General features: G+C 65.1%; 43 protein-coding genes and 3 pseudogenes. 15 read left to right on the top strand and 31 right to left on the bottom strand.

Annotated elements, in window-relative coordinates:
* Nucleotides 1–61: 61 nt before the first annotated feature.
* The 7 genes and pseudogenes from V0R59_RS24925 to V0R59_RS24895 form a co-directional block, all read right to left on the bottom strand.
* The gene (locus tag V0R59_RS24925; protein WP_330077276.1) at nt 62–2404 is read right to left on the bottom strand and encodes a DUF1989 domain-containing protein; all 2343 of its coding nucleotides are present in this window, start codon (nt 2402–2404) and stop codon (nt 62–64) included.
* Nucleotides 2405–2414: 10 nt separating this feature from the next.
* Entirely contained in the window at nt 2415–3785 is a 1371-nt protein-coding gene (locus tag V0R59_RS24920; RefSeq protein ID WP_330077277.1) for an NAD(P)/FAD-dependent oxidoreductase, read from the bottom strand.
* Between the two features lie 142 nt (nt 3786–3927).
* Nucleotides 3928–4781: pseudogene (gene purU / locus V0R59_RS24915) on the bottom strand (formyltetrahydrofolate deformylase).
* Nucleotides 4782–4816: 35 nt separating this feature from the next.
* Nucleotides 4817–5947, bottom strand: coding sequence for an aminomethyltransferase family protein (locus tag V0R59_RS24910; RefSeq protein ID WP_330077278.1), 1131 nt, complete (start codon nt 5945–5947; stop codon nt 4817–4819).
* Nucleotides 5948–5974: 27 nt separating this feature from the next.
* The gene (locus V0R59_RS24905) at nt 5975–6991 is read right to left on the bottom strand and encodes a heme-dependent oxidative N-demethylase family protein (protein ID WP_330077279.1); all 1017 of its coding nucleotides are present in this window, start codon (nt 6989–6991) and stop codon (nt 5975–5977) included.
* Between the two features lie 12 nt (nt 6992–7003).
* The gene (locus V0R59_RS24900) at nt 7004–7924 is read right to left on the bottom strand and encodes a PDR/VanB family oxidoreductase (protein WP_330077280.1); all 921 of its coding nucleotides are present in this window, start codon (nt 7922–7924) and stop codon (nt 7004–7006) included.
* Nucleotides 7921–8397 carry a dimethylamine monooxygenase subunit DmmA family protein gene (locus V0R59_RS24895; RefSeq protein WP_330077281.1) on the bottom strand — a complete coding sequence of 159 codons (477 nt, stop codon included), beginning with the start codon at nt 8395–8397 and terminating at the stop codon, nt 7921–7923. Before V0R59_RS24895 ends, V0R59_RS24900 begins: the two co-directional genes overlap by 4 nt.
* A gap of 168 nt (nt 8398–8565) precedes the next feature.
* On the opposite strand from V0R59_RS24895, the gene V0R59_RS24890 reads away from it, so the two are divergent.
* Complete coding sequence (locus V0R59_RS24890) at nt 8566–9189, top strand: LuxR C-terminal-related transcriptional regulator (protein WP_330077282.1); 624 nt, start codon at nt 8566–8568, stop codon at nt 9187–9189.
* 170 nt (nt 9190–9359) lie between these two features.
* On the opposite strand, the gene V0R59_RS24885 is transcribed toward V0R59_RS24890, so the two are convergent.
* From V0R59_RS24885 to V0R59_RS24870, 4 genes are all read right to left on the bottom strand, one after another.
* On the bottom strand, nt 9360–11471 hold the full coding sequence (locus tag V0R59_RS24885; protein WP_330077283.1) for a TonB-dependent siderophore receptor: 2112 nt from the start codon (nt 11469–11471) through the stop codon (nt 9360–9362).
* Between the two features lie 138 nt (nt 11472–11609).
* Complete coding sequence (locus tag V0R59_RS24880; RefSeq protein ID WP_330077284.1) at nt 11610–12785, bottom strand: MFS transporter; 1176 nt, start codon at nt 12783–12785, stop codon at nt 11610–11612.
* A gap of 1 nt (nt 12786) precedes the next feature.
* Nucleotides 12787–14793, bottom strand: a complete 2007-nt coding sequence (locus tag V0R59_RS24875) for a TonB-dependent receptor (protein WP_330077285.1) — start codon at nt 14791–14793, stop codon at nt 12787–12789.
* A 118-nt stretch (nt 14794–14911) separates the two neighbouring features.
* Nucleotides 14912–15811 carry a helix-turn-helix transcriptional regulator gene (locus tag V0R59_RS24870; RefSeq protein WP_330077286.1) on the bottom strand — a complete coding sequence of 300 codons (900 nt, stop codon included), beginning with the start codon at nt 15809–15811 and terminating at the stop codon, nt 14912–14914.
* 139 nt (nt 15812–15950) lie between these two features.
* Here V0R59_RS24870 and V0R59_RS24865 point away from each other — a divergent pair, with 139 nt between their 5' ends.
* The 8 genes from V0R59_RS24865 (at nt 15951) to lipA (ending at nt 27740) form a co-directional block, all read left to right on the top strand.
* Entirely contained in the window at nt 15951–17141 is a 1191-nt protein-coding gene (locus V0R59_RS24865) for an FAD-dependent monooxygenase (protein ID WP_330077287.1), read from the top strand.
* A gap of 416 nt (nt 17142–17557) precedes the next feature.
* Entirely contained in the window at nt 17558–18982 is a 1425-nt protein-coding gene (gene cycA / locus V0R59_RS24860; RefSeq protein ID WP_330077288.1) for a D-serine/D-alanine/glycine transporter, read from the top strand.
* 81 nt (nt 18983–19063) lie between these two features.
* Nucleotides 19064–20593 (top strand): sigma-54-dependent transcriptional regulator, encoded by a 1530-nt coding sequence (locus V0R59_RS24855; protein WP_330077289.1) that lies wholly within the window; start codon nt 19064–19066, stop codon nt 20591–20593.
* Between the two features lie 318 nt (nt 20594–20911).
* On the top strand, nt 20912–21289 hold the full coding sequence (gcvH, locus tag V0R59_RS24850; protein WP_330077290.1) for a glycine cleavage system protein GcvH: 378 nt from the start codon (nt 20912–20914) through the stop codon (nt 21287–21289).
* Between the two features lie 12 nt (nt 21290–21301).
* Nucleotides 21302–24151, top strand: coding sequence for an aminomethyl-transferring glycine dehydrogenase (gene gcvP, locus V0R59_RS24845; RefSeq protein WP_330077291.1), 2850 nt, complete (start codon nt 21302–21304; stop codon nt 24149–24151).
* A gap of 199 nt (nt 24152–24350) precedes the next feature.
* Nucleotides 24351–25604, top strand: coding sequence for a serine hydroxymethyltransferase (glyA, locus tag V0R59_RS24840; protein ID WP_330077292.1), 1254 nt, complete (start codon nt 24351–24353; stop codon nt 25602–25604).
* Between the two features lie 59 nt (nt 25605–25663).
* On the top strand, nt 25664–26788 hold the full coding sequence (gene gcvT, locus V0R59_RS24835) for a glycine cleavage system aminomethyltransferase GcvT (protein ID WP_330077293.1): 1125 nt from the start codon (nt 25664–25666) through the stop codon (nt 26786–26788).
* Between the two features lie 4 nt (nt 26789–26792).
* Nucleotides 26793–27740: a lipoyl synthase gene (lipA, locus tag V0R59_RS24830; RefSeq protein ID WP_330077317.1), complete on the top strand. Its 948-nt coding sequence runs from the start codon at nt 26793–26795 to the stop codon at nt 27738–27740.
* Between the two features lie 53 nt (nt 27741–27793).
* On the opposite strand, the gene V0R59_RS24825 is transcribed toward lipA, so the two are convergent.
* The 4 genes from V0R59_RS24825 to V0R59_RS24810 all read right to left on the bottom strand — a co-directional run bounded on the left by V0R59_RS24825 (nt 27794) and on the right by V0R59_RS24810 (nt 32775).
* The gene (locus V0R59_RS24825; RefSeq protein ID WP_330077294.1) at nt 27794–29062 is read right to left on the bottom strand and encodes a carbohydrate porin; all 1269 of its coding nucleotides are present in this window, start codon (nt 29060–29062) and stop codon (nt 27794–27796) included.
* Nucleotides 29063–29118: 56 nt separating this feature from the next.
* Entirely contained in the window at nt 29119–31536 is a 2418-nt protein-coding gene (locus V0R59_RS24820) for a glucose/quinate/shikimate family membrane-bound PQQ-dependent dehydrogenase (RefSeq protein WP_330077295.1), read from the bottom strand.
* A 261-nt stretch (nt 31537–31797) separates the two neighbouring features.
* Nucleotides 31798–32196 carry a hypothetical protein gene (locus tag V0R59_RS24815; protein WP_330077296.1) on the bottom strand — a complete coding sequence of 133 codons (399 nt, stop codon included), beginning with the start codon at nt 32194–32196 and terminating at the stop codon, nt 31798–31800.
* A gap of 36 nt (nt 32197–32232) precedes the next feature.
* The gene (locus V0R59_RS24810; RefSeq protein ID WP_330077297.1) at nt 32233–32775 is read right to left on the bottom strand and encodes a GNAT family N-acetyltransferase; all 543 of its coding nucleotides are present in this window, start codon (nt 32773–32775) and stop codon (nt 32233–32235) included.
* A gap of 516 nt (nt 32776–33291) precedes the next feature.
* Here V0R59_RS24810 and V0R59_RS24805 point away from each other — a divergent pair.
* Nucleotides 33292–34044: an SGNH/GDSL hydrolase family protein gene (locus V0R59_RS24805; protein WP_330077298.1), complete on the top strand. Its 753-nt coding sequence runs from the start codon at nt 33292–33294 to the stop codon at nt 34042–34044.
* A gap of 21 nt (nt 34045–34065) precedes the next feature.
* On the opposite strand, the gene V0R59_RS24800 is transcribed toward V0R59_RS24805, so the two are convergent.
* The 5 genes and pseudogenes from V0R59_RS24800 to V0R59_RS24780 form a co-directional block, all read right to left on the bottom strand.
* On the bottom strand, nt 34066–34530 hold the full coding sequence (locus V0R59_RS24800) for an HIT family protein (protein WP_330077299.1): 465 nt from the start codon (nt 34528–34530) through the stop codon (nt 34066–34068).
* A 205-nt stretch (nt 34531–34735) separates the two neighbouring features.
* Complete coding sequence (locus tag V0R59_RS24795) at nt 34736–36043, bottom strand: PDDEXK-like family protein (protein ID WP_330077300.1); 1308 nt, start codon at nt 36041–36043, stop codon at nt 34736–34738.
* A gap of 67 nt (nt 36044–36110) precedes the next feature.
* A pseudogene (locus tag V0R59_RS24790) lies at nt 36111–36218 on the bottom strand (GNAT family N-acetyltransferase); the annotation flags it as partial.
* A gap of 97 nt (nt 36219–36315) precedes the next feature.
* Nucleotides 36316–36606 (bottom strand): hypothetical protein, encoded by a 291-nt coding sequence (locus tag V0R59_RS24785; RefSeq protein ID WP_330077301.1) that lies wholly within the window; start codon nt 36604–36606, stop codon nt 36316–36318.
* A 411-nt stretch (nt 36607–37017) separates the two neighbouring features.
* Nucleotides 37018–37383, bottom strand: a complete 366-nt coding sequence (locus V0R59_RS24780) for a hypothetical protein (protein WP_330077302.1) — start codon at nt 37381–37383, stop codon at nt 37018–37020.
* Between the two features lie 199 nt (nt 37384–37582).
* Between V0R59_RS24780 and V0R59_RS24775 the strand changes: the two genes are divergently transcribed.
* Nucleotides 37583–37963: a hypothetical protein gene (locus tag V0R59_RS24775; protein ID WP_330077303.1), complete on the top strand. Its 381-nt coding sequence runs from the start codon at nt 37583–37585 to the stop codon at nt 37961–37963.
* Nucleotides 37964–38105: 142 nt separating this feature from the next.
* Here the strand turns inward: V0R59_RS24775 and V0R59_RS24770 are convergent, their stop codons facing one another.
* Entirely contained in the window at nt 38106–39425 is a 1320-nt protein-coding gene (locus tag V0R59_RS24770) for a serine hydrolase domain-containing protein (protein WP_330077304.1), read from the bottom strand.
* 134 nt (nt 39426–39559) lie between these two features.
* Nucleotides 39560–40021: a hypothetical protein gene (locus tag V0R59_RS24765; RefSeq protein WP_330077305.1), complete on the bottom strand. Its 462-nt coding sequence runs from the start codon at nt 40019–40021 to the stop codon at nt 39560–39562.
* Between the two features lie 111 nt (nt 40022–40132).
* Here V0R59_RS24765 and V0R59_RS24760 point away from each other — a divergent pair, with 111 nt between their 5' ends.
* From V0R59_RS24760 to V0R59_RS24745, 4 genes are all read left to right on the top strand, one after another.
* Nucleotides 40133–40756 carry a glutathione S-transferase family protein gene (locus tag V0R59_RS24760; RefSeq protein ID WP_330077306.1) on the top strand — a complete coding sequence of 208 codons (624 nt, stop codon included), beginning with the start codon at nt 40133–40135 and terminating at the stop codon, nt 40754–40756.
* Nucleotides 40757–40766: 10 nt separating this feature from the next.
* Nucleotides 40767–41129: a hypothetical protein gene (locus tag V0R59_RS24755; RefSeq protein ID WP_330077307.1), complete on the top strand. Its 363-nt coding sequence runs from the start codon at nt 40767–40769 to the stop codon at nt 41127–41129.
* Between the two features lie 45 nt (nt 41130–41174).
* Entirely contained in the window at nt 41175–41678 is a 504-nt protein-coding gene (locus tag V0R59_RS24750; RefSeq protein ID WP_330077308.1) for a GNAT family N-acetyltransferase, read from the top strand.
* Between the two features lie 246 nt (nt 41679–41924).
* Entirely contained in the window at nt 41925–49442 is a 7518-nt protein-coding gene (locus V0R59_RS24745; RefSeq protein ID WP_330077309.1) for a glycosyl hydrolase family 18 protein, read from the top strand.
* Nucleotides 49443–49563: 121 nt separating this feature from the next.
* On the opposite strand, the gene V0R59_RS24740 is transcribed toward V0R59_RS24745, so the two are convergent.
* The 9 genes and pseudogenes from V0R59_RS24740 to V0R59_RS24700 all read right to left on the bottom strand — a co-directional run.
* Nucleotides 49564–51816 carry a tetratricopeptide repeat protein gene (locus V0R59_RS24740; RefSeq protein WP_330077310.1) on the bottom strand — a complete coding sequence of 751 codons (2253 nt, stop codon included), beginning with the start codon at nt 51814–51816 and terminating at the stop codon, nt 49564–49566.
* Nucleotides 51817–51949: 133 nt separating this feature from the next.
* Complete coding sequence (locus V0R59_RS24735; protein WP_330077311.1) at nt 51950–52621, bottom strand: coiled-coil domain-containing protein; 672 nt, start codon at nt 52619–52621, stop codon at nt 51950–51952.
* A 125-nt stretch (nt 52622–52746) separates the two neighbouring features.
* Nucleotides 52747–53640 carry a LysR family transcriptional regulator gene (locus tag V0R59_RS24730; RefSeq protein ID WP_330077312.1) on the bottom strand — a complete coding sequence of 298 codons (894 nt, stop codon included), beginning with the start codon at nt 53638–53640 and terminating at the stop codon, nt 52747–52749.
* 82 nt (nt 53641–53722) lie between these two features.
* The gene (locus V0R59_RS24725; protein WP_330077313.1) at nt 53723–54775 is read right to left on the bottom strand and encodes an alpha/beta hydrolase; all 1053 of its coding nucleotides are present in this window, start codon (nt 54773–54775) and stop codon (nt 53723–53725) included.
* A gap of 66 nt (nt 54776–54841) precedes the next feature.
* On the bottom strand, nt 54842–55615 hold the full coding sequence (locus V0R59_RS24720; protein WP_330077314.1) for a carboxymuconolactone decarboxylase family protein: 774 nt from the start codon (nt 55613–55615) through the stop codon (nt 54842–54844).
* Nucleotides 55616–55638: 23 nt separating this feature from the next.
* Nucleotides 55639–56106 carry a (R)-mandelonitrile lyase gene (locus V0R59_RS24715; protein WP_330077315.1) on the bottom strand — a complete coding sequence of 156 codons (468 nt, stop codon included), beginning with the start codon at nt 56104–56106 and terminating at the stop codon, nt 55639–55641.
* Between the two features lie 99 nt (nt 56107–56205).
* Nucleotides 56206–56320, bottom strand: a pseudogene (locus tag V0R59_RS24710) (flavodoxin); the annotation flags it as partial.
* A complete protein-coding gene (locus V0R59_RS24705) occupies nt 56317–57306 on the bottom strand; it encodes an aldo/keto reductase (RefSeq protein WP_330077316.1) in 990 nt (329 codons plus the stop codon). The gene V0R59_RS24705 and the pseudogene V0R59_RS24710, both read right to left, overlap by 4 nt.
* 200 nt (nt 57307–57506) lie before the next feature.
* Nucleotides 57507–57671 (bottom strand): hypothetical protein (locus V0R59_RS24700; RefSeq protein ID WP_330077318.1); only part of this gene is annotated, 165 nt, incomplete at its 5' end.

Raw genomic sequence — 57671 nt, 5'->3', positions numbered from 1 at the left:
CAGGTTCTCCTTGCGCAAGGGACAATCCCTGTCCCTCTTGCCTGCAATTTCCCATCCAGTTTCACGAACGAACCCGACGTTTTTCCGGGTCGTAGGCGACGGTGCTGGCGGCAACCTTCGCCGCGATGCGTTTCTGCTGGCCATCCAGCTTGCCCACCTCGACCAGCGTCCCCGCCGCGCAATGGGCCACGTCGAGGCGGCACAGGGCGATGTTCTTGCCCAGCACCGGCGAGCGGGTGGCGCTGGTGATCACCCCGACCTGGGCGCGGCCGATGCGCACGCAATCGCCGTGGGCCGCCGCCTCGTTGCCCTCCAGTTCCAGGCCCACCAGGCGCTGTTGCGGTTCGGCGCTGCGCCTTGTCAGGGCAGCCCGGCCGATGAAGTCGGCCTGCTTGCTCTGCAATGGCACGCAAAAACCGATGCCGGCTTCGAAGGGATCGGTCTGGTCGCTGAACTCGTAGCCGGCGAAGACCAGCCCGGCCTCGATGCGCAGCATGTCGAGGGCCTGCAGGCCGACCGGCACCAGGCCCAGCGGGTCGCCCAGTTGCCAGAGGCGGGTCCAGATGGCCATGGCGTCGCGCGGATGGCACCAGATCTCGTAGCCCAGCTCGCCGGTGTAGCCGGTGCGCGAAACCATCAGCGGCACGCCGTTGTAGTCGTCGAGGCGACCGGTGAGGAAGCGGAACCAGCCCAGGTCTTCCAGCGCCGGCTGGGTGCCCGGGGTCCAGATCATCTGCTTGAGCAGCTCCCGGGCCAGCGGGCCCTGCACGGCGATATTGTGGATCTGCTCCGAGGCGCTCTTGACCCAGACTTTCATGCCCAGCCGCGCCGCCTGCTCGCGCAGCCAGTCGCCGGCGTGGTCCTCGCCGCCGATCCAGCGGAAGGCGTCGTGCCCCAGGCGCAGCAGGGTGCCGTCGTCGAGCATGCCGCCGTGCTCGTAGCACAGGGCGCCGTAGACCACCTGACCCACCGCGAGCTTGCGCACGTCGCGGGTCAGGCAATAGTCGAGCAACGCCTCGGCGTCGGGTCCCAGCACCTCGAACTTGCGCAGCGCCGACAGGTCCATCACCGCCACCCGTTCGCGGCAGCCATGGTACTCGGCCAGGGTGCCGTAGCCGTCGTAGGCCTGCGGCGTGCGGAAACCGCGGTATTCGGTGAATTGCCGGGTGAGGGCGCTGGTGCCGGGGTGGAAGCCGCTTTCCCGGGTGAGAACCGGTTCGGCATCGGGGGATTTGCGCGTGGCCATGGCGATACTGAAGCGCTCCTGTGCGCAATAGACGCGGATATGGATGTCGGTGGGCTGCCAGCCGTTGGCCGGGTCGATATCGTCCGGGCATGAGCTGCTGGCGCAGACCAGGTCGGTCAGGGCGCGCAGCAGCACGTAGTCGCCGGGGCGCGACCAGGGTTCGTCGACGGTCAGGTGCTGGTGGGCATCCACCGCGGTGTTGAAGAAGAAGTTGATCGCCGGCCAGCCGGCCCGGGCCGACACGCCGTGGCGGGCGAGGGCGCGGCTGAGGTTGTCGCTGCAGTTGTCGTGGCCGAAGTAGCCCTGGGCCTCGTAGTAGCGCGCAGTGCAGGCGAGGGCGAAGGTGTCGTGGCGGCCGACGGTGTCGCGCACCACCTCCAGCATCGGTTGCAGGTTGCGGTCGTAGTAGCGGCTGAACAGGCCCGGCACCGGCCAGGCGTTGCCGTTGAGGGTGCGGGTCACCGTCGGGTCGAGGTCGATCTGCGCGCCGCTGTCGAGCCCGCGCCGGTCGAAGGCGACGAAGTCGGAACACTGGCGCCCGGCGACGTCGAGGACCTGGATGTACTGGCCGGCGCCCACCAGGTAATCGCGGGCGGTGCCGGGGTTGAGGGTGAACTCGTCGACCAGCTCGCCCAGCGGCGCCGGCAGTGGCGGCGCCAGTGTGGAGCGGGGCCTGGCCCGGCGCACCAGCAGGCGCAGCTCGCTGGCCCGCGCCTGGCTGTCCACCGGGGTCGCTCCGCCAGGGGCGGCGACCAGTACCAGCAGCGCCCTGCTGCAATGGAACACGCGGCTATGCCCGGCGGGCGTCGCCGGCGGCCATAGCCGTGCGGCGTCCGGCAGGTGGCGGCAGTCGATACCGCGCCGGGCCAGGCCTTCGCTGACATGGGCGGCCTCGCGGCTGCCGTCGCGCAGCAGATGGCCGATGCAGGCAGCGCCGGCACTGGGGCGCAGGCCGAGGGCGCCGAGGGCGGCGCGGTTGCCGGCGAACGCCAGTAGCTCGGCGCCCTGGTCGCCCTCGACGTCGATCACTTCCAGGCGATCGTCCGGCTCCAGGCTCACCACCGTCAGCCCACCGGGCGCCACGCGGTGGCGCTCGACGAGGGGATGACGGGCGAACAGCGCCGGCTCCAGCGGACGGGATATCACGGGTGCTTGCATGCCGGATTCCTCAGGACGCGGTCAGCGGGGTGGCGGCAGGCGCATCGGCCAGGTAGGCCGCCAGGGAGTCGTCCAGCGCCTGCAGCCAGGGCGTGTGGTGGGGCGTGGCCAGGGTGCCGGTGATCAGCGAGCGGTGGCACTTGTCGCGGTAGCCCATGATGTTTTCGTACTTGTCCTGCTTCCATTGCAGGAAGGTGCGGTTGACCTCGGCGATGTCGAAGCTGGGGTAGTCGGTGGCGGCGATCAGCTGGCGGATGTATTCGCCCTGGAACTCGAACATCTGCTGGGCGTTGTCGAGGCCCAGTTCTTCCTCGCGCCAGGCCTGGTCCTCGGCGCGGCGCAGGTCTTCCGGGGGCAGGGCGATGCGCCCGAGGATCACGTCGCGGGCATACCAGGCCTGGGCGTCGAACATGTTGAAGCTGTACCACTGGTCCTGCATGCCGAGGTACACCAGCTTCGGGTTGGCTTCCCAGAACACCCCCTTGTACAGCTCCAGCGGCCACAGCCGGTTGTCGGTCTTCAGTCGCAGCGGCTCGGCGAGGAACGGGAAGTGGTGCTTGTAGCCGGTACACAGGATCACCGCGTCGATATGTCGGCTGCTGCCGTCGACGAAGAACGCGGTGCTGCCCTGGACATGGCTGAGCAGCGGCTTTTCTTCCCAGTTGCGCGGCCACTGGTAGCCCATCGGCGCGCTGCGGTAGCAACTGGTGATGGTGCGTGCGCCGTACTTGAAGCATTGCGAGCCGATGTCCTCGGCGGAGTAGCTGCCGCCGACGATCAGCACGTCCTTGTCCTTGAATTCCAGGGCGTCGCGGAAGTCATGGGCATGCAGGATGCGCCCGGCGAAGCGTTCGAAGCCGGGGAAGTCGGGCACGTTGGGGGTGGAGAAATGACCACTGGCGACCACCACGTAGTCGAAGGTCTCGCTGTAGGTGCGGTCTTCGGCGTAGTTGTGCGCGGTGACTTCGAAGGTCTGGCTGCCCTCATCGAAGCGCACGTCGCGCACCGCCGTGCGGAAGCGGATCCAGGGGCGGACCCCGGCTTTTTCCACACGGCCCTTGATGTAGTCCCAGAGCACTTCCCGCGGCGGGTAGGAACCCATGGGCCGGCCGAAATGCTCGTCGAAGCTGTAGTCGGCGAACTCCAGGCACTCCTTCGGCCCGTTGGACCACAGGTAGCGGTACATGCTGCCGTGGACCGGCTCGCCATGCTGGTCCAGGCCGGTGCGCCAGGTGTAGTTCCACATGCCGCCCCAGTCGGCCTGCTTCTCGAAGCAGACCAGCTCGGGAATCTCCGCGCCCTTGGCCCGGGCCGACTGGAAGGCACGCAACTGGGCCAGGCCGCAGGGGCCGGCACCGATGATGGCAACGCGTTGTTTCATGGTGGGGTACTCCGCAGTGGAACGGTTGGCAACCGGAACCTGTGGGAGCGGGTTCACCCGCGATTGCGGTAGTGGATTCACCGGCGTCATCGCGGGTGAACCCGCTCCTACAGGGTCCGTGTCGTGCTTTGCAAATACCTGGCTAGCGGAAGATCACCGTCCGCTCGCCATTGAGGAACACCCGGTGTTCCAGGTGCAGCTTCACCGCCCGGGACAGGGCCACGGTCTCGGTATCCCGGCCGATGCGCACCAGGTCATCGGGCAGCCAGGTGTGATCGACCCGCTGCACTTCCTGCTCGATGATCGGCCCCTCGTCGAGGTCCGAGGTCACGTAGTGGGCGGTGGCGCCGATCAGCTTCACGCCACGGGCCCAGGCCTGGTGATAGGGCTTGGCGCCCTTGAAGCCGGGGAGGAACGAGTGATGGATGTTGATCGCCCGCCCGGACAGCTGGCGGCAAGGTCGTCGGAGAGGATCTGCATGTAGCGGGCGAGCACCACCAGCTCGGTGCCGGTCTCTTCCACCAGTTGCAGCAGCGCGGCTTCCTGCTGGGCCTTGCTGTCCTTGCTTACCGGCAGGTAGACGAAGCGGATGCCCTCGCGCTCGGCCATCGGCCGCAGGTCGAGGTGGTTGGAGACGATGGCGGTGATGCGCATGTCCAGCTCGCCTTTCTGGTGGCGATAGAGCAGGTCGGCGAGGCAGTGGTCGTACTTGCTGACCATCAGCAGCACCGGCATCGGCCGGCAGCCTTCGACCAGCGTCCAGTCCATGGCGAAAGGCACCGCGACATCGACGAAGCCCTGGCGCAGGGCGTCCAGGTCGGGCTTGACGCCGTCGTTGAAGCGGAACACCGCGCGCATGAAGAAGCGTCCGGCCGGTTCGTCGTCGAACTGCGCCAGTTCGCTGATGTAGCACTGGCGCCCGGCCAGGTAGGTGGTCACCGCGGCCACGATGCCGGAGGTGGCCGGGCAGCCGATCTTGAGAATGTAGTGGTTCATGCTGTGGTTCTCTGTGCAGGCAAGGTCGGGAGCGCTCAGCCTTTGGCGGTGCGCTTCTTCTTCTCGGGGTCGTCGAACGGCAGGTCGTGGGCGATGGCCCTGGCGACCAGGCTGCCGCGCACTTCCAGCGCCAGGCCCTGGCGGGCGATGTGCGGCTCGACCCGGGCAATGGCCATCGAGCGCTCGGTCAGGCGCGAGTACATGGCGCAGGTGATCACCCCGACCTGGCGGCCGTCGTGCCACAGGGTGTCGCCGTTCTGCGCGGCGACATGGCCGTCGAGCAGCACGCCGTGGATCCTGAAGCGCTCCTGGCCCTGGCGCCGGTAGTGTTCGCCGGCGCCACGGAAGTCCTGCTTGCCGGGCGAGACCGTGAAGTCGAGGCCGAGCTCCCACAGCGTGTCGCCGGCCTTCTGGTCGGCGAAGGGGTACATCTGCGAATTGTCGTAGGGGTAGAACAGCAGGTAGCTCTCGACCCGCAGCCAGTCCAGGGCGGTGAAGGCGCAGGGAATGATGCCGTGGCCCTGGCCTTGCTCCAGGATGCGGTCCCAGATCGTCGGCGCATCGGCGGCCTTGCAGAAGATCTCGTAGCCGCGTTCGCCGGTGTAGCCGGTGCGTGAGATCATCACCGGGCGGTCGAACAGCCGGGTTTGCAAGTGATGGAAGTAGGGCAGGTCGCGGATGCCCGGCACGTGCTCGGCAAGGAAGTCCACCGCCTTCGGCCCTTGCAGCGACAGGTCGTGCAGGTCGTCGTCGAACAGCACCGCCACCTGCCGGCCCTGGGCCGAGCGGACCAGCATCTCATGGCCGATGCCGGCGCCGTGGACCACCATGAAGGCGTTGGGCCCGGTGCGGTAGACGATGCAGTCGTCGGCGAAGGTGCCGTCTTCATCGAGCAGGCAGGCGTACACCGACTTGCCGGGATAGAGCTTGGCGATGTCCCGCGTGGTCGCGTACTGCAGCAGGCTTTCGGCATGGGGGCCGACGTAGTGCACCTTCTTCAGTCCGGACACGTCCATCAGCCCGGCGCGGGTGCGGATGGCTTCGTGGTGGTCGGCAAGGTCGCTGGCATAGGTCCAGGCGGTGCCCATGCCGTTCCAGTCTTCGAGTTGCGAGCCGAGCGCCAGGTGGCGTTCGCGGAGCGCACTGATGCGCCATGAGTTGCTCATGGGGAAATCCTCTTGTTGTGAATGGGGTCAGGCGGTGGTGTCGAACTGGCTCAGCCACTCGATCAGCGCCGGGCGATAGCGGGTCATGCCCTTGTAGTCGGCGATGGGCTCGGGCAGGTCGCGGATCACCCGGTGCAGGCGGCGCGCCCAGGTCGGGTTGGTGACCAGTTCGTCGAGGCTGATCAGGTAGGTACGGATGCCGAACAGCAAGGCGTTGGAGCGCGGCAGGCGCAGCATCAGTTGCAGTTCCACGCGCAGGTGCACCAGCTCGCCGGCGTTGGCGGCGGTGACCTTGCCGCGATCGTTGCCCCACTGGTGGAAGGTCTCCGGCGAGGTGTCCAGGCGCGGGTTGATAGTCAGGGTCCAGTTGAGCCGGCGCACCGGGCTGCCGACCTGGACGTTGAGCAGGTACTTGAGGGCGCGGTCGAACACGCCCATCTGGTTGGCCATGGGCACCGGCGAGTGCCATTGCTTGAAGCTCATCCCGGCGTCGAAGCGCAGCGACCAGTCGGCCGGGCAGGTGACCATGCCGGCGTCCATGAACAGGTCGTTGTCGCGCTGGTCGAGCAGGGCGAAGTCGCCCTGCATCTGCCGGGTGATGTACTCCAGTGGCTCGCAGGGCAGGCTGGCGGGGTCGCCGAAGGTGAAACACTGGTCGATGCCCAGGGCCAGGTTCTGCCAGTGCCAGGCGTTGCCGTCGCACGTCAGCTTGAAGTGCTCGGGGTAGTCGCGGGACAGGTGTTCCATCAGCACCGCCAGGGTGTCCCAGGCGGCCTGGGCCATGTGCGGCATCACCAGGCAGCGCTGCGGATCCTGCTCCAGCACCCGCGCCCGTTCGGCCATTTCCGCGACGTAGTGCTCGTCGACATCGAAGGTATGCTCGAACACCGAGCCCGGATCGCGCGACACCGCCGGCTCGATGTTCACCGAGTACATGTACTGGTCTTCCGGGAACGGGAAGGGGAAACGGGCGATGGCTTCGGCGCTGTTGCGGAAGCTGAAGTCGTCCCGGTAGGTCTCGTGCGCTTTGAAGGTCAGGGTCATGGTCGGGATCTCTCAGATATCCAGCAGGATCGGGCTGCCGCAGCTGCGGGATACGCAGGGCATCAGCTGGCTGGCGCGTTCGGTGGCGTCGAGGACATGGTCGCGGTGCTCGACGTCGCCCTTGAGGTAGGGGGTCTGGCACTGGCCGCAGACGCCGCCGCGGCACAGGTTGGGAATCTCCACCCCGGCGGCTTCCAGGGCTTCCAGCAGGCTTTGCTCGGCGCCGACCTGGAGCTGGCGGCCGCTGCGCTGCAACTCGACACTGAATGGCTGGCCGGGCGCGGCGGCGGTGAAGGCCTCGCTGTGCAGGCGGCGCGGGCTCCAGCCCTGGGCGGCGGCCTGTTCCGCCACCGCCAGCAGCAACGACTGCGGGCCGCAGCTGTAGACGTGGGTGCCGAGCGGTCGGTCCTTGAGCAGGGCGCGGGCGTCGAAGCGCCGGCTGCCGCTGCGGTACTCGTGCAGGCGCGGGCCGAGCAGGGTGCGCAGTTCGTCCAGATAGGCATCGCTGCTGCCGCTGCGGTAGGCGTAGTGCAGTTCGAAATCCTCGCCGCGGCGCAGCAGTTCGCGGGCATGGGCGAGGAACGGCGTGATGCCGATCCCGGCGGCCACCAGCAGGTGCTGGCGGGCCTTGCTGTACAGCGGGAACAGGTTGGCTGGGGCGCCGATGCGCAGGGTGTCGCCGCTGTGCAACTGCTGATGGAGGAAGCGCGAGCCGCCCCGGGAGTTGTCCTGGTGGCGCACGGCGATGCGGTAGTGACGGGTATCGGCCGGATCGCCGAGCAGCGAATAGGCATTGCGCCGGCCGTCGGGCAGGTGCACCTGGACATGGCTGCCGGCGGAGAACGCGGGCAGCTCGCCGCTCACGGCCTGCAGGCAATACTCGCGGATCACCGGGGTGAGTTCACGGATGCTGGCGACGCGCACCTCGATCATGGCCGGACCTCCCCGTAAGGCTGCTCGGCGTCGGCGCAGACGCCGAGGTAGGCGCCGAGGCGCTGCGAGAAATGCCGACGTACTTCCAGCTGCACGCCGCAGTGGGCGCAGGTCAGCGATGCCGAGCTGCCGGCCGGCTGGCAGCGGGCACAGTGCACGCAGAACACCTGGCGGTTGCCGGGCACGTGGCTGAGGATGATTTCCTCGTCGTCCAGCCCGGCGGCCCGGGCCAGGGCCTGCAAGGGCCAGATGAAGGCTTCGTCGCCGCGCAGTTCCAGGCGCAGGCCGCAGCGGGCCAGTTCCAGGCGGGCCAGCACCGCGCAGTGCAGGGCCTGGGTGTCGGCAAAGTCGGCCAGTGACAGCTGCTTCACAGGGCTGGCGTCCGGGTACTGGGTCACCAGCAGGTCGACGGGCTCGCTGCGCTGGTCGTAGCGCGGAACGCTGAAAGGGTGGGTGGTGGCGCTGTGGCTCATGGACACCTCGGCGGCTGGGTTCGTGTTTCTTCGTGAGGGAAATAATTTCCCCGGAAGAAATTCCGCTCAATCCGCTAGAGGGGGTATGCCAAAAGGAGTAGTGGCTGCCGGAAGGCATGGAAGTTGCTGCCCTGGAAAGCAATTCCCCAGGGTTGCAGGAGGAGAGGGATGGACAATGCCATGCTGTCGGTGCCCGCCCGGGACACCCTGACCGAGCGCGAGGGCCAGACCCTGGCGCTGATCGGCGCTGGCCTGAGCAACAAGCAGATCGCCCGGGAACTGGGGATCAGCGATGGCACCGTGAAGATCTACGTGCGCAATCTGCTGCGCAAGTATCGCCTGGGCTCGCGGCTGGAGCTGGCGACCCGGGTGCCGCGCGGCGCTGCTGCGTTGCACGTTGACTGTGCGCCGGCGGCCGCGTCTGCACCGATACCGTTCGCCCTGGGCCTGCTGAACGAGCTGCCCGGGCTGATCTATCGCGGGCGTAATGACCGCAGTTGGTCGATGGAGTACGTCAGTGCCGGCTGCCTGCCATTGACCGGGTACCCCCCGGAATACCTGACCCGTGATCCCGAGCGCAGCTTCGGTTCGCTGATCCTCGACGAATACGCCGACTACATCTGGTATTGCGTGCAGTGCGCGCTGCTCAAGCACGAGCCGTATCAGCTCAGCTACCGGATCCGCTGCGCCGAGGGGCGGATCAAGGATGTCTGGGAGACCGGGGTGGGGGTCTATTCCGGGGCGGGGGAGGTGCTGGGGATCGAGGGGGCGATATTCGAGCGGTTGGTGTGAGGGGAAGGCAGGGCGCGATCCTGTGGGAGCGGATTCATCCGCGATTGGCCGCGAAGCGGCCATAAAACCTGACTCTTCGGTGGATCAGACAAAACCGGGACTCAGGATTTACGACGGCTTCGCCGCCGATCGCGGATAAATCCGCTCCTACAAGGCGCTTCGATCCTGGATCAGAACGTATAGGCCACGCCCGCCTGCACCGTGCGCGGCGCACCCGGATAGGCGTAGGTGTTGAACGCGCTTTCGTCATAGCCCTTGTTGAAGACGTTCTTCACATCCAGGTTCAGGCGCACATGCTCGTTGACCTTGTAGAAGCTCAGCAGGTCGACCACGGTGTACTGCTCCATGGTGTAGGTCAGCGCTTCGGTCTGGCCGTTGCGGTCGTCCACATGCTTGACCCCGACCCCCAGTCCCAGGCCCTTGGCGAAGCCGTCCTGGAACTCGTAGGTGTTGAGCAGGCTGAAGCTGTTGCGCGGGATGTTGGCCAGGCGCGTGCCGGTGGGCAGGCGGTTGTCCTTGGTCACCTCGGCATCGACGTAGGCGTAGCCACCGATCACGCGCCATTCCGGGGTGATGTTGCCGGCGACGTTGATGTCCAGGCCGCGGCTGCGGACCTGGCCGGCGGCGATGTTGTAGTTGGTGTTGACGGGGTCGCGAGTCAGGACGTTCTCCTTGACGATGTGGTAGATCGCCGCGTCGACGCTCAGCTGGCGCTCCAGCGCTTCCCACTTCACGCCCAGTTCGTAGGACTTGCCTTTTTCCGGGTCGAACCCCGCGCCATTGGCGGGTGTCCCGCTGTTGGGCTTGAACGAACGCGCTGTGTTGGCATAGACCGCCACTGTATCGGTCAGGTCGTAGATCAGGCCGAAGCGCGGAGTGACGCCGTTCTGGCTTTTGTCGAAATCGCGAGTGTCGACCAACCTGTCGTCGTACTTATGCTCGAAGCGCTCGAATCGCACACCGGCCAGTGCCTTGAGGCGTTCGGTCAAGGCGACCTGGTCCTGGATGAAGAACGCCCACGTACGCAGGTTTTCCTTGTCCCAGGTGGTGGGGCGGTCCAGTGCAGGACGTGGCTGGCCGAGGACCGGGTTGTAGATATCGACCGAGTAGGCCGCCGAGGACCGCAGGATGATCGAGTTGTAGTCGTAGTCCTCGTATTCCACGCCGGTCAGCAGGGTATGGGCGAAGACGCCGGTATCGAAGTGACCGGTGAGGTTGAGCTGGAAGTCGCGGTCGGTCCATTCCAGGCGGCGCCAGTTGAAGTTGCGCTGCAGGGTGCGGCCGTCGGCCGGGGCGCCGTTGGCTTCCACGGCATTGCCGTCCAGCGAGCCATCGAGGTACTGGAAGCCGCCGGCCAGGGTCCAGTTGTCGTTGAGCAGGTGCTCGAAGCGCAACTGGGCCATGTCGTTGTCGTTGTGCAGCTTGTTGTCGGTGCCTTTCTCCCAGACGTTGGTGTCGCGGGAGGCGCTGCCGCGCTGGGTGGCGTAGCGGGTCAGGCCGCGGTCCAGCGGATGGTTGTTGCGCATGAAGTCGCCTTCGAACACCAGCCTGGTGGTGTCGTTGACCTGCCAGCTCAGCACCGGGGCCACTTCGTAGCGTTCGCTCTCGACGTCGTCGCGGAAGCTTTCGCCACCTTCGCCAAGCACATTCAGGCGATAGGCCAGGCTGCCATCCTGGTTCAGCGGGCCGCTGGCGTCGAGGGTGCCGCGGTGCATGCCCTGGTCGTCGACCTGGCTGCCGAGGGTGACCTTCGATTCACTCAGTGGCTGCTTGGTGACCGCGTTGAAGGTACCGCCGGGATCGCCACGGCCGTACAGGCTGCTGGCCGGACCGCGCAGCACCTCGATGCGCTCGATGCTGGCGGCATCCGGGGCGTTGGGGTAGCCGCGGTTCATCGGGAAGCCGTTGCGGTAGTACTCGCCGGTGGTGAAGCCGCGCACGGTGACGGTGGTCAGGCCCTGGCCGCCGAAGTTGTTGGCGCGGCCGACGCCGCCGGCGTAGTCCAGGGCATCCTGCAGGCGGGTCGCGCCGCTGTCGTCCAGCACATCCCTGGGTACCACGCTGACCGACTGCGGGGTCTCATGCAGGGCGGTATCGGTGCGAGTCGCGCTGGCCGAACGGTTGGCCTTGTAGCCCTGCACCGGGCCGTCGGCACGCTCGTAGTCGGCGGCCTCGGCGTTGATGTTCACGGCATCGAGCTGGAGGCTGGTGGCGGGTTCGGTTGCCCAGGCCAGTGAAGGGACGGCGTGGAGCAGGCACAGCGAGACGATCGTGCGACGCATCGGCAATAAGACCTTTGTAGGACAAGAAAATGCGCGCGGATCATATCTGCGTGTAATTCGCATTTGCAAATATTTTCGATCTTATGGTATGCCGGAAATCCTGACGGTTTTATCAGGAAAATCAGTCGGATAACGGTTTCAAATACGGTCTGAAAGACGCGAGCGCAAGCGTCGCGCTGGCCACAGGCTGACCACCGCCACCAGCGCCAGACCCACCAGCAATGTCCGGTAGCCGGCCGCATGGGCCACCTGCAGCGCCGCCAGCGAGGCGAGCATCGCCACCGCGGCATCGACCGACTGGAACAGCGCATAGTCCGACGCCGGCTGGTGTGGCCGTACCTGGCCCATCAGCAGGTTGTACAGGGTGACGAAGCCGATCGCCGCGGCGACGTTGACCAGCGCGAACAGCGTCAGCCAGGCGTCGAGGGCGAAGCGCTGCGCGCCAGTGGCCGCGACCACCGCGAGCACGGCATGCAGCGCCATGCACGGCATCAGGCAGCGCCAGGCGCCCAGGCGCCGCGCCAGCCATCCGCCGAGGACAATGCCCAGGCCACTGGCGACGGTGCCGTACAGAGTGATGACCAGCCCCAGCCGCTCGAACGGCAGCCCCTTGTCGAGCAGCAGCACCGTCTGCACCGCCATCAAGCCGCGCATCGCCAGGTAATAGATCGCCACCAGGCACAGCACCGGCCACAACGCCCGCAGGCCGGAGAGGTCCAGGCGTGGTACCTCGGCCCGGGGCGCCAGCTCGTTGCTCGCCGGCAGCCAGCGCAAGGGCAGCAGCAGGGCGAGGGACAACCCCGCCATGCCCATGAACCCGGCGCGCCACCCCCAGCGCTCGGCCAGCCAGAGAAACGCCAGGCTGCCGAAGACCACGCCCAGGTAGCTGCCGCCGACCTGCGCCGCATTGGCCAGGGGCCGCTGGCGGCTGTCGGTGGTGGTGATGGTGATCGCGTCGGCATACACATCGTGGCTGGCCGAGAGCACCGCCAGCAGCATCAGCGCCATCAGGATCGGATACAGCGCGCTCTCCGGCCGCAGGCTGGCGATCAGCAGCAACACCGTGGCCATGCCCAGTTGCAGCAATACCAGGCTGCCGAGGTAGCGATTGCCGCGCAGGGCCAGGCAATGCCGCTCGCACCACGGCGCCCAGAAACACTTGCCGACCCAGGGCAGGAAGGTCAGCGACAGCAGGCTGAGGCTGGCCAGGTCCAGGCCCTGGTGGCGGAAGTAGCCGGTCACGCCTTGCAGCATCAGGGCGGTGAGCATCCCCTGGTGCAGGTAGTAGCACCAGTACGGCAGGTAGCGGCGCATCTCAGAACGACGCCTTGACGCTCAGGCCCAGCTCGCGACCGGCACCGGGCTGGGAAAACTGCTGGCCGGGGGCGGACTGGTAGGCGTAGGTGCGATACAGCTTGTCGCCGAGGTTGTTGCCGTACAGTGCCAGTTCCAGCTCGGGCCGGGGCAGCCAGGCCAGGCGTGCGTCGAGCAGGCTGTAGCCACTTTGCGCGACCTGGTTGTCGACATCGAAATAGTGCTTGCCGACATAACTCAGGCCCACCGCCGGACGGATCTCCCCGTGCAGCCCGTCGAAGAACAGGCTGTGCTCCGCCGATACCCGCAGGGTGCGTTGGGGCGTGTAGGTCAGGTGATTGCCCTGACGCACCGAGTCGAGCAGGCGGTTGCGGTTCACCGTCCCGGCCACGCGCACGCGGGTGGCCTCGGTTGCCTGCCAGTCCAGCGACAGTTCCGCGCCCTCGCTGCGGGCCTTGCCGATATTGGCCAGGGACTGGTTGCCGGTGCCGGCATCGCCGATGAATTGCTGCACGTCGTCGATATCGATGCGGTACAGCGCACCGTTGAGCCATACCCGCTTGTCCAGCAGGCTGGCCTTGATCCCGACTTCCATGTTCAGCGACTTCTCCGGCGAATAGGCCACCGCGTCAGGAGTGATCGCGCCGATGCGGTTGTAGCCGCCGGCCTTGAAGCCCTTGCTCACCGAGGCATACAGGCGGGTATCGGGATTGGCCTGGAAGCCCAGGGCGATCTTCGGCGTGGTGCTGGTGAAGGTGTCGTCGCCGCTGAAGTCGAAGCCCGGGGTGTACAGGGCGTTCTGCTGGGTGTAGCGGGTCTCGGCCTTTTCCTGGCTGTGGCGGGCGCCGAGGGTCAGGTCCCAGCGTGGCGCCAGGTGCCAGGTGAATTCGCCGAACACGGCCTTCTCGGTGTTCTCGATATGGCTGTCGGCCTGGCCGTAGAGGCCGGCCAGCGGTGCGGCGCCGTCGGGCACGCGACGCGAATGGCTCTTGCCGTTCTGCCAGTACAGGCCGCTGACCAGGTCCCAGGGGCGGTCGGCGCCCTGGGTGGCCAGGCGCAGTTCCTGGCTGACGGTACGCTGGGTTTCCGGCCAGAGGAAACCGAGGTCGCCGAACAGGCGTTCGTGGCGGTAGTTCTGCAAGGCGCTGATCGAGGTCAGGCGCCAGCTGTCGTTGAGGCTCCAGTCGAGGGTGGCGCTGCTGCTTTCGACCCGGCGCACGTAGACCGACTCCATCAACGGCACGCTGGCCCGGCGCTGGCCGTAGGTGGCATCGGCGAGGTACTGCTCGTCGTAGGAGCGCAGTTTGTCGCGGGCATAGGCCAGGCGCAGGCTGAGGTCTTCGCTGGCCTTGAACAGCAGGCCGGCGCGGGCACCGCCGTTGTCGCTGTCGCCATGGTGTTCGCTGCGGGTCAGCTCGCCGTCGGTGTCGTCGTGGTAGACGCTGCCCTGGACATACAGGCGCTCGCTGACCAGCGGCGCCGAGCCGCTGGCCGACACCTGGCGGTGCAGGTTGCTGAAGCGGCTCTGCAGGGTCGCCGTCGCGCTTTCATCGGGCTGGCGGGTGGTGATGTTCAGTGCCCCGGCATGGGCGTTGCGCCCGTACAGCGTGCCTTGCGGGCCCTTGAGCAACTCGATCTGTTCGATGTCGAGCAACTGCTGGTTGAAGGTGCCGAGGTACTGCGGCACGCCATCGACATAGATTCCCACCGGCGCGTTGTAGGCGTCCGACGAAGAGATGCCGCGCAGGCTCAGGCTGGGGAACAGGTCGGCGCCGGTGTTGCGCGCCAGCAGTTCGGGAAACACCCGCTCCAGTTCGCCGCTGCGGTAGACGTTGGCCTGGTCGAGGTCCGCCGGGGTGGCGACGGACAGGGCAAGGTCGGTCTGGTTCTGGGTTTGTGTGCGTTTGTTGGCGGTGACCTGCAGTTCGGGCAGGGTCAGGACGGAATCGGCCAGAGCCCAGGGGGTGATGGCGCACAGCACCGCGAGGCTGAGAAGGGAACGCTGCATGGAAGGAACAACCTGGTGAAGGGAGATGGCCAGATGGTCGCGATCCGCCGTCCGGCCTGCGCGCGCGATCAGGGTTGCGGTGCGCGCGATCGGGTCATTTGTTGATAGTGATTATCATCTAGGCGGTATCAGCGCGATTGCGGTAATCGCTTGGCGCGACGCCGTGATGGCGGCGGAACACCTTGGCGAAATGGCTGGCGTTGGAGTAACCCACCTCCAGCGCCGCATCCACCACCCGTTCGCCACGTTGCAGGCGCTCGGCGGCCAGCTCCATGCGCATGTCCTGGAGCAGGGCGTAGGCGCCCTTGCCGTAGACCTGGCGGAAACCCTGCTTGAGCTTGCGCACATTGAGGCCGACTGCATCGGCCAGTGCTTCCAGGGTCCAGGGTTCGGCAGGGCGGGCCTTGAGCAGGGCGCAGGCTTCCTCGATCCGTGCCCGATCGCGCGCGCCGACGTTGGCCTGGGCGGCGCCGCTGTGCAGGTAGCCGACCATCTCGCCGAGCATTTCGAAGGCCTTGCCCCGCAGGAAGATTTCCCGCGCCACGCCTTGCAGCGGGCAATCGAGCATGGCCAGGCCGACCTTGCGCAGCACCGACGGCGCCGGAAACTGCACCAGGCGCGCATGGCCGTCGGCGGAGATGCGGCGTTCCCACAGGCCGGCGTGGTCGAGCAGTTGCTGGTCCAGGCCGATGCGGCTGAGCACTTGCGGGGCGAAGCTGATATTGACGCCGCGCACGCGGGTGTTGGCGGCCAGCAGGCCTTCGCCGTGGATCGCCACGGTGCCGTGGTACAGGCAGCAGGTATCGGGGCTCAGGAGCATGAACGGGGTATCGGCGAACTGCCGCCAGCCACCGCCCTCGGCGTAGTAGGCGATGGACAGCGACGGGGCGCTGTCGGCCTGGATCCGGCAGTCGGCGCTGGGCAGCAGGTCGAGCACGCGGATGTCCAGCTCCTCGTCGGCGAGGTTGGCGAAGGTGGGGGAGAGCGGCTGGTCGGCGACGTAATGGTTGATCGACATGGCGAGGCCCGCAGGGTGAACGATGGCGGATGATAACACTTATCATTAGCGACCGATCACGCGCGTCCGCTCCTGATCGCGCGCGCAGTGGCGACCCTGTCCCGGCAAGCTGGCGCCACCGTTGATGAGGGGACACAGAGTGACTGCGAAGATTTTGATTCAAGGTGCCGGTATCGCCGGCCTTGCCGCGGCCTGGTGGCTCAAGCGGCGCGGCTTCGCGCCGGTGCTGGTGGAGCGCGCGCCGGACCTGCGTTGCGATGGTTTCGTGCTCAGCCTGGGCGGCAGCGGCCACGACATTGCCGGGCGCATGGGGATTCTCGAAGGCTTGATGGCCAAGGGCGTGGAACTGGGGCGCACGCAGTTTCGCGACAGCCAGGGCCGTGACGTGTTGCTGATCGACCATCGCAAGCATCTGCGCCAGACCAACCTGTTGCCGGTGTGCCGGGACGATCTGGTCAACGCCCTGCATCGGGCGTTGAACGACGAGGTGCCGATCCGTTTCGGCCTCCAGGTCGAGGCGCTGGAACAGGACGGGCAGGGTGTCGACGTGCGCTTCGACGATGGCACGTGCGAGCGCTTCGACTTCGTGGTGGCGGCGGACGGCTGTTTTTCCAGCCTGCGCCAGCGCTACATCGCCAGTGACGAGGCCTGCCTGCGCTCCCTTGGCTATAGCGCCGCGGCCTTCACCCTGGAAGGTGCCCAGGCACGCGGGGGCGAGCGTCACGTGTCGTTTTCCGAACCGGGTTATACCGTCGAGCTGTACGGCATGCGCGAGGACCTGCTGGCGGCCTTGTTCGTCTGGCAGGACCGCGAAGGGCTGCGGGTGCCGAGGTCGCAGCGGGCCGCGCGGCTGCGGCAGGTATTTGCCCATGCCCATGGCGATATCCAGCGGGCACTGGCGGCGCAGCCGGACGGGTTCTATCTGGATCACCTGATGCAGGTGCATTTGCCGAGCTGGCACACGGGGCGGCTGGTCTTGCTCGGGGATGCCGCGCACTGCCTGACCCTGGCCTCCGGGCGCGGCGCGAGCATGGCGATCACCGGGGCCTGGCTGTTGGCCGAGGAGCTGGCGCGCAGTTGCGACGTGGCGGCTTTGCAGCGCTATGAAGCACGGCTGCGGCCGGATATCGAGGTGTTGCAGGCGCTGGCGCCGAAGATGGCGGGCTGGTACGTGCCGTTGACCCGGCGTAGCTGGCACCTGCGCAACCTGTTCATGCGCTGGACGCCGGACTGGCTGACCGGGTGGATGCTGCGGCGGACCTTCACCCGGGTGGACCAGGGGGCGTTGAGCGAGGCGGTGCGGCAGTCAAGTGAAGCACGAACCCTGTGAGCATCCGCCGCGCCCCCTGTGGGAGCTGCGGTTCGGCGCTCCGACTTGCCAGCGATGAGGGCCTGAAGAGCACAGGAAATGTCAGCTGGTTTCCGGGTTGTCTGGACTGGCCAATCGCTGGCAAGCCAGCTCCCACAGGGTCAGCATTCAGCCTGGGTCTTGAAGAGTGCCAGGGACGCAGCAGGTTCCTGTCGCACGCGGACCGATAGCGTTCCATTGGAGCGATTTCGCTACACAGCCCCATACCCCCTGTTTCCGTCGGGTTTGTAGGAATTATCCCGCAAACCCTGGAGCGACATCGTTACGCCTGATCCCATCCAAACCGCTCAAGACCGCACCTTCCAGCCCTGGCACAAGCCTTGCTGACTCCCCCTTGCCTGACGTTATAAAAACAATTCAACTTGCAAGGTCAAACCATGAAAAACCAATCCCTTGGTCACCGTCCGCCAGGACAGCAAGAGCACGAACTCCAGCGCAACCTCTCCAACCGCCACATCCAGCTCATCGCCATCGGCGGCGCCATTGGCACCGGGCTGTTCATGGGTTCGGGCAAGACCATCAGCCTCGCCGGCCCGTCGATCATCTTCGTCTACATGATCATCGGCTTCATGCTGTTCTTCGTCATGCGGGCGATGGGCGAGCTGCTGCTGTCGAACCTCAACTACAAATCCTTCATCGATTTCTCCGCCGACCTGCTCGGTCCCTGGGCCGGCTACTTCACCGGCTGGACCTACTGGTTCTGCTGGATCGTCACCGGCATTGCCGATGTCATCGCCATCTCCGCCTACTCGCAATTCTGGTTCCCCGACATCCCGCAATGGGCTCCGGCCATCGCCTGTGTCGGCGTGCTGCTGTCGCTGAACCTGCTGACGGTGAAGATGTTCGGCGAGCTGGAGTTCTGGTTCGCCATGATCAAGATCGTCGCCATCTGCGCGCTGGTCTGCACCGGCCTGTACATGGTGGTCGCCGCCTGGCAATCGCCGGCCGGGCAGGTCGCCAGCCTGGGCAACCTGTGGAATGACGACGGCATGTTCCCCCATGGCGTGATGGGCTTCTTCGCCGGCTTCCAGATCGCCGTGTTCGCCTTCGTCGGCATCGAACTGGTCGGCACCACCGCAGCCGAAACCCGCAACCCCGAACGCAACCTGCCGCGGGCGATCAACTCGATCCCGGTGCGCATCATCGTCTTCTACGTGCTGGCGCTGATAGCGATCATGGCGGTGACGCCATGGCGCGACGTGGTCCCGGGCAAGAGCCCCTTCGTCGAGCTGTTCGTCCTCGCCGGGCTGCCGGCCGCCGCTGCGATCATCAACTTCGTGGTGCTGACGTCCGCTGCCTCGTCGGCCAACAGCGGCGTGTTCTCCACCAGCCGCATGCTCTACGGCCTGGCCCTGGAAGGCGATGCGCCGGGGGCGTTCCGCAACCTGTCGAGCCGCGCGGTGCCGTCCAACGGCCTGATCTTCTCCTGCACGTGCCTGCTGGCCGGGGCGATGGTGATCTACCTGGTGCCGAACCTGATGGAAGCCTTCACCCTGATCACCACGGTATCGGCGCTGCTGTTCATGTTCGTCTGGACCCTGATCCTGCTGTCGTACCTGGCCTACCGGCGCCAGCGCGCTCACCTGCACCAGGCTTCGAAATACAAGATGCCCGGCGGCGTGCCGATGGTCTGGGCCTGCCTGGCGTTCTTCGTCTTTCTCATCGTGCTCCTGGCCCTTGAGCAGGACACCCGTCAGGCGCTGATCGTCACGCCGCTGTGGTTCGCCGTGCTCGGCTTGTCCTGGCGCTCGATCCGGCAGAAACGGGCGCAGGCGGCGTCGATGTCCTTCGAAGCGGACTGAGGCCGGCCACCGTACAACACCAGGGGAACGACGCGCGGCGGTCGTTCCCCTGTCGTCATTTGCACAGCAGGGAAAACCGCGATGCGCATCCACGTCACCTTCATCGACCGCGTCGGCATCACCCAGGAAATCCTGGCCTTGCTCGGCGCGCGCAACCTCAACCTGGACGCGGTGGAGATGATTCCGCCCAATGTCTATATCGACGCACCGGCGCTGTCCCGGGCGGTGCTGGACGAGCTCCATGCCGCCTTGCTGCGCCTGGCCGGGGTACAGGCGGTGGAGCTGGTGGACTTCCTCCCGGGCCAGCGCCGCCACCTGCAACTGGAGGCGCTGCTGGCGGCAATGAGTGACCCGGTGCTGGCGGTGGATCCGGCCGGCTATGTGCTGCTGGCCAACCCCACCCTGGTCGGCCTGTGCGGTCGTGAGCCGGCGGGGGAACGCCTGTCCGCGCTGTTCGAGGCGCCGGACCTGGTACGCACGCTGATCGACAAGGGCTTTCGCCTGCCCATGTGCGAGGTGGACTTCCAGGGCCAGGCGCTGCTGCTGGAGGCAACGCCCATCAGCGATGGCGCCGATGCCCTGGTGGGTGGCCTGCTGACCTTGTACCCGCCCAGCCGCATCGGCGAACGCCTGGCCTCGCTGCTGCACGACCAGGGTGAAGGCCTGGGTTCCTTGCTCGGCGAGTCGGCGCCGCTCAAGGAGCTCAAGACGCGCCTGCACAAGGTCGCCAGCCTCGACGCGCCGGTGCTGATCCAGGGGGAAACCGGCACCGGCAAGGAGCTGGTGGCCCGTGCCTGCCATGCCCTCAGCGCGCGCCGCGATGCCTCGTTCCTTGCCCTCAACTGCGCGGCGCTGCCGGAGAGCCTGGCCGAGAGCGAACTGTTCGGCTATTCCGCCGGTGCCTTCACCGGCGCCCAGCGTGGCGGCAAGCCGGGGCTGCTGGAGCTGGCCGATGGCGGCACGGTGTTCCTCGATGAAGTGGGGGAGATGTCGCCCTACCTGCAGGCCAAGCTGCTGCGTTTCCTCAATGACGGCAGTTTCCGCCGGGTGGGCGGTGCCGGCGAGGTGCGCGTCGATGTGCGGGTGGTCTGTGCGACTCACCGGGATCTGGAAAACATGGTGCTGGAGGGCAGTTTCCGCGAGGACCTGTACTACCGCCTCAACGTCCTCAACCTGCGGGTGCCGCCGCTGCGTGAGCGGGGGCGCGACATTCTCCTGCTGGCCGAGCACTTCCTCGCCCAGGCCTGCGCCCAGATCCGCCGCGCGCCCTGTCGCCTGGCCCTGGCCACCCAGCCGCTGCTGCTGGGCAACCGCTGGGCGGGCAATGTGCGGCAGTTGCAGAACGTGATCTTCAGGGCGGCGGCGATCAGCGAGGGCGAGGTGATCGATTGCGGCGACCTGGAGCTGGCGGGCACCGCGTTGAACGGCCAGCAGGGCGAGGCGGCGGAGGTCACCAGCCTGGAGGCGGCGGTGGGGGATTTCGAGAAGGCGCTGCTGGAGAAGTTCTATGCGGCCTATCCCTCGACCCGGCAACTGGCGGTGCGCCTGCGCACGTCGCATACGGCCATCGGGCAGCGGTTGCGCAAGTACGGGATTGCCAGCCGGTCCTAGCCCAAGCGATGGTCGACGCGGGTAGGAGCTGCGTTAGCTGCGAAGGACCGCGCCGCATAGGGAGTTTGCCCATCCTGGGCCGGTTCGAAACCGCTCCACTGGAGTGAATCCACTCCAACAAGGCGCAAGCCCGCGTGGCAGAGGCCTTCCCCGGCCAGCGCCGAAAGGGCGGAGCGATTCCGCTCCGGCCGTACGCTCGAAAACACCCGCGAAATAGTCCCAAGTCCTTGAATTAAAAGGGCTAACACAAGTTGGCACCACCCTTGCTCCAGCTCTTCCCAGTCCCACCACGGGGCCTTCACAACAAGAGGAAGATCCATGAGCACGTTGCGTTTTACTCCCGAACACGAATGGCTGCGCCTGGAAGGCAACGGCGAACTCACCGTCGGCATCACCGAGTTCGCCCAGCAGGCCCTGGGCGACGTGGTCTTCGTGCAGTTGCCCGACCTAGGGCGTTTCGGCGAGGGCGCTGAAGTCGCGGTGCTGGAGTCGGTCAAGGCCGCCAGCAACATCGGCATGCCGCTGGACGGCGAGGTGGTGGCGGTCAACCAGGCCCTGGCCGACGACCCCGAGCTGGTCAATGCCTCGCCGTTGCAGGACGGCTGGTTCTTCCGCATCAAGGCCGACGACGCCACGCAGTTCGACGGGCTGATGGACCAGGACGGCTACGACCGCTACCTGGCCGACAACGCCTGAGCCGGAGGCCGCATGAGCATCTCGATTGCGCTGACCACGGACAACGAATTCATCCCCCGGCATATCGGCCCGCGCCCGTCCGATATCGAGGCCATGCTGGCGCTGACCGGGCACGCCTCCCTCGATGCCCTCAGCGATAGCGTGGTACCCGCCACCATCCAGGGCAGCAGCGTGCTGGAACTCAGCGCGGGGCAGGGCGAAACCGAGGCCCTGGCCGCGATCAAGGCCATCGCCGCGAACAACCAGTTGCTGCGCAACCATATCGGCCAGGGCTACTACCCGTGCCATACCCCGGCGCCGATCTTGCGCAACCTCCTGGAAAACCCGGCCTGGTACACCGCCTACACCCCCTACCAGCCGGAGATTTCCCAAGGCCGCCTGGAAGCGTTGCTGAATTTCCAGACCCTGATCAGCGACCTCACCGGCATGGACATCGCCAACGCGTCCTTGCTCGACGAAGCCACCGCCGCCGCCGAAGCCATGACCTTCTGCAAGCGCCTGGCGAAGAACAAGGCCGCCGCCTTCTTTGTCTCCCGCGATTGCCATCCGCAAACCCTGGAGGTGGTGCAGACCCGCGCCGAGCCGCTGGGCATCGAGGTGGTGATCGGCGACGAGGCGGCGCTGGACAGCCTCGACGGCTACTTCGGCCTGCTCCTGCAATACCCGGCGAGCAGCGGTGCCATCGTCGACCACCGTGCCCTGGTGCAACGGGCCCATGCCGCCGGCGCCCTGGTGGCGGTGGCAGCCGACCTGCTGGCCCTGACCCTGCTGACCCCGCCCGGCGAGTTCGACGCCGACGTGGTGCTCGGCAGCGCCCAGCGCTTCGGCGTACCGCTGGGCTATGGCGGGCCGCATGCGGCGTACTTCGCCACTCGCGATGCCTTCAAGCGCGACATGCCGGGGCGCCTGGTCGGGCGGTCCATCGACCGCTTCGGCAAGCCGGCGCTGCGCCTGGCCATGCAGACCCGCGAGCAGCATATCCGTCGCGAGAAGGCCACCAGCAACATCTGCACGGCGCAGGTGCTGCTGGCCAACATCGCCAGCATGTACGCGGTCTACCACGGGCCGCGCGGGCTGCAGGACATCGCCCGGCGCGTGCACCGGCTGACGGCGATCCTGGTCAAGGGCCTGCGGCAGCTGGGTCATCGGGTGGAGCAGCAGTACTTCTTCGACAGTGTCAGCGTGCTGAGCGCGCGGCCTGTGGCCGAGGTCGTGGCCGCCAGCCAGGCTGCCCGGCTCAACCTGCGCCTGATCGACGCGGCGCGACTCGGCGTGTCCCTGGACGAGACCTGCGAGCAGGCCAGCGTCGAGGCACTGTGGCAGGTGTTCGCCGCGCCGGACCAGGCCCTGCCGGAATTCGCCGCACTGGCACTGGATGTCGAGGATGGCCTGCCCACCGCGCTGTTGCGGGAAAGCAGGTTCCTGCAGCACGAGGTGTTCAACCGCTATCACTCGGAAACCGAGCTGATGCGTTACCTGCGTCGTCTGGCCGACAAGGACCTGGCCCTGGACCGCAGCATGATCCCGCTGGGCTCCTGCACCATGAAACTCAACGCCGCCAGCGAGATGATCCCGGTCACCTGGCCGGAGTTCGCCGGGCTGCACCCGTTCGCCCCGGCAGAACAGGCCCGGGGCTACCGGCAACTGACCGACGAACTGGAAGCCATGCTCTGCGCCGCCACCGGCTATGACGCCGTGTCGCTGCAACCCAACGCCGGCTCCCAGGGCGAATACGCCGGCCTGCTGGCGATCCGCGCGTGGCACGCCAGTCGTGGCGAAGGCGGGCGCGATGTGTGCCTGATCCCGTCGTCGGCCCATGGCACCAACCCGGCCACGGCGCAGATGGCCGGATTGCGGGTGGTGGTGGTCGCCTGCGACGCCCGCGGCAACGTCGATGTCGCCGACCTGCAGGCCAAGGCCGAACAGCACCGCGAGCGCCTGGCCGCGCTGATGATCACCTACCCCTCGACCCATGGCGTGTTCGAGGACGGCATCACGCGGATCTGCGAGATCGTCCACGAGCACGGCGGCCAGGTGTACATCGATGGCGCCAACATGAACGCCATGGTCGGCCTGTGCGCGCCGGGCAGGTTCGGCGGCGATGTCTCGCACCTGAACCTGCACAAGACCTTCTGCATCCCCCATGGCGGTGGCGGTCCGGGTGTCGGTCCCATTGGCGTCAAGGCGCACCTGGCGCCGTTCCTGCCGGGACGCGGCAAAAGCGGTGCGGTGAGCGCGGCGCCTTATGGCAGCGCAAGCATCCTGCCGATCACCTGGATGTACATCCGCATGATGGGCGGGGCAGGGCTCAAGCGCGCCTCGCAGCTGGCGATTCTCAGCGCCAACTACGTGGCCCGGCGCCTGGAGGAGCATTACCCGGTGCTCTACACCGGCGAGAACGGGCTGGTGGCCCATGAATGCATCCTTGACCTGCGCCCGCTCAAGGACAGCAGCGGGATCGGTGTCGAGGACGTCGCCAAGCGCCTGATCGACTACGGCTTCCACGCCCCGACCATGTCGTTCCCGGTGGCCGGGACCTTGATGGTGGAGCCGACCGAGAGCGAGTCGAAGGAAGAACTGGACCGCTTCTGCGAGGCGATGATCGCCATCCGCGAGGAGATCCGCGCGGTGGAGAACGGTGGCCTCGACAAGCAGGACAACCCGCTGCGGAATGCGCCGCATACGGCGGCCGAGCTGGCCGCTGAATGGACCCATGCCTATGGCCGCGAGCTGGCGGTGTATCCGCTGCAAAGCCTGCGCGAAAACAAGTACTGGCCGCCGGTGGGGCGCGTGGACAACGTCTACGGCGACCGCAACCTGGCCTGTGCCTGCCCGCCGCTGGCGAGCTATCAGGACGCCTGAACGCCTAGTGTGGTGTTTTGCAAATACGGCCAATAAGTCGCGAGTGATTTTTGCGCTCAGGCAAGGCGGCGCGACGAGTCGTAGCCCAGCTACGGCGAGGAGCGACAACGCAGCATGAGCGCAAAAAGCGCCGCGAGTTATGGTCGTTATTTGTGAAACACCACACTAGCTACTTAACCCGAACAAGAAGGAAGACCCCATGTTCCACAAAAGCCTCACGCTCTCCGACTTCGACCCTGCGCTGTTCGACGCCATCCGCCGCGAAGCGCAACGCCAGGAAGACCATATCGAGCTGATCGCCTCGGAAAACTACACCAGCCCGCAGGTCATGCAGGCCCAGGGCACCGAGCTGACCAACAAGTACGCCGAAGGCTACCTGGGCAAGCGCTACTACGGCGGCTGCGAGCACGTCGACGTGGTCGAGCAACTGGCCATCGACCGTGCCCGGCAGCTGTTCGGTGCCGGCTACGCCAACGTCCAGCCGCACTCAGGTTCCCAGGCCAACGCAGCGGTTTACCTGGCCTTGCTGCAGGCCGGCGACACCCTTCTCGGCATGAGCCTGGCCCACGGCGGCCACCTGACCCACGGCGCCAAGGTGTCGTCTTCGGGCAAGCTGTACAACGCCGTGCAATATGGCATCGACGCCAACGGCCTGGTCGACTACGACGAAGTCGAGCGCCTGGCCGTCGAGCACCAGCCGAAGATGATCGTCGCCGGCTTCTCCGCCTATTCGCGGACCCTGGACTTCCCGCGGTTCCGCCAGATCGCCGACAAGGTCGGTGCCTACCTGTTCGTCGACATGGCCCACGTTGCCGGCCTGGTCGCCGCCGGGTTGTACCCCAATCCGCTGCCTTACGCCGACGTGGTCACCACCACCACCCACAAGACCCTGCGCGGCCCTCGGGGCGGCCTGATCCTGACCAAGGGCGAGCCGGAGCTGGACAAGAAGCTCAACGCGGCGGTGTTCCCTGGCGGCCAGGGCGGTCCGTTGATGCATGTGATCGCGGCCAAGGCGGTGTGCTTCAAGGAAGCCCTCGACCCTGGCTTCAAGGACTACCAGGCCCAGGTGATCAAGAACGCCCAGGCCATGGCGCAGATCTTCATCCAGCGCGGCTATGACGTGGTCTCCGGCGGCACCGACAACCACCTGTTCCTGGTCAGCCTGATCCGCCAGGGCATCACCGGCAAGGATGCCGACGCCGCCCTGGGCCGTGCCCATATCACGGTGAACAAGAACGCCGTGCCCAACGACCCGCAGTCGCCGTTCGTGACCTCGGGCCTGCGCATCGGCACCCCGGCGGTGACCACCCGTGGCTTCCAGGAGCCGGAATGCCGTGCCCTGGCGACCTGGGTCTGCGACATCCTCGACCACCTCGGCGATGCCGATATCGAAGCCCATGTGGCCAGGCAGGTGGCGGGGCTGTGCGCGATGTTCCCGGTCTATCCGGCCTGATCCGTCGAGACGGCCGGCAGTGCGCCGGCCGTCGTTCCTAGCGAATCCTGGAGTCACCCATGTCAACCGAAACACTGCACAAGACACCGCTGCACACCCTGCACCTGGAGCTGGGCGCGCGCATGGTGCCGTTCGCCGGCTACGAGATGCCGGTCCAGTACCCGCTGGGCGTGATGAAGGAACACCTGCACACCCGCGAGCAGGCCGGCCTGTTCGACGTCTCGCACATGGGCCAGATCCGCCTGCGCGGCGCCGACGCCGGCCGGGCGCTGGAGCGCCTGGTGCCGGTGGACATCGTCGACCTGCCGGTGGGCATGCAGCGCTACGCACTCTTCACCAACGACGATGGCGGCATCCTCGACGACCTGATGGTCGCCCGGCTGGCCGACGACGAGCTGTTCCTGGTGGTCAACGCCGCCTGCAAGGCGCAGGACCTGCGCCATCTGCAGCAGCACCTGGAGGGCGTCTGCGAGGTGGAGCCGCTGTTCGACAGCCGTGCCTTGCTTGCCCTGCAGGGGCCGGCGGCGGCGCGGGTACTGGCGCGCCTGGCGCCCGAAGTGACGGGCATGACCTTCATGCAGTTCGCGCCGCTGCGTTTGCTCGGCGTCGATTGCTATGTCAGCCGCTCGGGCTATACCGGCGAGGACGGCTACGAAATCTCCGTGCCGGTCGAGGCGGCGCTGATGCTCGCCCGCTCGCTGCTGGCCGAACCCGAGGTCGAGGCCATCGGCCTGGGTGCCCGCGACTCGCTGCGCCTGGAAGCTGGCCTGTGTCTCTACGGCCACGATATGGAAACCCGCACCACGCCGATCGAGGCCAGCCTGGCCTGGGCCATTTCCAAGGTACGGCGTGCCGACGGCGAGCGCGCCGGCGGCTTCCCCGGTGCCGAGCGGGTGTTTGCCCAGCAGCGCGACGGCGTGGCCAGCAAGCGCGTCGGCCTGCTGCCGAAGGAGCGGGTGCCGGTGCGCGAGGGCAGCGTGATCGTCAATGCCCGCGACGAAGTGATCGGCCGTGTCACCAGCGGCGGTTTCGGTCCGAGCCTGGGCGCGCCGCTGGCCATGGGCTATGTGCAGAGCGAGCAGGCGGCGCTGGACAGCGAGGTGTTCGCCCAGGTGCGCGGCAAGCGGGTGCCGATGCAGGTGGTGCGGACGCCGTTCGTGGCGCAGCGTTACTACCGTGGCTGAGGGCATGGTGGTGCAGACGGGGTTGAAGCTGCGCGGTGCGGACAAGGTGGCACGGATCCCGGTGAAGATCCTGCCCACCGAGGACGTGCCGCGCAAACCGGACTGGATCCGCGTGGAGATCGCCGCCTCGCCCGAGGTGGCGCGGATCAAGGCGTTGCTGCGCAAGCACAAGCTGCACAGCGTCTGCGAGGAAGCCTCGTGCCCGAACCTGGGGGAGTGTTTCTCCGGGGGCACGGCGACCTTCATGATCATGGGCGATATCTGCACCCGGCGTTGCCCGTTCTGCGACGTCGGGCATGGCCGGCCCAGGCCGCTGGATGTCGACGAGCCGCACAACCTGGCCACCGCGATCGCCGATCTGCGCCTGAAGTACGTGGTGATCACCTCGGTGGACCGCGACGACCTGCGGGATGGCGGGGCGGGGCACTTTGCCGAGTGCATCCGCCAGATACGCGCGCGCTGTCCGGGGATCCAGCTGGAGACGCTGGTGCCGGATTATCGTGGGCGGATGGAGGTTGCCCTGGCGATCACCGCCGAGGCGCCGCCGGATGTGTTCAACCACAACCTGGAAACCGTGCCGAGGCTCTACAAGGCAGCGCGGCCGGGGTCGGACTTCGAGTGGTCGCTGGATCTGCTGGAGCGCTTCAAGCAACGGGTGCCGGGCGTGCCGACCAAGTCAGGGTTGATGCTGGGGCTGGGGGAGACGGACGCGGAGGTGATCGAGGTGATGGCGCGGATGCGCGAGCATGGGGTGGACATGCTGACCCTGGGGCAGTATCTGCAACCGTCGCGCAGTCATTTGCCGGTGCAGCGGTTCGTGCATCCGGAGGTGTTTGCCTGGTTTGCCGAGGAGGGCGCGCGGATGGGCTTCAGGCATGTGGCTTCGGGGCCGTTGGTGCGTTCTTCGTATCATGCGGACGAGCAGGTGCGGGAGGTCAGGAGCAGGTCCTGAAAACCGCGGCGATGGCCCGATCGCAGCGATCGGGCCATCAGCAGCAAACCAGGTCAGAGCGTCGCCTTCACCTGCAACCCCAGCACCAGGGCATTGTCGATGTCGGTGCCGGAGAACGCCCCCGGTTCCATGATGTATTGCACATCCGGCCGCAGCACCAGCCACGGCGTGGCCTGGTAGCCATAGCTCAGCTCCACCAGGCGCTCTGCGTTGCCCAGGCTCGGGAAGTCGTCGCCATTGGCCAGCGCGGTGTTTTCCTGGACCTCGCGGCTGCGCGGGTTGGGCACGGCGCGGCCGAAGCCAAGGGCGACGGTGTCGGCCGGGCGGCTGGCGAACGGCTGCTTGAGCACCACCCCGGCGCTGTACCACTTGCTGAACGGCGACGCTGCGGAGCTTGCCGCCGCAGCCTGGCCGAACACATGCAGGCGCTGGCCCGGCAGGTCGCTGGCCTGCCACACGGCCTGGTCCAGCAGCAGGTAATGACCGCCACGGCCGGCGACTTCCTCGTTGCTGCCGATGCGCCTGGCATCGGAGCTGTCGTAGTACCAGCCGACCTTGTATTCACCCGGCAGGCCGTCGAGCTTCTTGTACACCAGCTCCACCGGCACCACAGTGCCGGTCTTGTGCTTGGGCGCGACATGCCAGGCGCGGCTGGAGTTGCCGTTGCTCTCGGGGTCGACGGCAAAGGCCGCCACGCGCAGTTGCCAGGCCGGGTCGAAGCTGTACTTCAGCCGCACGCCAAGCCGCGCATTGGGGTAGTTGGTCCAGCCGCTGCCGCCGGACATGTTCAGCGGATGCCCGCAGAAGCCGGCGTTCATGAAGTTGCACAGGATGCCGCTGTCGAGGCCGCCGAGGTCGTTGCCCATGGCCATGTAGCCGAGCTTGACGTCCAGCGCAGGGGTGAACAGCGTGCGCTCGTAGCTGAGTTCGGTGAGGCGGGTGTACAGGCCGCCGTAGTTTTCCTGCAGCGGCAGGCGGTTGCCCACCAGGTCGGCGGAGCCGTCGTTGCCGCGACGGTCGTTGATGGTCAGCTGGACCACGCCGGCGTTCTCGCTGTGCAGCAGTTTCTCCAGGTCGAAGCGCACGCCGAGCTTGAGGTTCTGCGAATAGCGCGCCGAGCGCTTGAGGCCGCCGTGGGCGTTGTAGACGGTTTCGCCACTGTAGTCGCCGGTGAAGCGGATGCCATCGGCATCGAGCTGGTGACGCAGGCCGCCCCAGTCGCCGCTCAGGGTCGAGTCGTCGAAGCTGGCGGCGCAGGCGAAAGCAGGCAGCAGGCAGGTGCCGAACAGCACTGCCGGAAGGTAACGCGGGGAAACGGACATTCGAGGCATTCCAGGGTAAAGCGAGCGCCCGCCGCGAGGGCGGGCGCTGGAGGGGTTCAAGGCAGGGCGTAGGCGATCACGTAGTCACCGCGATCAGTGGACTGGCGGGCACCGCCGGCGGTAATGACGACGTACTGCTTGCCGGTCTTCGGCGACACGTAGGTCATCGGGCCGCCCTGGCTGCCGACGGGCAGGCGGGCTTTCCAGATTTCCTGGCCATTGCCGCTGTCGAACGCGCGCAGGTAGAAGTCCTGGGTCCCGGCGATGAACACCAGGCCACCCTGGGTCGACAGGGTGCCGCCAAGGGTCGGCAGGCCGATCGGCAGCGGCAGGTGCATGCGGATGCCCAGGGGACCGGTGTCTTCCACGGTACCCACCGGTACCTGCCAGGCGATCTGCTTGGTCTTCATGTCGATGGCGGTCAGGGTGCCGTACGGCGGCGCCTGGCACGGAATGCCGGCCACCGACAGGAAGCGGTTCTTGTTCACCGCATACGGCGTGCCCTTGAGCGGCACCGCGCCCATGCCGGTGTTCAGCGCTTCGCCACCACCGGCGGCCTGGCCCTTGTTCGCCGACGGGATCATCTGGATCCACAGGCCCAGGCGCATGTCGTTGACGAAGATGAAGCCATGCACCGGGTCGGTGGACAGGCTGCCCCAGTTCATCCCGCCGAGGGAGCCCGGGAAGCTCAGCGACAGGTCGGTGCCCGGCGCGGTGTACAGGCCGTCGTAGCGCATCTTCTTGAAGTCGATGCGGCACAGCAGCTGGTCATACGGGGTGGCGCCCCACATGTCCGACTCGGTCAGGGTCTGCGCGCCGATCTGCGGCATGCCCACGGACTTCGGCTGGGTCGGCGAGTATTGCTCGTTGGGGATGCCGGCGGCCTTGACCGGGACTTCCTCGACCTTGGTCAGCGGCTGCCCGGTGGCACGGTCCAGGACGAAGATCTGCCCGGCCTTGGTGCCGATCACCAGGGCGGGGACGCTGCTGCCGTCATCCTTGGTGAAGTCGATCAGGCTCGGCTGCATCGGCAGGTCGAAGTCCCAGAGGTCGTTGTGCACGGTCTGGTAGACCCACTTCTCGGCGCCGGTGCTGGCGTCGACGGCGAGCACCGAGGCGCCGTACTTGTGGTTCAGCGCGGTGCGCTCGGCACCGTAGATGTCGGTGGACGAGCTGCCCATCGGCAGGAACACGGTGTTCATCGCCGGGTCGTAGGACATCGGCGCCCAGCTGTTCGGCGTGCTGCGCACGTAGCTGCTGCCGTCGGCTGGCGCCTGCTTGTCTGCCGGGTTGCCCGGGTCGAAGGCCCAGCGCATGGCGCCGGTGATGACATCGAAGCCGCGGATCACGCCGCCGGGCATGTCGGTCTGCACGTTGTCGGCGACACGGCCGCCGACCACCACGGTGGTGCCGGCCATCAGCGGGGCCGAGGACAGCTGGTAGTAGGAGTCCGGCACTTCACCGAGGCCGGCTTTCAGGTCGACCTGGCCGTTGTTGCCGAAGCCCTGGCAGAACTCGCCGGTGTCGGCGTCCACCGCGATCAGGCGGGCGTCGATGGTGTTGGTCAGCAGGCGACGCTGGCAGTTGGCGCCGGCCGGTACGCTGGCGGCGATCACCGCCGAGCTGTTCGGCTGGCTTGGCTGCACCACCGGCTGGGTGGCATCGAAGTAGGCCATGCCCCGGCAACGCTGCCAGACCTTGGACTGGGCGTTGATCGGGTTCTTCCACAGCTCCTTGCCGCTGTCGGCGTCCAGCGCGATGAGGTTGTTGTGCGGGGTGCAGATGAACACCTTGTTGCCGATCTGCAGCGGGGTCAGCTGGTCTTCCGCGCCGTTGCCGTCGCTGAGGGCGACGTCGCCGGTGTGGTAGGTCCAGGCCACCTGCAGCTTGTTCACCGTGTCACGGTTGATCTGGTCCAGCGCGGCGAAGCGGCTGCCGCCCTCGGTGTTGCCGTAGTGGGCCCAGTCTTTCTGGGCGTTGGCCGGGTCGACCTTGGTCAGGCCCGGGCCCTTGCCGGTGGCCGGCACGCTCGGGTGAGGCAGGAACATGTTGACCACCGTCACGGCCGCGGCGATTGCCAGCACCCCGGCAACGCCGTAGGCACCGCGACCGGCGCTGGCGCCAGCGGCGCGCTTGAGCGTCGGGTAGACCAATGCCACCACCACGCCGATCACGCTGAACATGAACAGCCGCGAGAACATCGGCCAGAAGCTGCGGTCGGTGTCGGCCAGGGCCCACACCGCGGTGCCGACCAGGAACACCGCGTAGAGCCAGGCGCCGGCCGGCTTGCGCAGGGCGATCAGGATGCCGGCGAGGGCCATGGCCACGCCGCCGACCAGGAAGTACCAACTGCCGCCGAGGCTGGTCAGGCGCACGCCGCCTGCGGCCAGGGCCAGGCCGAGCAGGGCGACGATCATGCCCAGCCCGATCAGGATGAGTTTGCTTAGGCCAGAGGCCTGAGGTTGAGGGGTCATGCCGGGTATCTCGCTGTGTGAATGCGGAGGCGATTATACGCTTAGCTAGCTAATTAACCAGATAGTTCAAAGGTCGAATGTTGAAAAACCGACGTGGGTTGTCGGGATTTTTCTGGTTTGAGCGTAGCTGGTGAACCGGCGTCCGCCCTTTGGCGATGGAGCCGCGGGCGGCCTTGTGTGGGGGAGAGGCCAAGGACAGTACGCGTGGGACTGTCAGGTTTCTATGTGCGGGCCGGTAGCGGCCCGCTGTCAGGCAGGCTATCAGGACGCAGGGGAAGATCTGTTTACCTCGAGGACTTCTCCGCCCACAGCCTTCGCCATCATCGCGGCCCGCACCGAACCCGGTTGACTGGAGCTGTCACCAGAGAGATTCAGGTTTTTCAGCTGCGCGGCGTATTGGTCGGTAAAGGCTACCGCGCCAGACTTGTAGATTGTCGCCACCAACTGATCGCCCTTCATGACCACGTTGAGCGCATTGTGGGGCGCGTTATCGCTTTCAAGGCGACCTATGCCTCGTTCCACTGCTTCCGCTTTACGCAGCGCTTCGGTCGCGGCCTTCAGGTCATGGGCAAAGCTGGCGTTCGGTTTGACCGGCGCAAGATTCAAGTCTGCAATGCTGCGTGGCGTGCTCGCCAAGGGAATGCCTTTGGAAATATCCATTTCATGAATCTCCTTCCGTTTTAAAAAATCGCTCGACTACATTTCGTACCAGTCTGCTCGACTCATTTCCCATATTTCCTTGCGCATCGGACCGGAAACGAACCGCCCCTCCTGCGTCCCCACCAAACGCATCCCCTCACGCAGTGAAACCTTGCGCGAAGCTTCGTTCTCGACCGCCTTCGGGACCTGCATCACCGATCGCCCCAGGGTTTCGAACCAGAACCCATTGACCACCTCGCACGCCTCGCGGATATAGCCTTGGCCCTGCCATCGTGGCGCCAGCCAGAACCCGCGGTTGTTGCCCGGTTCGTCGTACAGACAGATGCTGCCGATCCGCTGCGCAGGTTCGGCGGCGAGACGGATCATCCAGTGCCATTCACGCCCCGCAGCGATCGCCGGGAGGGCGATATCGCGGACATAGGTCAGCGCGCCTTCGTCCGGGTAGGGCCAGGGCACACGGCTATCGAGATAACGGACGACGTCCCAGTGGGGGAACAGCTGCTGGATGGCAGGGGCATCTTCGAGCTGGAGCGGGGTGAGTAGCAGACGGGCTGTCTTGAGGATGGGCGTGCTTTCCATGGCGCGGGATCCTTTGCATTGACGGTCCGTAGTGTCGCAATGCCATGGGCCAATGTCGAGGGGCCGCTTGGACGGCCCGGTTTGATGGGCGGTGAGGTCAGGATTCTGTGCCTCCCAAAGAAGCGGACCGACACCTGTCGCTACCAAACGAAGGGTGGCGCCTGTACGTGGGTTGGTAGACCGGTCGGAGAACCCGGCGCGCACGAAGGCGCCCCGCGCACAGCCGCCAAACCACAGCGACCGGCGAAGGTTAGGTGCCCGTTTCCAGGAGTGCAACGGCTGAACAGGCGGAAAAGTATGTTTGGGAAATTGCCTGCATGAAAGTTGGATCTCGCAGAGGTGCTGTAGATGAAGGCAGTGGATTTTTTCAGGGATTCGGAGGGCAGTGATTGGGTTATTCGTTCGTCGCGGTAGGAACCAAGCTTTCGCTACTGTCATTCGTGATCCTGGCGTAACCGAGGCACAGAGATCCTGGGCTATGCTCGTGCCAGTGTTTTCCCACAAGGCTGTCGTCCGATGTCCGAAATGATCCTCAAGATCACGTTGGCGCCGCTGCTGCTGATGCAGGGTCGGTACGTCCGCTGGAAAACGCCGATGCTGCCTGAAGCTCAAGGTGATCGTCAGGGGTGTGAGGGCCATGGCAGGCAGCTGCGTCTGCTTGTTATCGGTGACTCCGCCGCCGCCGGTGTCGGCGTTGCCCATCAGCGTGATGCGCTGACGGGGCAGTTGGTGTCTCGCTTGCGAGGCACCTGTCAGGTCCATTGGCGACTCATCGCCAGGACGGGTATCGGCACGCTGGAGGCGTTACGTCTGTTGGAAGATACGGCGGAGGAATCCTTTGACGTCGCCGTGGTATCGCTTGGGGTGAACGATGTCACTGGCGGTATGCGTGTCGCTGACTGGGTCAACGCTCAAACGCGACTGATCGATCTGCTGAAAGACCGGTTCGCTACCGGCAGGATCATTCTTTGCCCGGTTCCCCCGATGCATGCCTTCCCGGCGTTGCCACAACCGCTGCGCTGGTTCCTTGGGCGTCGAGCAATGCTGTTCAATGCCCGTCTGGCGGAGCTCATTGCGCAGCGTGGTGATGCAAGGGTGGTGTTGCAGCAGCAACTCGCAATGGCGGGGGGGATGGGAGAACTGATGGCCGAAGATGGTTTTCACCCAGGGCCGGCAATCTATTCGAGATGGGCTGAGGAAATTGCCTGTAATGGGCTGCTCGGCAGTGGTGAAACTGCCGAGCAATCTGCCGATCAGGCAACAGGTTGAAGAAGGCTGTTTGTCCTCCTATCAGCGGTTCTGGGGACCTCTTATCTGCTCGGCCAACGCGGCCAGTTCACGGTCATCTGCCCGCTCGTAGTCGTGGGACGAAACGTACCCTTCATATTTGCTGAAGTACTTGTTCATATCCGAGTTGATCTTTTTGAACGAGGAGCTATCGCCCGTCCCATGCATTGGGAAGAGCTTTGCATGCAAATGATCAACGCCATAGCCTTCGAAAACCATCGCCGTCCTGGCGACGCCATCCAGCGCCGCATCCAGCCGAAGCGCCACTTGCTTGGCCGCCTTGGTGAGCCGGCACAACACCTCATCGTCGACTGAAAAGGCGTAACTCGGATGATGTTGCTTGGGAATGACAACGCTGAAGCCCGGGGTATTGGGGAAGATGGACAAGAAGGCCAGGTGCTCGGAATCTTCCCAGATGATATGCACCGGTGCCTTGCCAGCGACGATATCGCAGAATATGCAGCCCATCATGCCTCCAGACTCGGGTTTCTGAAGAGGTAGTACCTTGGTGGGATGTAGCTGAGCAGCGACATAGAAAACCTATCCTTGGTTGATACGAACGATTGTTGTTCGCGACGAGCATTTAAGCCGGTCTTTCGAGAGTTTCCAATGGGTCTTCGTACGTTCCAGCAGTAGTGTGTGAAGTGGGCGCCGCTCGCGCGTCGCTGGCGACTCAAGCAGGCTGGTTCCGTATGAAGGGGATACGGTTTCTGGCGTCCCCGATGTCCTCGATTATCTTTTTGATGGCCGATAAGGACTCGGTGAATGAGGAATCGGACGCAATTTTCACTCTGCGGGCGCGGCTTGCACCGTGTTTCTCGAACTGCGGATTGAACGAGCTCAGAAGTCTCCGTAGGTGCTCGGCTTCGAAATCATCGTTCGCCAATTCGGCGTTCCACATCAACGTCAGGTCGTATTTTGAGGTGGAAGACTCGGCGTATTTCAATGTCAGGTAAACCGGCCAGTCGTCCCCCAGGAACGCCTCGCAACTGGAAGGGAATAGGTACAAGCGGGTGCGCTTGCTTGAAATGTGTTCGCTCCGGATGCCCAGCTTGTGCATGAGTTCGGACTTCACTGATGCCATCCCCTTGGTCGCCCTTAGCAGTGCGATGGCGCTTTTGTTCTGCAGGGCGAACAGCAGGGCTGGGTCGTCTGTACGGCTAGACAGCCAGTCTTTTTCAATCCGACCCAAGTTGGTATCGATCAGCTGCGTGATCGTCTCGGGATAAGTGTGGTGCAACTCAGCGCAGAGTCGCATGCATACAGCGTTTTCCGGATCTTCCCAGTCGGTTTGCCGATTGGCGTAGGCAACCACCATTCGTGCAGCAGCGTTGCCTCTTTCTACATGACGTAAGGCGCGCTGTGCCGAGGCCTTGAGCCACCCATAACCCATGTGCAACCAGTAGCTGGATGCGGGGGCTGCTTCGGCAAAGTCCCCTGCCGACTCCCGATCAAGCGCAATATAAACTTGGGCGTATTCCTTCAGCCGGGGATTGTTGGCCACCACCTCGTTGAGATGGTTGCGGTAGCGCTCGAGTTGTTCTTCTGTGTGGGAGAGACCAGCCTTGTTCTCAACAGCCAGGATGAACTTGTTCTGGGAGTCGATCACGAACAGGTCGACGCGATCACTCGCTTTCATGCCAAGCTCGCGGGCGGTGAAGGCTGAGCCGAATCCAGTCGTGCGTATTTTCGAAGGTGTCCAGGTCTTGAAGAAGCGCGAGGTACTGCTTCTGCCATCTAGACCACTTTCACCAGAATTGGCTAGGACGGACGCTTGGACCAAGAGATCCTTCAGTATCTCCTCGCCTTGGCCATGCCCCTCGCGGGGATCGAACATCCAGGCCAGGATATCCGAGTGCTGGTTTTCCGATAGACGAATTACATCCAGCAATTCATCTCCGGTTCTTTGTATGTCGCAGAGCTTGGCCAAGCGTGGGTCGGTGATCAGGTTTTCTAGCGTGCTATCTGGCGTGTCAATCATTTTTTTGACTCGAACTGATGAGTGTCAATTTAAGGCCAATGATGCATTTCATAATGCGGCGCCGCTGACGGACGACTTCCCAATGGGGAAACAGCTGCTGGATGGCAGGGGCATCTTCGAGCTGGAGCAGTGTGAGCAACAGGCGGGCTGTCTTGAGGGTGGGCTTGCTTTCCATGGCGCGGGATCCTTTGCATCGACGGTCCGTAGTGTCGCAATGCCATGATCCAATGTCGAGGGGCCGCGTGGGCGGCCCGGTTTAATGGGCGGAGAGGTCAGGTTTCGTTGTTCTTCTTCAACAATGATTCAATTACCGCAAGCGCTATCTCCAGCGAATGCTGGGTCGCCCAGGCCAGGCCCTGTATGGACTTCGTTCCTGTTTCGCAGACCTGGAAGTTGGTTTCGTAGGCTGACATCAGAGACGACGTGACATGCACCAGAGCGTCTTCCAGGCTCAAGCCCTCGCAGACGGTAAAGAGTGGTGCGTGGGTGCCGTTGCAGGAGCCGAAGTGGGTGTGGGCGGTAGTGAGGATTGCTGCAGGCGGGTCGGGAACGATCTTCTTCATGGTGTACCTCTCTGGAGAAATGAGGGCCGACACCTTTCGCTACCAAACGAGGGTGGCGGCTGTACGTGGGTTGGTAGACCGGTCTCCAGAAACCCGGCGCGCTCGAAAGCGCCCCGCGCACAGCCGCCATGACACAGCACAGCCGAACAAGACGGCTGAAAGTGATGGACGATTGCACACCGGAGGAGACTGAGGGCTACCAAACCCTGCCGCCAAACCACAGCGGCCGGCGAAGACTAGGTGCCCGTTTCCAGGAGCGCAACGGCTGAAAAGGCGGAAAAGTATGCTTGGGAAATTGCCTACATGAAAGTCGGATTTCGGAGAGGTTTTGTAAGTAATTCCGGCAGGTTCAGTCAGGAAATGATAGGCAAGGGTACGGGACTGTTCGCCTGGGAAGGCCGGTTCGCCTCGCTAGCCTTCGATCTCCACGTAACTCGATTCACCACCGCCCGAGGCGCCCGACAACCAGCCCCAGACAAAGCTCAGCGTCGTACGCCCGGCTTCATCGACACCCACCTTGCCTCGCGACCAACCCGCGAGCATTTCACCTTCCGTGGTCAGGCACTGGAACAGCAACTCGATGCTGTCCGGCCCGGTTACCCGGCCAACCTGGGTGCCAATCCGGATCCGTCCACCCTGGTAGGTACTGGAGATCCCGTCCCCGTCGACCTGGTAATGGAACACCGTGCCCGTGCCGGAGAGGCCGCTGGCATTGGCGGCGACGGCGAAACGGCGGTTGTGCAGGCGGTCGTGTAGCAGCGACAAGGCGTTGTTCATGGAAGGTGCGTCCTTGCTTGAAAGGGAAGGGCAATCTGAGGCGAGCGGCTGATCTGAACACAAAAGTGTTGGTACGGAAATACGGGCTCTGCGCTTTGGACAATGCCTAAAACCTCCCCGCCAGTTTGACGGAGATGAATGCCCTGACCATCCTTGCCACGTGGCCTGACCCATAACCCAACCAACGAATGGTGCGCCCATGGACTCCCAGGATTGGAGCGGCCTCACTCTCTGGCTGATCATCACGACGCTGAGCGTGGCCATGGTTTTCTGGAAGAAACGCGCAAAGGCGGCTTATCGGCGTCGCAGCCAGGCCAGCATCGACGCCGGTTTCGCCCGGACCCTTTCACGGCACGGCCTGGAACAGGCCCAGGTACTCCAGGACCTCACCAGGCTCGGTCGGCTCGACAGGTTCGACAACCGGCCGTTCGAGGTCCAGCGCATCCTTCACGCGCCACCGGATCGCTGGTTCCTTTACCTGCATACCGCCGACAGCGAGCCGGTGCTGACCGAGATTTCCGAACAGCGCGCCAAAGCGTCCATCAATAGCCAGACCAGGCTTTTCGGATTTCGCCTCTAGAAGTCATGGAGCAATACATAACCCGTTGATTTAGCTGGCCTTGTGGGAGCGGGTTTACCGGGACGCCGGACCGCCGCGATTACGGTAGTGGATTCGCCGACGTCATCGCGGGTGAACCCGCTCCCACAGGGTGGAGTGCCTCTCAACGTGCCATCAGGTACTCGGCCACGGCGGCATAAGCCGGCAACGACGTGACATCGTTCGCCGCATTCGCCGCCACTGGATGACTGGCAAACCGAGCAATCACCATCTCCGCCTTCGGATCGACATACAACGACTGCCCGAACACCCCCCGCGCCATGAACGCCCCATGCTCGTTATGGCTGTGCCACCACATGTCGCGATAGCTCCAGCCTTTCAGCAGTGGATACCCTGCGTTGACGAAAGCCTCCTGGCTGCCACCCCGACGGATATCGTCGATGGCCGCCTTGGGCAGGACCTGCTGGCCGTTGTAGCGCCCGTCGTCGCGGATCATTTCGCCGAAGCGGGCGAGGTCGCGCAGGCCGGCATTCAGGCCGCCGCCGGCGAACGGGGTACCGGTGGAGTCCACGGTCATGTAGGCGTCCTGCTCGGCGCCGAGCTTGCTCCAGATCCGCTCGCTGAGCAGTTGAGCGACGTTCTTGCCGCTGGCCCGCGCCAGCACCCAGCCCAGGGCGTCGGCATTGGCGGTGCGGTAATGGAAGGCTTCACCATGGACGCCTTCGGCCTGCACGGTCTGCAGGAATTCGTAGTAGGAGCGCGGGCCGGTGTAGTCCTTCGGCTTGGGCAGCGGATTGCCGGCGGCGGCGTGGGCCCAGACTTCAGCCTTGGGATCGGCGTAGTTCTCGCTGAAGCGGATGCCGGTGGTCATGTCCATCAACTGGCGCACGGTGGCGCTGCCGAAGGCCGACTTGCCCAGCTCGGGCACGTAGTCGACCACCTTGCGCTCCGGGTCCAGCGTGCCCTCGGCCACCAGGGTGGCGGCGAGGGTGCCGGTGAAGGTCTTGGTGATCGACATGCCGGCATGCTGGCCCTGGGGCGTGAGCACGCCGAAGTAGCGCTCGTACACCACCCGGCCCTTGTGCAGCACGACGATGCCGTCGGTGTAGTTGGCCTGCAGCGCGTCCTGCCAGGTCATCGGCGTGGTACTGCCGAGGGGTACGAAGCTGACCTTGTCGATCCCGGCATCCAGCGCCGATTCCAGCGGGGACGGGGCGCCCAGGCCGCGGGAGACGTTGATGGTGGGCATCAGCTGGCGGAAGTTGGCGACGCTCCAGCGCATCTGCGGGAAGCGGAAGTAGCTGCCGTCGTCGAAGCGGATCTGGCGCTCGGGCGGCGGGGGCGAGCCGACCATCCAGGCCATTCTGGCCGGGTCGCTGGCCTGGGCGTCGGGGAAGGTCTGGTTGCTGAAGGCGCTGGCGGGCGCCAGCAGCCAGCTACAGATGAGGGGAACGGCGATTCGGTGCATCCGGTTCTGCTTCATGACCCAACTCCCAGTGGCATATGGCGGGCCATGTTACGGCGCGCGGCGGCGCTGAAATACAGCCGTTCGGATTAGATTCGGTGAATTCCTGGTCCGCCCGGACGATGTTTCGGGCGCGTGTGCCACGGTGCCCTTCATGCCCACCACGACAGAGCACCGCAGTACATCACGCTGGAGCAAACCAGCAACTGCGCAGCCAGGAACCCCAGCGCCGCGGCAAGAAAACCTGTGCCGGCTACCAGCCAGGGCAACGTCACCCTGACCCGCGACCTCAGCAACCAGGCCGCAAACGCAGCACCTGCCAGCAGGCCGGGGGCGGAGAACAAGTGGCCGAGTACTAACAGTCCCTCCGGCTGTTTCAGGTTGGCCATGACCGCCATGTAGGACAGCAGCGAGGTAATCGCGGCAATCGCGCTGCCGCTGAGGAACAGCGCAGGCGTGCGCCAGATCAGGCCCGGTAGCAGGGTTGCCAGGGGGATGGCGAGGAAGTACCAGGCACCGATGTACAGCGTGTCGCCGGTCAGGCAGACGAAAAGAAAAAGTGCAGCGATCAACAGCAGCGAACAGACAAGGTCATTCCGGCGACTCAGTGGCATTCCATGGCTCTCTCTAAAGCGTTATGGCGTAGGTGACGGGCGATGACTCACGACTTGACCGCGATTGCAGCGCGATGGAGGATGGCGCTTCGCAATCAAGGATGACACAAGATGATACGGATATTGGGCAGAGCCTCGTCCATCAACGTGCGCAAGGTACTGTGGACCTGCGTCGAACTGGGCATTCCCTTCGAGCGCGAGGACTGGGGCAGCGGTTTCCAGCCGACCGACGCTCCCGACTTCCTGGCCCTGAACCCCAACGCCATGATTCCTGTCATCCAGGACGGCGACTTCATCCTGTGGGAGTCCAACACCATCGTTCGCTACCTGGCGAACCAGTATGGCGGCACGGGGATCTACCCTGTGGACGCGAAAGCACGGGCGCGGATCGATCAATGGATCGACTGGCAGGCCTCGGATCTCAATCGCTCGTGGAGCTACCCGTTCATGTCGCTGGTGCGGCAGTCGCCCGCGCATCAGGATGCCAAGGCGCTTGCAGCCGGGATCGCGGACTGGACCCGGTTCATGGGGATTCTCGACCGTCAGCTGGCCAGGACAGGTGGGTATGTGGCGGGCGAGCGCTTCACCCTGGCGGATATACCCGTCGGCCTTTCCGTGAATCGCTGGTTCGGGACGCCATTCGAGCATCCGCGCCTGGCTGCGGTGGAGGCCTATTACGACAGGCTGAGCGAGCGTGCCGGCTTCATGTTGCATGGGCGCAACGGGGTGGCGTAGGCAAGCAGGCATGAACAAGCGTCCACCCATTCTTCTATCGATCCTGATCGTGCAGCTAGCCTGCGCACTGTTTTCCGTCGTCGTTGGCTGGCCGCCCGCAGACCTGGTACCCATGATGCTGTTGCTGGTGTTATCGCTCTTCGTCTTTCACGGAAGTGCGATTGCCTGCAATCTCCTGGCGCTCGTTTACGCCTATGGAGCCCAGAGAACCATCGGGGAGGCTGTTGGCGTGGTGGATCACAGTACTGTCTTGAGTGTTGTACTGGTGATTACGGCAGTGCTACTGGCGGCAGTCGCTCACTATTTGTTTTTCAACCGGGCAGTAAAGGCCTTTCAAGGCAAAGGCGTGAGCGACCAGCGCCTGCCTGGATGATCTCAAGCTGCTTCGATGCCGTGAACATCACTCAAGGAGCGAGGAATGAATGTCCGTTCAGCAACGCCGGACGATTGTGCCGCCATCAGCCGAATCGCCCGGGAAACCTTCGCCCTGGCTTGCCCGGCGGATACGCCCGAAGAGGAGTTGCAACGCTATATCGACGAGCACCTGACGCCGGCGTGCTTCCATCACTTGCTGGGTGATGCGTCCCAGGCGCTGCGGGTGGTGGAGGTGGCAGGGCAGGTCTGCGGCTTCAGCGTCGTCGACTACGCGCCGGAACGGCTGGGCGTCGCCCTGGCCGATGACATCGCGGAACTGAAGCGCTGCTATGTCGCGGCGCAGCAGCATGGCAGCGGTGTGGCGCAGTACCTGATGGGCGCGACGCTCGAAGGGACGGCGCTGCCTCTGCGACTGACGGTAAACGACCAGAATGCCAGGGCGATTGCCTTCTACCAGCGCAACGGGTTTGTCGTCGTGGGTGAAACCCGTTTTCAGTGCGGTGCCGACATCCACCGGGACCTGGTGATGGTCAGGCTGTGTAAGTAATGTGATCCCGCGAAGGCAGCCGCCAGCCCGGTCCGGCGCTGCCGACGAATGGCCATGACCCGCATCAATACCTTGTGCGCCAATATTTGGTGTCAATGAAGTCATTTTGCTACTGTCCCGCCGGGTGCCGCTGGTATCCCTGATTCCCTTCAGTCGTTCCGCATTTCGCTTTCCGATTTCGCCCCGCCGAGTGTCGTCGGGGCACGACCTTTGATGACCCGTGACGCGTGGCCGCAGGAGCATGACATGCAAGAAAAAGACAGCGACGGATTGCAGTTCCTGTTCGAGAAGAACAGAGGCGTCGATACCCTGTACCTCTACAACAATGGCAAGTCGCCGTTCAGGCTCAAAGAGCTGCAGGTGCAGACCAACGTCTTCGTCGGCACGGGCACGCCGCGCAACCTGACCGAGGAGACGGGCGTGTGGCTGCTGCTCCCGGGGGGCTCGATCGCCACGATCGAGAATGACCAGAAGCTTGCCTACCTGCGCTCTCGCTTCAAGGGCAGCCCGGATGTCACCGCAAAGGCAGCGCCCGATGTGGAGACGCTGTACGACGACTATTTCTGCCCCTGGGGCCGCCTGGGCCAGGGCCAAGGCCTGCGGTTGGACAGAGGCGACCACTACCTGCTCTGCTGGACCTACAAGGACGCCGTGGAGATAGGCCCCTACGAACAGGTCGCGCTTTCCTACGCCAACTCCTTCGACGGCTTGCCCATGCGTTCGCCGATCGCGGGCGTGCAATGCCTGCCCAGGGTGTTCGTGCGGCCGGATATCGATACCGCCGGCCTGAAGGGCATCGCCTACGTTCGCGCAACGTTGAACCCGCCGCCCCTGCGCGAACTGGCCCTGGAACAACTGATCCTGCGCAAGGAAAACGGCGAGCCCCGCGTGCTGGACCGCAGCACGGCGGACAAGGCCCGCTCGGCCGACCTGACACGCCGCTTCGTGGGCTACTACGCCAACTACTTCATGTACCAGCGCGACTACTTCGTCACCGATATCCCGGTCGACCATGTCAACTGCATTTCCTACGGCATGATGAGCGTGCAGGACGATGGCAGCCTGTGCAGCAGCGATGAATGGTCGGACAACTTCCAGATGGCCGGGCTGCAGTTCCTCAAGCAGTTGAACCCCGACCTGCAGGTGTCGCTGATCGTGGGTGGCTGGCCGAAGAGCCCGAACCTGTACTTCAACACCGCTTCGAGTTTCCCGAGCAACGGCGCCTCCCCGGACGGCAGTTTCATGATCGTCCAGCTGGTGCAGCAGAATCAGTGGGAGGTCCACTACAACCCGCCCTCCGGCTCACCCGGCTACGGCACTACCCGGACCTTGCGGATCGACCGGGAAGTATCACCCTACGCCGACGTGGAACGAGACCCGCAAGGCCTGTTCGACGACGGCGCGAGCACTCGCGGCCTGTATACCTGGCTGCTCAAGCATGGTGCGTCGTTGCAGGGGCGGGTCCTCGACCTTGGCAATAACGAGAACGACTCGTTGACCCTGGACGCCGATCTGGAACTCATGTCGCTGCTGGGCAAGGCCTTCGGTGCGCAGTCGGATATCGCGCCGTTCGCCAACCGCTTCCGGCAGGTCTCTCGCAATCCCGGGCAACGCGAACGTTTCGCGAGATCGGCGGCCACGGCCATCAACGCCTTGGGCTTCGATGGCTTCGAGGTGGACTGGGAGTATCCGAAGGTCGTCGATGGCCAAGGCTACGTCGACATGTTGAAAGACCTGCGCACGGCCCTGGGCGACAAGCAGTTGGCCATCGCCGCGCCCGGCGGCTCGGGCAACATCAGCCAGCTGAACGAGGATCAGTGGCGCAAGGTTGGCGAACTGATCGATCACGTCAATGTGATGAGCTACGACTACCACGGCGGTTGGGACACGACGAAGCTGTCCTGGTTCAACGCACCGCTGGACACGCCGGATTCGGCAGCCGGGCACGAGGTCGAGCCAAGGATCGAGAAGACCTTCTGCGTCAACGAGACGTTGCGGATATTCCTCCATCTGGTGGCGCGCAACTGCCTGACGCGGCGCCAGCTGACCCTGGGACTGGCCGGCTATGGCCGTGCGGTCCGGGTCGACGGGATCGATGACACCAACCAGGGGCTGCGATGCCCGGTGCTGGCGCGCGCCGAGCCGGGTGAACCGCAGTACCGCGAGATCGTCGCCATGCGCGAGGCCGGTGGCTACCGGGCCGAAGAGGCTGGCAAACCCGCCATTGGCTGGCCCGGCCTGAAGTTCGTCAGCGCCCTCGACCCGATCGCCCGTGCGCCCTTTGCCTACAGCAGCCTCAGCGGCATATCGCTGACCTACGACGATCCGCGTTCCCTGCGCGAGAAGGTCCGCCGGGTGCTGGAGGAACAGTTGGGTGGCGTGATGATCTGGGACCTGTCCGACGATATGCCGACGACGCACAAGGACTCGCTGATCGCCGCGGTCTCCGACGAGTTGCGCCAATGCCACCCGGCCGTCGCCCGCTTGCGCGAGGACGAGCAGGATCCGTGGCTGGTCGCCGCGCGTGCCAACGAACCGCTGGTGGCGCCGGTGCTGGCCAACCAGGTGGTGGAATACGGCGCAACGCCGGTCAGCCAGGTGACGGACCTGGGTGGCCAGTCGATCGAGGCGCTGGCCAGCTTGCCGGGCGGCAGCATCGCTGCCATCGACGCCAACGGCCTGCGCTTGCTGGCCGTGCAGGACCAGGGCTTCCTTACCCAGCGCACCCTGGCCTTTGCCGAGGCGCCCGTGGCCCGCTGCATGACGCTGCCATTGAATGACGGCCGTCTGCTTGTCTGTCGCGGTGATGGCCGCGTGCTGGTCGTGCACTTGCAGGATGGCCAGTGTCAGGTGGAGACCGAACTGGCCAGCGGCATCCATGCCATGACCAGCGCCGGCCCGAACCGGGTGGCGGTGTTGCAGGGCCAGCGCTTGCTGGTCTGGCGTCTGGACGCCGCGGGCTTCGAGCAGACCCATCGGGTCGATCATCCCGGGTATCTCACCGCGCTGGCGCCTCTGGTCGGTGGACAGTTGCTGCTGGTCAGCAACGACGGCGAGGCGTTCCTCTGGCAGGACGGCGCGGCTGCCTTGCGACCCTTGAGCCTGGCCGCGACCCTTGCGACGCCTTACCAGCTCCAGTTGCTGCCGGACGGACGCCTGCTGGCCTGGCTGCCCGACGGGGCGCTGCAACTCTGGCAGGTGCTGCGCCAGGACGGGCAGCTCCAGCGACTGGAAGTGACAGCCCTGTCCTGGAGTGGCGGCCCCCGCGAGTGGCTGGACATGAGGGTCCTGCCCAGCGGCGGTTTTGCCTCTCTCGACCGCCAGCGCCTGATGCTGTGGCAGGCCAACCCGGCCACCCATGGCTACGAGGTGATCCAGCAACTGACGGTACCGCAGGCCACTGCCCTGGGCCTGCTCGACGACGGCAACTTGCTGGTGGCCCAGGGGCAGCGCTTGCAACGCCTGACGTTCCCCGGCTGGCCGCGGGTGCAGGCGGCGCGCTGCACGCCGTGGCAGGTCACCGACAAGGACGGCCTGACCGCACTGCACTGGCTGGCCAAGGGCAGCCACGCCAGCAACCTGGAGCAGACGCTTGCCAGCGGTGCACCGGTCGACCTGTGGCAGCCCGGTAGCGACAAAACCGTGCTGGCCGAGGCCATGCGCGCCAAGCGGCCCGAGGCCACGGCAATGCTGCTGAGCGCGGGTGCGCCGCTGTGGCAGACCGAGCACGCCGTCAGTCACGGACAATTGTTCGATGCCGAACTGTTCGCCGAACTGCTGCCGGCTTCGCTGATCGCCGCGCTGCCGGCGGAAAACCGTATCGCCCGGCTCAAGCCCGGCTTCGATCTGACGCAACTGCCGGGTGACTGGCATGACCTGCTGCTGGGTTACCCGATGCTGACCGGGCGCATGGCGATCGGGGTGTACCTGCTGGTGCCGGACCTGGCCAGGCAGTTGCAGAACCTGCTGTCGCACTTCGAGATCGACGATGACTGCCTGGCCGAGCTGCGCCAGGAATGCCCGCAGGTAGTGGCGGCGGTGGAGCCCCTGCACGGGCGCAGCTTCTTCGACGATGCAAGCCTGTGCCAGGCCCTCGGCCCACTGGGCGAGACAGACCCCGCCGCGCTGGACGCAGTGCGTAATGCCAGCCGCCGGGTCAAGTCGGACCTGGGCGGGGAAGGGCACTATGGCCAGGCTGTCTATGAGAAAGGCATCGAGGTGCTGCAAGGGATCCTCGACCAGGCGCTGCAACAGCCCTTGCTGGCGCTGCAGCGCAAGCAACTGCTGGAGCAATTCGCCGAGCTGGCGGCGCCGCAGCCTGGCGACCTGCTGATCCTCAAGGCCGATCTGGTGGCTGCGGACCTGCCCGCCGCCACCATCGACTTCCTGACCCTCTACCCTCGTGCTGCGGCACCCATGGCCGCGCAACTGAGGCTGTGGAGCCCGGCGCTGGCGGACCTGGTCAGCGCTTGTACGGCCGGAACCTCTCAGCAGTCGGACGCCGATATTCCCGACGAAGCTGCCGACAGCGCCCATCGGGCCTTGCGGCAATTGCTGGTGGCCACCGTGCGTCCGGTCATGACCCAGACCCAGGCGGCCGACTTCCTCGCCCGCTACGCAGACGCCCCTTGGGCACCCCGGCGGGATCCGCTGGGGCAGCCGCTGGCGTGGGTCAACTGGGCCTTCGATCCACCCGCGAGCCGAGCATTTACCGACCTTTCCGGACAGCCTGCCGAAACGAGCAGCGGCGGTGGCGCCTGGCAAATGCCAGGGCAAACGGCCAGTGCCCGCACCGCGCAACAGACCACACCAGGCGCGAAAGCACCGGGTCTCGACGACAAGCGCAGCTACATCGCCAGGATCAGGGCCAGCAGCGCGGCGATGGCGGAGAAGTCCAAGGCCGGCAAGGACTCCTTCGCCGGGTACATGGAGGCCACTCGGGCCAAGGTCGAGTCCGCGCACCCGCTGACCGAGAGGATCCGCTACGCGAAGATCGAGATCGACGGCAACAATCGCCAGATCACCGTCACCAAGGGCGAGCTGGAAGCGTTTGGCGATCTGCATACGGACCAGGACAGGTACGCGTTCGCGGCGAAGAACTCGGGTGCGGTACCCGACCCGAGCCTGAGCGACGAACAAAAGCAGCAGTACGTCAAGAAATGGCAGGCAGAAAAGAAAACCAGCCTGAACAAGAACTACAAGGCGGTCGAGAACCGCCGCAAGGATGTCGAGCGCATGCAGGAGCAGCGCATCGCCGACGTCAACGCCGACCCGCGCATGCAGGCCCTGGCCAAGCGCAAGGCCTCGCTGAAGAAGCTCAATGGCGCCCTGGACAACACCCGTGAAGTGCTCCAGGGCGTACAGGCGCTGAGCAAGTTCACGCGCCTGCTCAACAGCAAGCTGTTCGGCGACAACGAGACCGTCAACAAGGTGCTGGATTACCTCGACCTGAGCGTCAACATCGCCATCGTTGCGGTGGATACGATCAAGTCGATCTCCAGCGCCCTGTCCACGGGCGGGGCGATGGGCGTATTTGGCGTGATCACCTCGGTGGTGAGCCTGACCATGACGCTGGTCGGTCTGTTCAATCCGCAACCGGACCCGTACCTGGAAGCGGCCAAGGCCATTTCCGAACAGATCACCCAGGTATACGAGGTGATGAACCAGCGTTTCGACCAGGTCATGGACCAGTTGCAGAGCATGTCGTGGCAGATGAGCGTGTTCAGCCACCAGGTCGATGCGCGCTTCGATGGCATGCAGCGTCAGTTGGAAGACATGGCCGCGTCCCTGAACCGCCAGCTGGAGCACCTCGACGCGGCGCTGGCCAGTGGCCTGCGCATGACCCGCCGGGAAATTCGCGAGTCCACCCAGCAGGTGCTGGCCAGCATCGTCTGGAGCCACGACGATCTGGTCAACCGCATGGACCTGGCCAACCTCGGCTTCAAGGCCGACCTGCAAGGTCTCAATGCGTTGATGAGTACGCAGTTGCTGGCCGACCTGGACGAGATCGACGTCACCATCGCCAACGCCGAGCGAGAGCGTGTCAAGACCCCGACACTGGTGGCCCTGGAGGATGACCCCGCGCGCCTGCGGGACATGCGTGACCGCCTGGAAAGCGGCATCCGCAACAAGCTGCTGGCCGGCGGTGTCACCCGGCCGTTGGCCGACTTGTGTTTCACCAGCTTCGACAACGGCGAGGTGATGAACGCGGCACGGGTGATGGCCAACGACCATTTCGCCGAGTGCTTCGCCTTCTACTACGCCGCCCAGGAAACCGATCATCAGGACCGCTCCAGCAAGGTGTGGAACTCGACGGCGGTGGCCTTTCCCCTGACCCGGCGTTTCCTCCACCTGCAGGGCTGGTACGCGGGCTGGTTGGACAATCCGCTGAGCGTGCTGGTGTCGGTGGCGGAACTGGTGGACACACCGGTGGCCAGGGCGCGGCAGTTCCTGGTCGGTCTGCAACAGGACAAGGCGTTCTTCTCTGGCCTGCTCGACCGCTACCTCGACGCTGCGCTGGCCTTGCTGCACGCCAGCCGCGAGGTGACGGTGCGCGAGTTCGGCCAGACCTTGCGCCTGCCGTCGCTGCAACTCACTGATACGTCGGTCTTGCTGCCCCTGATGTTCGACCGTTTCCCGCGCCTGGCCCTGACCGACCTCGCGCTGGACACGCTGGAGACCGATCAGCCGCAACGCCGCGACCAGGACATCGCCGCCTTGCAGACCTGGTTCGATGCGCCGGCGGGCAACTGGCGCCTGCAGAAACTCTGCCGTGCGCTCGCCCTGGGCCATGCCTTGAATGTCTGTGAGCTGCGCTTGTCGGGGAGTGACACGACGCGCTTGCTGGTCATGCGCTACGGCAGTGAAGAGGTACCCCTCGTGTCGATGAGCGTGCAGGACGAACGGGTGCTCTCGGTGACCTCGGTGCAACGCGACAACGGCCTGTTCGTGAGCCTCGGCGAGGACTGCCGGCAGGTCCAGCAGCAGTGGATCGCCGCTTACAACCGGCGTATCCCGCTGGATTGCGCGGCCGAACTGAAAGCGCTGGATGGCGTGGTTTCGCAGTTGGCGCTGTTCCTCGGCCTGGCCGGGGCCAGCGCCCAGCAGATCGAGCAGGTGCTGGGGCTGTGCTGGAACAGTCAAGGCGTGGCGGCCTACCTGTCGGCACAGGCCGGCTTGACGGCGTTGGGCAAGGACCAGGTGTCACCGCCGTTCGCGCTGCTTGCCGGCTATACCGGCCAGTTGGCGCAGCAGGCCGATGAGTGGGTTGCGGCCACGCTGACGGCGCTTGCTGCCAACCCGTCCCGTGACGAAGAACTGCCCAGCCTGCGTGACGCCCTGTTGGCGCAACTGGACCTGCTGGATCAACAGACCCGGGACCTGCGTAGCGAGCTGGCGGGCGACGACCTGACGGCGTTGCTGCGGGCCAAGGGGATCGGCGAGGAGGAGGGCTTGTTGCATCTGACCGCCGAGCAACTGTATGGCGGCTTCAGTATCGAGATGGGTGCCAGTATCGTGCTGCGCCAGGGTTGTCGTTTGACCCTGGCGGGCAGTGGTCGCTTCGACCTGACCTGTACTGACGGGGCAGGGAGCACGGTCGTGCGGGCGGTTGATCTTGATGTTGGCGGGATCGTGCAGCTTGAACTGGCCGGGGCGACCGGGGAGGAGCAACTGGCGAGCCTTGGCTTCGGTGCGTCGCAAGAGGCCGGGGATGTCTGGCTGGAAGGGCTCTGGCTGAAGGAGGCTGAGGCCTCGCAAGCCTGACCGACCGCTGACACGGACCCTGTGGGAGCGAGTTCACTCGCGATTGCTGTAGTGAGTTCACCATTGCCATCGCGGGTGAACTCACTCCCACAAGTTCCGCCTCATGCTTCGGGCCGCGGTCTCACGACCGCGGCTGCAACAACGGATCTTCCGGATTGATCGCCCGCAACGCTTCGATCAGTGCGCTGGCCTTGTCCATCTCGCCCGCCTGGCGCAGATACTGCACCAACGCCAGGCGCACGTCGCGGGCATAGGGATGCTGCTCCAGGCTCTTCGCCAACTGCGCCATCGCCGCGTCCGGTTGTTGCTGGCCATGCAGGGCCACTGCCAGCACATAGGCAAAACCGACATTCCCAGGCTCCAGCCGCACCGCTTCGCGAAGTGCCTGCAGCGCCGCCTCCCGTTGCCCGGCGCGAGCCAGCGCCAGGCCCTTGGCGTGGTACAGCAACCCGGACCCGGGGTGGCCCTGCAAGCCTTCATCCAGCACGGCCCGGGCTTCGTCGGAACGGCCCTGTGCGTCGAGCCATTGCACCAGCGCCACCCGTGCCGGGATAAAGTCGCCATCGCGCTGCATGGCGGCACGCAGCGCCGGCTCGACCTTGTCCAGGCGACCGGTTGCGCGGTACAGCATCGCCAGGTTGACGTTGGCTTCGGCGCGCTCCAGCTGGCTGGACTGGACGTGTTCGTATTCGTCGAGGGCCTTGTCGAAGGCTGCGCCGAGCCCGGCACCACGGGCTGGCAACAAGGCGTAGGCGGCACTGGTGCGCACGCCGCGCACCGGGTCCTTGAGCAGCGGCGCCAGTGGCTGCACGCGCTGTTCGGCAGGGAGCAGGGAGGCCAGGGCCTCGACTGCGGCCACGCGGACTTCCGGTGCATTGTTGCCCAGATCGCGGACGGTCAGCTCCAGGGCGCGACGGCTCGGGTAGTTGGGCAACTCGGCGAGCAATGTGGCACGGCGTACGGCGGGCAGGTCGTCGCGGCGCAACTGCTCGAACAGCCCTTCGGCCGCGCCGGGCTTGCCGCTGCGCAGGGCCTCCAGGCTTCGGGCGTACTGCTGGGTGGGGCTGTCGTGCTCGCCGTACCAGAGACGGAACTGTTCGGCGATCTTCTGCCCCGGCGTCTCGGCGTGACAGCTCAGGCAGGCATCCCGCGTCCCCAGGCGCAGGGCCTGGGCCGGCGCCGGGAGGGTGAAGCCGTGGTCATGCCGCCAGTCGTTGACCATGTAGAACTTGCCCGGCATATGGCAGTCGACGCACTGCGATCCCGGCTGGCCGACCACGTGCTTGTGGTGTTCCGGCGACTGGTAGTCGCGGGCCTTGAGGCCGCTGCCGTCGACACCGGCAATGCCGGTCTTGCCCGCGGGGTTGTGGCATTGCAGGCAGACGCCGTTGCCCTCGGCCCTGAGCTTCGTGCTGTGCGGTTCATGGCAATTGCTGCAGCGCACGCCCTTGGCGAACATCTTGCTCTGGCTGAAGGCGCCATATTCGAACACCTCGTCCTTGATCTTGCCGTCCAGTTCGTAGAGCTCGCGGGTCAGGCGGCTGGGCAGGAAGTCGTCCAGGAGGCGCCCGGTAGCGGCGAAGCCATCGTCCAATGGCGCGCGGCGGGCATGGCAGCGGGCGCAGGTCTCGACTTCCTTGAGGTTGTCTCCACCGCGCAGGCTCTGCTGGAAACCGGCGTGGTCCTGCGGGGTTTTCCCGGCGGTCCAGGCCAGGTGCCCGGACGCCGGGCCATGGCAGGCCTGGCAACCCACGCCAAGGCTCTGCCAATGGCTGTCGAAGCGATTGCTGGCAGTGCTGAAATTACGCTTGAAACCGGTGGTGTGGCACTCGACGCACATGAAGTTGGCGTTCTGCGGCGGCTTGCTCCAGTGCAGCGGATTCTTGAAGTCCACGCCCTGGCCGGGGTACAGGTGGAACCAGCGCTTTTCCTGGGTATCCCAGGCCACGCCGAGCGCTTGCAGATGGCCGTCGCCGGTGTCGACCAGGTACTGCTGCAACGGCTCGATGCCGAAGGCATAGCGCACCGGGAAGTCGCGGGCCTTGCCGTCGATGCCGGGGGTGTTGACCCAGAAGCCGCCGTCACGGCGGAAGAAGCGGGTGGTCTCGCGGTCGCTGGAAAAGCGGGCGTCGTTGAAGTCGCCGAGCACACTGGTCTCGTTCGCTTCCTGCATCGCCAGCTGGTGGTGGGAGCCTTGCCAGTGCTCGACCTGCTGCTGGTGGCAGGCCTGGCACTGGCGTTCATCCACCCATTGGGCGGTGGGGCGGGTCGGGGATTGGTCGAGGGCGAGGCAGGTGCCCAGGTTGGCCAGCAACAGCAAGCCGGCCAGCAGCGGCCGGAACAGGGAGGGTACGGCATCACGGAATTTCGGCATCGGGCTGTCTGTGTCTTTCTTCTTATGGTGTGCTGCGGCGGTTCGCTTTCAGCCGCCGAGGAGTCCGTGATGATACGGACTCGTTGCGCACTCACGAAGCACTTACTGGACAAGATGTGGCGCCCGTGCAGACCTACTTCTTCGAAAACGACCCACCCTGATGGGGCTTGAACGGCCGGGGCATGGCGTCTTTCAGGCCCCAGCTGCTCCTGATGCTCGGTGCGTCCTCCGTGAGGATGCCATGCTTCTCCAACTGTTCGTTTGCCCAGAGCAGGCAGGCCTTCATGTTTTCGTAGGCACGCCCACCCTCGTAGTACTCACTCCTGGCGTGGTCCCTGTCGGCCTGGGCCTGCTTCAATTCCTGGTCGAGATAGATGTTGTCCTCCCAGGCTTTGTCTCGCTGTTTGATCTCCGACAGGACGGCGGCATCGCGCTCGGCCAGTTGCTTCTTGAGATCCTTCAGCTCGGAGGCATGGCTCTGTTTCAGGCTTTTGATTTCTGCCTGAAGCTCCGCGATCAACACTTCTTGCGCCTTGGCCTTCTTCTGCCTTGCCTTGAGCTTCTTGAGCAGTGGCGCCTCGACTGCTGGCTTGTATTCCGCCCTGACGACCTCCAGCAGTTCGTCGAGCTTGCTGGCCGAGAACTCGATCTGCGTCTTCGAGCGCTCGCCTTCGATCTGGGTGGTCGAGATCGAGGTGTAGAACCCGAGGTCACGCGCGACCTCCCAGTCCTTTGGCAGTTTCTTGCCGTTTTCGTAGTCTTCGCGCAGCACGCGTTTCTTGACGTATCCGATGATGCTGGCCATCTCATTTTCCTTTGAAGCAGCAGGGGCGGGCAGGGCGTTGGCTGCCGGGTGGCGCACAGGGTAGCACTGGTCTTGGCTGGAGGCTTCGCTGGAACGATTCAATGGGTGTTGGCATGGGTGACGCCTCAGCGCACGTGACGCAGGGCCTCGACCACAACACCAAACGCTGACGAATGTTCACGACGATTCGGGTAATAGAGATGGTATCCCGCGAAGGGTTGGCACCAGTCTTCAAGCACTCGCAACAGCGAGCCATCGGCCAGGTCGTTTGCAACCATGTCTTCAGGTAGGAAACCCAGGCCGCACCCCGCCACGGCCGCACGCAGGATCGGTACGCTGCTATTGAAGGTCCACTGGCCCTCGACGCGAGCCTTGAGCTCATGGCCGTCCTTTTCAAAATCCCACTGCATCAGGCTCCCGTGGGTTGGCAGACGCAGGTTGATGCAGTTATGGGTGGCCAGGTCACTGGGCTCCCTTGGGAACGGTCGCTGCTTGAAGTACCCGGGCGACCCTACGACGGCAATGCGCAAAGGCGGGCCGATCGGCACGGCAATCATGTCCTTGGCCACCTGGTCTCCTAGTCGTACACCCGCGTCATAGCGCTGCGCGACAATGTCGGAGAGCGCATAGTCCACAGTGATTTCCACCTTGATGTCCGGGTAGTCGGGCAGCACCTTCAGCAGCTTTGGCCAGAGGATATTGTTCGCTGCATGTTCTGACGCCGAGATCCGCACGTTGCCGGCCGGGGTGTCACGAAACTCGCTGACGGCCGCCAGTTCAAGCTCTATCTCGTCGAAGCGTGGCGCCATGGATTCATACAGGCGCTGACCCGCCTCGGTCGGCGACACGCTGCGTGTGGTTCGAGTGAGCAGACGCACGCCGAGTCGGGTTTCCAGTGCACGCATGGTGTGGCTCAGCGCCGACTGGGAGACGCCAAGCTGGGCGGCCGCGCGGGTGAAGCTGCCTTCGCGGGCGATGACCACGAAGGCTTGCAGGTCGTTGAGATTGGCGCGGGACATTGATGAGAACCTCTCATGAGGGGCGCGGGATTGATCCATGAAAGCAGGTTGCACACGGATGCGCGACCCTCAAGAACCTTGCTTACAAGGTACGGGCGTAGAACGCGGTCAGTTTGCCAATCGCCGCATCGACATAACGCGGCACCCAGTAGGTTTCGATGTGCGTCGCGCCGTCGAGGATGAATACTTCCTTGTCGGTGGTGCCGGTGGCTTTGGGGAAGGCGTCCTGCGTCATGTACAGGCTGTCGGCCTTGCTGCCGGCGATCATCAGCAACGGCTGGTTGATCAGCTCGATATGGTCGGTGGCGTCGAAACGCATCAGGTCCATCAGGCTGCTGGTGGTGTATTTGAACGTCGAGTTCGGGTGCGCATGGGTCTTCCAGTAGTACTCGTAACCTTGGCGATACAGCTCGAAGGGCAGTTTGGCGATCTGCTCGTCGGTGAGGTTGGCATCGCCCGAGTACAGCACCGCGCCGCCGGCCGCTTCTTGCGCACGGGCTGCTGACGCCTGTTGCAGGCGTTGCTGGATGCTGTCCATTTGCGAGTCGTTGTAGCCGTTGCGACGTACCCTTCCCGAGTTGAACATGCTTACCGTTGCCAGCGATCTGAAGCGTTTGTCGGTTTGTGCTGCCGCCAGTGAATAACCACCGCCACCACAGATGCCGAGCAAGCCGAGACGCTTGTCATCGACGCCGGCAAACTGGCTGATGAAGTCGGCCATGCCGTGAATGTCTTCGATGCGATACGCCGGCTTGTCGATGCTGCGCGGCTGACCACCACTGGCACCCTGATACGCCGCATCTGCGGTGATGGTGATGTAGCCCTGTTCGGCCAGGCGTTGGGCATAGAGACCGGCGACCTGTTCTTTCACGCCGCCATTGGGGTGCGCAACGACCACGGTCGGGTAGGCCTTCTTCGCGTCGTAGTTGGCCGGGGTGTACACGTTGGCGGCGATATCCAGACCGTTGAGCTTGTAGCTGACCGGATGGATGTTGACCTTGCCCGGTTCGTTCTTGCTGATCGCGCCGTCGTAGGCGAGGGTGAACGGGTTCTTCTTGTAATCGGCGGCCAGGGCTTCGCCCGCCGAGAGGCCGACCAATGCCGACATTAACGTGGCTTTGAGAGTGTTTTTCACGTGTGGCTCCTGAGCAATAAAAAGGGCGGCAGTTGCAAAAGTGTTCGGGGGCAGTCCAGCTGGTGCTTATTTCCCCGAAGTTGCGAGGGCCTGGGACAACGCGGTACTGGCACGTTCAGCCGTCTGCGCATCGCCGTGTTTTTTCAGCAGTTCGGTGACCTCGTGCAACTGTCCCGTGCTCAGACCGACGCGCAGGCTCGCCGCCATGTGCGAGCGCAGTTGCGGCTCGACTCCTGGCGTTGCCGCCAGCGCCCCCACGGTCGCCAGTTCGCGGCTTTGCCAGTCAAGGTTGTCGCGCTCGAAGATGTCGCCGAACAGGTGGGTTTGCAGGAACCGGTTGATCACCGGAGCGAACTCGAACACCGGGCCTTTGACCGGGGCGCCGGAGATCCTGGTTTGATTCGCGGTGCCGGCGGCCAGCAGTTCGTCGCCGACCGGAATTTCCCGGCTCGGCTCACGCCCCGGCGCGTCTTCGATGCCGCGCTGTTTGCGCGTCTGCACCACCGTCATCAGCTCGTTCAAGGCGTTGAGGCTGCGCGGGAAGCCCACATAGGCGTATAGCTGCACCAGAATTTCCCGGGTTTCGCTGATGCTCAGGCCGGCATCGAGCCCTTGGTTGAGCGCGGTGTTGAGGTTGGACATGTCGCTGGTCGCCATGAACGCGGCGATCAGGGGAATCGTTTGTTGCTGGCGCGACAAGGTAGTTGCGCTGACGGGTGTGCTGGCCATGGTCTGCGGTGCCTCGGCTGCTTGAGTGGTAATGCTGAACATCGCTCCCATGCCCAGGCAAAGCGCCATGAGTGCGGGGAGGGCAGTGCTGTTGAGTGCGTCAGTAGTCATCTTGAAAGGCCCCATCGGTAACTTCATTGACCGGCGTACTGCGCCTCCGAGACCTGTTCCGCCCAGGTGACGGTCTGCCCGTCCTCGGCTTCGGCGATGGCGATGTGGGTCATGCCGTTGCTGGCCGTGGCGCCATGCCAGTGTCGGGTGTGCGGCGGAATCCAGACCGTGTCGCCCGGTCGGATCTCCTGTCGCGGGCCACCCTCTTGCTGCACGTAGCCGACGCCTGCGGTGACGATCAGCGTCTGCCCCAGTGGATGGGTGTGCCACGCCGTGCGTGCGCCTGGTTCGAAGGTCACAGTGCCGCCGCCGATGCGCGCCGGGGGCTCACCCTTGAACAGGCGATCAACGCGCACAGTACCGGTAAAGTTTTCCGCCGCGCCCTTGACCGAGGGCTGCGAGCCGTTCGGTGTAACGCGGATTTCGCTGGTGGCCTGGGACTCTGCCACCATGAATGACACAGCAACGAGTGGTGCGATCAATCGGTTCATCGGATCAACTCCGTCAAACGTGAAAGTGGCGCCGCACGTGGCTCGGTGTTGGGCATACCAAGGCCAGCGCCACTTGCGCCGGCGTGCGGATTTTCATTACGCGACCAGAATCCGCGAGCCCGAGCGTGGCGTGCGTGTCGGCGAGCGACAGCAGCGGGGCGCTGGCCAGTGCGGCGATCACCGTGCGCGGCAGCGGATCGTGATCGTAGCTCATCGACCGACACGCGCCTTGAGGGCCTCGGGATAACGCTCGCCTTCGATGGGGATCTGCGCCAACGCTGTATCGATCGCCTTCAGTTCGACGGCGTCGAGGGTGATGTCCGCGCCACCGAGGTTTTCTTCCAGACGATGCAATTTGGTCGTACCCGGAATCGGCACGATCCACGGCGCCTGCGCGAGCAGCCAGGCCAGCGCGATCTGTGCGGGAGTGGCCTGTTTCTGCGCGGCGATCTGACGGAGCAACACCACCAGCCCCTGATTGGCCAGCAGCGCCGACTGGCTGAAACGCGGGACGATGCTGCGGAAGTCGTCGCTGCCGTAAGTGGTTTGTGCCGACACCGTGCCGGTGAGAAAACCTTTGCCCAACGGACTGAACGGCACGAGGCCGATGCCCAACTCCCACAGGGTTGGCAGGACTTCCTGCTCAGGTTCGCGCCACCACAGCGAGTATTCGCTTTGCAGTGCTGCGACCGGCTGCACCGCGTGCGCACGGCGAATGGTCTGCGCACCGGCTTCGGAAAGGCCGAAGTGCTTGACCTTGCCTTCGCCAATCAGGTCCTTGACCACCCCGGCGACGTCCTCGATCGGCACCTCCGGATCGACGCGGTGCTGGTAAAGCAGATCGATGTAATCGGTCTTCAGTCGACGCAACGAACCCTCGACCGCGACCCGGATGTGTTCGGGGCGGCTGTTGAGAATCTGCTGTTTGCTGTCGTCGCCGAAGGTGAAGCCGAACTTGGTGGCGATGACCACTCGATCGCGCACCGGTGCCAGGGCTTCGCCCACCACTTGTTCGTTCAGGTAGGGGCCGTAGACCTCGGCGGTATCGAAGAACGTGACGCCTCGGTCAACCGCCGAACGGATCAGCGCAATGGCTTGTTGGGTGTCAGTCGCCGGGCCGTAGCCATGGCTCAGGCCCATGCAGCCGAAGCCCAGGGCTGACACTTCGAGTGAACTGTTTCCGAGTGTGCGCTTGTGCATCTGGATCTCCCGACATTTGGTGTCGGGAGAACAGTAAGCGAGCTAACGAGTGTGGACTAGACGGTTAAATCGGCAAGGGTTCATGAGATTTGCTCATTAGTTCTGGAATCATCCCGCTACCCCAATTACTCCCGCTTCCCAAGCGCCCCCAAGGCTGCCTTCGTTTTCGAGGGCAGCTACTAACGCTGGTTGCATCAGGTCTAAACGGCTGACGCCCTTTCTTTCAACTCATAGTTGAGAATGCGATCGTTCTCGCTGTAGTCCACCGGCACGTCGATCACGTGCACGCCCGGGGTCTTGATGCAGTGCTCCAGCAGCGGCAGCAGGCCTTCGGCGCTTTCCACCCGGTGACCGTTGGCACCGTA

This window comes from Pseudomonas ulcerans (assembly GCF_036324125.1).
Taxonomy (GTDB): domain Bacteria; phylum Pseudomonadota; class Gammaproteobacteria; order Pseudomonadales; family Pseudomonadaceae; genus Aquipseudomonas; species Aquipseudomonas ulcerans.
Note: the sequence above shows the minus strand (reverse complement) of the source record. Positions and strands in the feature narration are given on the sequence as shown.

Coding starts and splice junctions, on each gene's coding strand:
- V0R59_RS24815 (WP_330077296.1), bottom strand. CDS start 32,196: ATGGATATTTCCAAAGGCATTCCCTTGGCGAGCACGCCACGCAGCATT.
- glyA (WP_330077292.1), top strand. CDS start 24,351: ATGTTCCACAAAAGCCTCACGCTCTCCGACTTCGACCCTGCGCTGTTC.
- V0R59_RS24745 (WP_330077309.1), top strand. CDS start 41,925: ATGCAAGAAAAAGACAGCGACGGATTGCAGTTCCTGTTCGAGAAGAAC.
- gcvT (WP_330077293.1), top strand. CDS start 25,664: ATGTCAACCGAAACACTGCACAAGACACCGCTGCACACCCTGCACCTG.
- V0R59_RS24750 (WP_330077308.1), top strand. CDS start 41,175: ATGAATGTCCGTTCAGCAACGCCGGACGATTGTGCCGCCATCAGCCGA.
- gcvP (WP_330077291.1), top strand. CDS start 21,302: ATGAGCATCTCGATTGCGCTGACCACGGACAACGAATTCATCCCCCGG.
- V0R59_RS24775 (WP_330077303.1), top strand. CDS start 37,583: ATGGACTCCCAGGATTGGAGCGGCCTCACTCTCTGGCTGATCATCACG.
- gcvH (WP_330077290.1), top strand. CDS start 20,912: ATGAGCACGTTGCGTTTTACTCCCGAACACGAATGGCTGCGCCTGGAA.
- V0R59_RS24925 (WP_330077276.1), bottom strand. CDS start 2,404: ATGCAAGCACCCGTGATATCCCGTCCGCTGGAGCCGGCGCTGTTCGCC.
- V0R59_RS24760 (WP_330077306.1), top strand. CDS start 40,133: ATGATACGGATATTGGGCAGAGCCTCGTCCATCAACGTGCGCAAGGTA.
- lipA (WP_330077317.1), top strand. CDS start 26,793: ATGGTGGTGCAGACGGGGTTGAAGCTGCGCGGTGCGGACAAGGTGGCA.
- V0R59_RS24825 (WP_330077294.1), bottom strand. CDS start 29,062: ATGTCCGTTTCCCCGCGTTACCTTCCGGCAGTGCTGTTCGGCACCTGC.
- V0R59_RS24855 (WP_330077289.1), top strand. CDS start 19,064: ATGCGCATCCACGTCACCTTCATCGACCGCGTCGGCATCACCCAGGAA.
- V0R59_RS24910 (WP_330077278.1), bottom strand. CDS start 5,947: ATGAGCAACTCATGGCGCATCAGTGCGCTCCGCGAACGCCACCTGGCG.
- V0R59_RS24905 (WP_330077279.1), bottom strand. CDS start 6,991: ATGACCCTGACCTTCAAAGCGCACGAGACCTACCGGGACGACTTCAGC.
- V0R59_RS24770 (WP_330077304.1), bottom strand. CDS start 39,425: ATGAAGCAGAACCGGATGCACCGAATCGCCGTTCCCCTCATCTGTAGC.
- V0R59_RS24895 (WP_330077281.1), bottom strand. CDS start 8,397: ATGAGCCACAGCGCCACCACCCACCCTTTCAGCGTTCCGCGCTACGAC.
- V0R59_RS24885 (WP_330077283.1), bottom strand. CDS start 11,471: ATGCGTCGCACGATCGTCTCGCTGTGCCTGCTCCACGCCGTCCCTTCA.
- V0R59_RS24875 (WP_330077285.1), bottom strand. CDS start 14,793: ATGCAGCGTTCCCTTCTCAGCCTCGCGGTGCTGTGCGCCATCACCCCC.
- V0R59_RS24755 (WP_330077307.1), top strand. CDS start 40,767: ATGAACAAGCGTCCACCCATTCTTCTATCGATCCTGATCGTGCAGCTA.
- V0R59_RS24870 (WP_330077286.1), bottom strand. CDS start 15,811: ATGTCGATCAACCATTACGTCGCCGACCAGCCGCTCTCCCCCACCTTC.
- V0R59_RS24765 (WP_330077305.1), bottom strand. CDS start 40,021: ATGCCACTGAGTCGCCGGAATGACCTTGTCTGTTCGCTGCTGTTGATC.
- V0R59_RS24920 (WP_330077277.1), bottom strand. CDS start 3,785: ATGAAACAACGCGTTGCCATCATCGGTGCCGGCCCCTGCGGCCTGGCC.
- cycA (WP_330077288.1), top strand. CDS start 17,558: ATGAAAAACCAATCCCTTGGTCACCGTCCGCCAGGACAGCAAGAGCAC.
- V0R59_RS24810 (WP_330077297.1), bottom strand. CDS start 32,775: ATGGAAAGCACGCCCATCCTCAAGACAGCCCGTCTGCTACTCACCCCG.
- V0R59_RS24795 (WP_330077300.1), bottom strand. CDS start 36,043: ATGATTGACACGCCAGATAGCACGCTAGAAAACCTGATCACCGACCCA.
- V0R59_RS24805 (WP_330077298.1), top strand. CDS start 33,292: ATGTCCGAAATGATCCTCAAGATCACGTTGGCGCCGCTGCTGCTGATG.
- V0R59_RS24820 (WP_330077295.1), bottom strand. CDS start 31,536: ATGACCCCTCAACCTCAGGCCTCTGGCCTAAGCAAACTCATCCTGATC.
- V0R59_RS24900 (WP_330077280.1), bottom strand. CDS start 7,924: ATGATCGAGGTGCGCGTCGCCAGCATCCGTGAACTCACCCCGGTGATC.
- V0R59_RS24785 (WP_330077301.1), bottom strand. CDS start 36,606: ATGAAGAAGATCGTTCCCGACCCGCCTGCAGCAATCCTCACTACCGCC.
- V0R59_RS24715 (WP_330077315.1), bottom strand. CDS start 56,106: ATGAACCGATTGATCGCACCACTCGTTGCTGTGTCATTCATGGTGGCA.
- V0R59_RS24740 (WP_330077310.1), bottom strand. CDS start 51,816: ATGCCGAAATTCCGTGATGCCGTACCCTCCCTGTTCCGGCCGCTGCTG.
- V0R59_RS24890 (WP_330077282.1), top strand. CDS start 8,566: ATGGACAATGCCATGCTGTCGGTGCCCGCCCGGGACACCCTGACCGAG.
- V0R59_RS24880 (WP_330077284.1), bottom strand. CDS start 12,785: ATGCGCCGCTACCTGCCGTACTGGTGCTACTACCTGCACCAGGGGATG.
- V0R59_RS24800 (WP_330077299.1), bottom strand. CDS start 34,530: ATGGGCTGCATATTCTGCGATATCGTCGCTGGCAAGGCACCGGTGCAT.
- V0R59_RS24730 (WP_330077312.1), bottom strand. CDS start 53,640: ATGTCCCGCGCCAATCTCAACGACCTGCAAGCCTTCGTGGTCATCGCC.
- V0R59_RS24720 (WP_330077314.1), bottom strand. CDS start 55,615: ATGACTACTGACGCACTCAACAGCACTGCCCTCCCCGCACTCATGGCG.
- V0R59_RS24780 (WP_330077302.1), bottom strand. CDS start 37,383: ATGAACAACGCCTTGTCGCTGCTACACGACCGCCTGCACAACCGCCGT.
- V0R59_RS24705 (WP_330077316.1), bottom strand. CDS start 57,306: ATGCACAAGCGCACACTCGGAAACAGTTCACTCGAAGTGTCAGCCCTG.
- V0R59_RS24735 (WP_330077311.1), bottom strand. CDS start 52,621: ATGGCCAGCATCATCGGATACGTCAAGAAACGCGTGCTGCGCGAAGAC.